The organism is Actinoplanes sp. TBRC 11911, from assembly GCF_012933445.1.
GTDB lineage: Bacteria > Actinomycetota > Actinomycetes > Mycobacteriales > Micromonosporaceae > Actinoplanes.
The window spans coordinates 1-57,671 of the sequence record NZ_JABBNC010000018.1; the positions used below are offsets into that span (position 1 = coordinate 1).

Annotated in this window: 49 protein-coding genes (1 of these 49 running past the window's edge); 31 read left to right on the forward strand and 18 right to left on the reverse strand. The window is 69.0% G+C overall.

What is annotated here, in order from left to right:
- From HH310_RS43260 to HH310_RS23275, 3 genes are all read right to left on the reverse strand, one after another.
- The coding region (locus HH310_RS43260; protein WP_211192510.1) for a hypothetical protein at positions 1–280 on the reverse strand (280 nt) is incomplete at its 3' end.
- A gap of 268 nt (positions 281–548) precedes the next feature.
- Positions 549–1,223, reverse strand: a complete 675-nt coding sequence (gene leuE, locus HH310_RS23270) for a leucine efflux protein LeuE (protein WP_169177746.1) — start codon at positions 1,221–1,223, stop codon at positions 549–551.
- 179 nt (positions 1,224–1,402) lie between these two features.
- A complete protein-coding gene (locus HH310_RS23275; RefSeq protein ID WP_169177747.1) occupies positions 1,403–2,656 on the reverse strand; it encodes a bifunctional pyridoxamine 5'-phosphate oxidase family protein/GNAT family N-acetyltransferase in 1,254 nt (417 codons plus the stop codon).
- Between the two features lie 49 nt (positions 2,657–2,705).
- Between HH310_RS23275 and HH310_RS23280 the strand changes: the two genes are divergently transcribed.
- The 8 genes from HH310_RS23280 (at position 2,706) to rny (ending at position 11,654) form a co-directional block, all read left to right on the forward strand.
- The gene (locus tag HH310_RS23280) at positions 2,706–4,052 is read left to right on the forward strand and encodes an aminotransferase class I/II-fold pyridoxal phosphate-dependent enzyme (RefSeq protein ID WP_169177748.1); all 1,347 of its coding nucleotides are present in this window, start codon (positions 2,706–2,708) and stop codon (positions 4,050–4,052) included.
- Positions 4,053–4,176: 124 nt separating this feature from the next.
- A complete protein-coding gene (locus HH310_RS23285; RefSeq protein WP_169177749.1) occupies positions 4,177–4,839 on the forward strand; it encodes a UdgX family uracil-DNA binding protein in 663 nt (220 codons plus the stop codon).
- Between the two features lie 159 nt (positions 4,840–4,998).
- Complete coding sequence (locus tag HH310_RS23290) at positions 4,999–5,661, forward strand: UdgX family uracil-DNA binding protein (RefSeq protein ID WP_169177750.1); 663 nt, start codon at positions 4,999–5,001, stop codon at positions 5,659–5,661.
- Between the two features lie 119 nt (positions 5,662–5,780).
- Positions 5,781–5,981: a DUF3046 domain-containing protein gene (locus HH310_RS23295; protein WP_169177751.1), complete on the forward strand. Its 201-nt coding sequence runs from the start codon at positions 5,781–5,783 to the stop codon at positions 5,979–5,981.
- 199 nt (positions 5,982–6,180) lie between these two features.
- Entirely contained in the window at positions 6,181–7,227 is a 1,047-nt protein-coding gene (gene recA / locus HH310_RS23300; RefSeq protein WP_169177752.1) for a recombinase RecA, read from the forward strand.
- Positions 7,228–7,244: 17 nt separating this feature from the next.
- On the forward strand, positions 7,245–7,982 hold the full coding sequence (locus tag HH310_RS23305) for a regulatory protein RecX (RefSeq protein ID WP_169177753.1): 738 nt from the start codon (positions 7,245–7,247) through the stop codon (positions 7,980–7,982).
- A gap of 476 nt (positions 7,983–8,458) precedes the next feature.
- Entirely contained in the window at positions 8,459–9,454 is a 996-nt protein-coding gene (locus tag HH310_RS23310; protein WP_169177754.1) for a hypothetical protein, read from the forward strand.
- Positions 9,455–9,917: 463 nt separating this feature from the next.
- Positions 9,918–11,654, forward strand: coding sequence for a ribonuclease Y (gene rny, locus HH310_RS23315; protein WP_169177755.1), 1,737 nt, complete (start codon positions 9,918–9,920; stop codon positions 11,652–11,654).
- Here rny and HH310_RS23320 read toward each other — a convergent pair whose 3' ends face one another.
- The 4 genes from HH310_RS23320 to HH310_RS23335 form a co-directional block, all read right to left on the reverse strand.
- Complete coding sequence (locus tag HH310_RS23320) at positions 11,655–12,524, reverse strand: amino acid ABC transporter permease (protein WP_169177756.1); 870 nt, start codon at positions 12,522–12,524, stop codon at positions 11,655–11,657.
- The gene (locus tag HH310_RS23325) at positions 12,521–13,195 is read right to left on the reverse strand and encodes an amino acid ABC transporter permease (protein ID WP_169177757.1); all 675 of its coding nucleotides are present in this window, start codon (positions 13,193–13,195) and stop codon (positions 12,521–12,523) included. Before HH310_RS23325 ends, HH310_RS23320 begins: the two co-directional genes overlap by 4 nt.
- Before the next feature lie 65 nt (positions 13,196–13,260).
- Entirely contained in the window at positions 13,261–14,127 is an 867-nt protein-coding gene (locus HH310_RS23330; RefSeq protein WP_169177880.1) for a glutamate ABC transporter substrate-binding protein, read from the reverse strand.
- Between the two features lie 41 nt (positions 14,128–14,168).
- Positions 14,169–14,912, reverse strand: coding sequence for an amino acid ABC transporter ATP-binding protein (locus HH310_RS23335; RefSeq protein ID WP_169177758.1), 744 nt, complete (start codon positions 14,910–14,912; stop codon positions 14,169–14,171).
- Between the two features lie 139 nt (positions 14,913–15,051).
- On the opposite strand from HH310_RS23335, the gene HH310_RS23340 reads away from it, so the two are divergent.
- From HH310_RS23340 to miaB, 3 genes are all read left to right on the forward strand, one after another.
- On the forward strand, positions 15,052–15,480 hold the full coding sequence (locus HH310_RS23340; protein ID WP_248294338.1) for a hypothetical protein: 429 nt from the start codon (positions 15,052–15,054) through the stop codon (positions 15,478–15,480).
- 130 nt (positions 15,481–15,610) lie between these two features.
- A complete protein-coding gene (locus HH310_RS23345; protein WP_312034274.1) occupies positions 15,611–18,022 on the forward strand; it encodes a carbohydrate binding domain-containing protein in 2,412 nt (803 codons plus the stop codon).
- 81 nt (positions 18,023–18,103) lie between these two features.
- On the forward strand, positions 18,104–19,591 hold the full coding sequence (gene miaB, locus HH310_RS23350; RefSeq protein WP_169177759.1) for a tRNA (N6-isopentenyl adenosine(37)-C2)-methylthiotransferase MiaB: 1,488 nt from the start codon (positions 18,104–18,106) through the stop codon (positions 19,589–19,591).
- A gap of 10 nt (positions 19,592–19,601) precedes the next feature.
- On the opposite strand, the gene HH310_RS23355 is transcribed toward miaB, so the two are convergent.
- Positions 19,602–20,474 (reverse strand): LysR family transcriptional regulator, encoded by an 873-nt coding sequence (locus tag HH310_RS23355; protein WP_169177760.1) that lies wholly within the window; start codon positions 20,472–20,474, stop codon positions 19,602–19,604.
- An 84-nt stretch (positions 20,475–20,558) separates the two neighbouring features.
- On the opposite strand from HH310_RS23355, the gene HH310_RS23360 reads away from it, so the two are divergent.
- Entirely contained in the window at positions 20,559–21,482 is a 924-nt protein-coding gene (locus HH310_RS23360) for a threonine/serine dehydratase (RefSeq protein WP_169177761.1), read from the forward strand.
- Here HH310_RS23360 and gap read toward each other — a convergent pair.
- Both gap and HH310_RS23370 read right to left on the reverse strand, forming a co-directional pair.
- Positions 21,475–22,464, reverse strand: coding sequence for a type I glyceraldehyde-3-phosphate dehydrogenase (gene gap / locus HH310_RS23365; protein ID WP_169177762.1), 990 nt, complete (start codon positions 22,462–22,464; stop codon positions 21,475–21,477). The genes HH310_RS23360 and gap overlap by 8 nt on opposite strands.
- Before the next feature lie 72 nt (positions 22,465–22,536).
- Positions 22,537–23,487, reverse strand: a complete 951-nt coding sequence (locus tag HH310_RS23370; RefSeq protein ID WP_169177763.1) for a helix-turn-helix domain-containing protein — start codon at positions 23,485–23,487, stop codon at positions 22,537–22,539.
- 55 nt (positions 23,488–23,542) lie between these two features.
- On the opposite strand from HH310_RS23370, the gene HH310_RS23375 reads away from it, so the two are divergent.
- A complete protein-coding gene (locus HH310_RS23375) occupies positions 23,543–24,310 on the forward strand; it encodes an SDR family oxidoreductase (protein ID WP_169177764.1) in 768 nt (255 codons plus the stop codon).
- On the forward strand, positions 24,310–25,323 hold the full coding sequence (locus HH310_RS23380; RefSeq protein WP_169177765.1) for a Gfo/Idh/MocA family oxidoreductase: 1,014 nt from the start codon (positions 24,310–24,312) through the stop codon (positions 25,321–25,323). Before HH310_RS23375 ends, HH310_RS23380 begins: the two co-directional genes overlap by 1 nt.
- Here HH310_RS23380 and HH310_RS23385 read toward each other — a convergent pair.
- On the reverse strand, positions 25,289–26,305 hold the full coding sequence (locus HH310_RS23385; protein WP_169177766.1) for a LacI family DNA-binding transcriptional regulator: 1,017 nt from the start codon (positions 26,303–26,305) through the stop codon (positions 25,289–25,291). The genes HH310_RS23380 and HH310_RS23385 overlap by 35 nt on opposite strands.
- Positions 26,306–26,378: 73 nt before the next feature.
- On the opposite strand from HH310_RS23385, the gene HH310_RS23390 reads away from it, so the two are divergent.
- Entirely contained in the window at positions 26,379–27,494 is a 1,116-nt protein-coding gene (locus HH310_RS23390) for a phytanoyl-CoA dioxygenase family protein (protein WP_169177767.1), read from the forward strand.
- A gap of 395 nt (positions 27,495–27,889) precedes the next feature.
- On the opposite strand, the gene HH310_RS43265 is transcribed toward HH310_RS23390, so the two are convergent.
- Positions 27,890–29,368 (reverse strand): hypothetical protein, encoded by a 1,479-nt coding sequence (locus tag HH310_RS43265; RefSeq protein ID WP_211192511.1) that lies wholly within the window; start codon positions 29,366–29,368, stop codon positions 27,890–27,892.
- 397 nt (positions 29,369–29,765) lie between these two features.
- On the opposite strand from HH310_RS43265, the gene HH310_RS23400 reads away from it, so the two are divergent.
- Positions 29,766–30,215 (forward strand): hypothetical protein, encoded by a 450-nt coding sequence (locus HH310_RS23400; RefSeq protein ID WP_169177768.1) that lies wholly within the window; start codon positions 29,766–29,768, stop codon positions 30,213–30,215.
- Positions 30,216–30,320: 105 nt separating this feature from the next.
- On the opposite strand, the gene HH310_RS23405 is transcribed toward HH310_RS23400, so the two are convergent.
- Entirely contained in the window at positions 30,321–31,529 is a 1,209-nt protein-coding gene (locus HH310_RS23405; RefSeq protein WP_169177769.1) for a DUF349 domain-containing protein, read from the reverse strand.
- 162 nt (positions 31,530–31,691) lie between these two features.
- Here HH310_RS23405 and miaA point away from each other — a divergent pair, with 162 nt between their 5' ends.
- Genes miaA through HH310_RS23420 form a run of 3 tightly spaced genes read left to right on the forward strand, consistent with a single transcriptional unit; the run spans position 31,692 to position 34,251 of the window.
- Complete coding sequence (gene miaA / locus HH310_RS23410) at positions 31,692–32,609, forward strand: tRNA (adenosine(37)-N6)-dimethylallyltransferase MiaA (RefSeq protein ID WP_396027536.1); 918 nt, start codon at positions 31,692–31,694, stop codon at positions 32,607–32,609.
- An 8-nt stretch (positions 32,610–32,617) separates the two neighbouring features.
- Positions 32,618–33,529: a diaminopimelate epimerase gene (gene dapF / locus HH310_RS23415; RefSeq protein WP_312034275.1), complete on the forward strand. Its 912-nt coding sequence runs from the start codon at positions 32,618–32,620 to the stop codon at positions 33,527–33,529.
- The gene (locus tag HH310_RS23420; protein WP_169177772.1) at positions 33,526–34,251 is read left to right on the forward strand and encodes a glycerophosphodiester phosphodiesterase family protein; all 726 of its coding nucleotides are present in this window, start codon (positions 33,526–33,528) and stop codon (positions 34,249–34,251) included. Before dapF ends, HH310_RS23420 begins: the two co-directional genes overlap by 4 nt.
- A 95-nt stretch (positions 34,252–34,346) precedes the next feature.
- Here HH310_RS23420 and HH310_RS23425 read toward each other — a convergent pair whose 3' ends face one another.
- Positions 34,347–35,807, reverse strand: coding sequence for an NAD-dependent malic enzyme (locus tag HH310_RS23425; protein ID WP_169177773.1), 1,461 nt, complete (start codon positions 35,805–35,807; stop codon positions 34,347–34,349).
- Between the two features lie 219 nt (positions 35,808–36,026).
- On the opposite strand from HH310_RS23425, the gene hflX reads away from it, so the two are divergent.
- Together hflX and HH310_RS23435 are read left to right on the forward strand one after the other, a co-directional pair.
- Positions 36,027–37,448, forward strand: a complete 1,422-nt coding sequence (gene hflX, locus HH310_RS23430; RefSeq protein WP_169177774.1) for a GTPase HflX — start codon at positions 36,027–36,029, stop codon at positions 37,446–37,448.
- A gap of 93 nt (positions 37,449–37,541) precedes the next feature.
- Positions 37,542–39,443, forward strand: coding sequence for a hypothetical protein (locus HH310_RS23435; RefSeq protein ID WP_211192512.1), 1,902 nt, complete (start codon positions 37,542–37,544; stop codon positions 39,441–39,443).
- Between the two features lie 154 nt (positions 39,444–39,597).
- On the opposite strand, the gene lexA is transcribed toward HH310_RS23435, so the two are convergent.
- Positions 39,598–40,395 (reverse strand): transcriptional repressor LexA, encoded by a 798-nt coding sequence (lexA, locus tag HH310_RS23440; protein WP_169177775.1) that lies wholly within the window; start codon positions 40,393–40,395, stop codon positions 39,598–39,600.
- Between the two features lie 487 nt (positions 40,396–40,882).
- Here lexA and HH310_RS23445 point away from each other — a divergent pair, with 487 nt between their 5' ends.
- From HH310_RS23445 to HH310_RS23455, 3 genes are all read left to right on the forward strand, one after another.
- A complete protein-coding gene (locus tag HH310_RS23445) occupies positions 40,883–41,125 on the forward strand; it encodes a LysM peptidoglycan-binding domain-containing protein (protein WP_312034285.1) in 243 nt (80 codons plus the stop codon).
- 283 nt (positions 41,126–41,408) lie between these two features.
- Entirely contained in the window at positions 41,409–41,924 is a 516-nt protein-coding gene (gene nrdR / locus HH310_RS23450; protein ID WP_169177776.1) for a transcriptional regulator NrdR, read from the forward strand.
- 75 nt (positions 41,925–41,999) lie between these two features.
- Positions 42,000–45,086, forward strand: a complete 3,087-nt coding sequence (locus HH310_RS23455; protein WP_169177777.1) for a vitamin B12-dependent ribonucleotide reductase — start codon at positions 42,000–42,002, stop codon at positions 45,084–45,086.
- A gap of 439 nt (positions 45,087–45,525) precedes the next feature.
- On the opposite strand, the gene HH310_RS23460 is transcribed toward HH310_RS23455, so the two are convergent.
- Complete coding sequence (locus HH310_RS23460; protein WP_169177778.1) at positions 45,526–46,131, reverse strand: hypothetical protein; 606 nt, start codon at positions 46,129–46,131, stop codon at positions 45,526–45,528.
- A 96-nt stretch (positions 46,132–46,227) separates the two neighbouring features.
- Here HH310_RS23460 and HH310_RS23465 point away from each other — a divergent pair, with 96 nt between their 5' ends.
- Positions 46,228–46,452: a hypothetical protein gene (locus HH310_RS23465; RefSeq protein WP_169177779.1), complete on the forward strand. Its 225-nt coding sequence runs from the start codon at positions 46,228–46,230 to the stop codon at positions 46,450–46,452.
- A gap of 46 nt (positions 46,453–46,498) precedes the next feature.
- Here HH310_RS23465 and HH310_RS23470 read toward each other — a convergent pair whose 3' ends face one another.
- Together HH310_RS23470 and HH310_RS23475 are read right to left on the reverse strand one after the other, a co-directional pair.
- Positions 46,499–47,008 (reverse strand): hypothetical protein, encoded by a 510-nt coding sequence (locus HH310_RS23470; protein WP_169177780.1) that lies wholly within the window; start codon positions 47,006–47,008, stop codon positions 46,499–46,501.
- Between the two features lie 170 nt (positions 47,009–47,178).
- Positions 47,179–48,225, reverse strand: a complete 1,047-nt coding sequence (locus HH310_RS23475) for a LacI family DNA-binding transcriptional regulator (RefSeq protein ID WP_312034276.1) — start codon at positions 48,223–48,225, stop codon at positions 47,179–47,181.
- Positions 48,226–48,379: 154 nt separating this feature from the next.
- On the opposite strand from HH310_RS23475, the gene HH310_RS23480 reads away from it, so the two are divergent.
- The 6 genes in view from HH310_RS23480 to HH310_RS23505 are tightly spaced (at most 46 nt apart) and all read left to right on the forward strand, a layout consistent with a single transcriptional unit that may run on beyond the window.
- A complete protein-coding gene (locus HH310_RS23480; RefSeq protein WP_312034277.1) occupies positions 48,380–50,167 on the forward strand; it encodes a beta-L-arabinofuranosidase domain-containing protein in 1,788 nt (595 codons plus the stop codon).
- 11 nt (positions 50,168–50,178) lie between these two features.
- Positions 50,179–53,013: a discoidin domain-containing protein gene (locus HH310_RS23485; RefSeq protein WP_169177783.1), complete on the forward strand. Its 2,835-nt coding sequence runs from the start codon at positions 50,179–50,181 to the stop codon at positions 53,011–53,013.
- 24 nt (positions 53,014–53,037) lie between these two features.
- Positions 53,038–54,309 (forward strand): sugar ABC transporter substrate-binding protein, encoded by a 1,272-nt coding sequence (locus tag HH310_RS23490; protein WP_169177784.1) that lies wholly within the window; start codon positions 53,038–53,040, stop codon positions 54,307–54,309.
- 12 nt (positions 54,310–54,321) lie between these two features.
- Positions 54,322–55,218, forward strand: a complete 897-nt coding sequence (locus HH310_RS23495) for a carbohydrate ABC transporter permease (RefSeq protein ID WP_211192514.1) — start codon at positions 54,322–54,324, stop codon at positions 55,216–55,218.
- A gap of 12 nt (positions 55,219–55,230) precedes the next feature.
- Entirely contained in the window at positions 55,231–56,022 is a 792-nt protein-coding gene (locus HH310_RS23500) for a carbohydrate ABC transporter permease (protein WP_211192515.1), read from the forward strand.
- Between the two features lie 46 nt (positions 56,023–56,068).
- A protein-coding gene (locus HH310_RS23505; protein WP_169177785.1) for a beta-L-arabinofuranosidase domain-containing protein crosses the window boundary here: on the forward strand, positions 56,069–57,671 show its 5' portion. 845 nt of this gene lie beyond the right edge of the window; 1,603 of the gene's 2,448 nt are visible here — the first part of the coding sequence; the start codon lies at positions 56,069–56,071; the stop codon falls past the right edge of the window.

A 57,671-nucleotide genomic window follows, 5' to 3' on the forward strand; every position in this document is an offset into this window, starting at 1 on the left:
GGCGGATCGTCGCGTGAGCGGGTCGCCCCACGGGCGGATCGTCGCGTGAGCGGGTCGCCCCACGAGCGGATCGTTGCGTGAGCGGATCGTCGCGTGAGCGGATCGCCCCACGAGGGGATCGTCGCGTGAGCGGATCGTCGCGTGAGCGGATCGCCCCACGAGCGGATCGTCGCGCGAGCGGATCGCCCCACGAGCGGATCGTCGCGCGAGCGGTGACGATCTTCGCGGCCGAGCCGTCCAGGTTGCGGGTCAGCCAGCGCGGCGGTTCCAGATTGCCCACCAGGCAGCGAGGCGCCACCACCACCGGCCGGCCCGCTGCCGAGGCCGGCTGGAAGCGCGACCGCAGCCGATCCAGATTGCGCCCAGTCAGCGGCGCAGCCGCGAGAACACTGCTAAAAGGCCATATCGGGCTTAACCGTCGCAGAACCGTTTTGCACTGTGTGGGTTGCGTTCCACCGAGCGCTCGCTGTGCCCGCACCTCGATCGGCGACCTCGGAATCACGACCTCGGAATCACGACCTCGGAATCACGACCTCGGAATCATCTGTCTAACTGACGCTTGCCGTAGCGAGCTTGATGCCGAAGCCGACGAACAGCGCGCCCACCCCCGTAGCCGCGCCCGCCGCCAGGCGGCGCCGGCGCCGGAACTGACTCGCCAGGAACCGGCCACCGAAGATCAGCGACGTCAGGTAGATGCCGCTGAACAGCTGGACCACCGCCCCGAGCACCAGGAAAGACAGGGCCGGATGCCCATACCCCGGCTCGACGAACTGGATGAAGAACGACACGAAGAACAGGATCGCCTTGGGATTCAACAGGCTGATCACGGTCGCCCGCCGGAACGGATGGCTGACCTCCCCGAGAACGTCCCCGCCGGCCCGAACCTCCGGCCCGGCCGCAGTAGCCGGCACCTCACCTCGGGCTCGCCACTTCCGCACGGCTCCGCGGATGATGCCTAAACCGACCCAGAACAGGTAGGCCGCCCCGGCGTACTTGATCACCAGGAAGACCGGCGGGTACGTCCGCAACAGCGACGCGACCCCGGCCGCCGACAGCGTCATCAACACCGTGTCGCCAAGGAAGACCCCGGCCGCCGCCTTGTATCCGGCCCGCACCCCGAACCGGGCCCCCACCGACAGCACGAAAATCGAGTTCGGCCCCGGCAACAGGATGATCGCGGCAGTGCCGATGACGTACGTCCAGAAATTCGTAACCCCGACCATGCATCCTCCCCGGACCCATCACCATCACATGAGCCTCAGCCATGCCGGACTGAGGCGTCGTCACATGCGTCCTCGGCCGTGCCGACCGGACCGGCGTGAGGCGCCCCCGTCACCTGCGTCCTCAGTCGCGCCGGCCAGACCGGCCAACGGTGTCAAACGCGCCCCCCACCGAGACGCGCCTAAGCCGTTGTCATCGCTGTCGAATCTCCGCTGGCCAGCCGTGCCCGGAGGCGCTCGCCCGCCGCCGGCCATTCGGTCACGGTCATGCCGAAGACTACGGTGTCGCGCCACGAGCCGTCCGAGCGCAATCGGTGCCGCCGCAGGACCCCCTCCCGCACCGCGCCAAGCCGCGCGATGGCCTTCTGTGACCTGTCGTTGCGAATGTCCGTGAACCAGAACACTCGCTCCGCGCCGAGCGTCTCGAACGCGTGCTCCAGAAGCAACAGCTTCGCCTCGGTATTGACGCCCGTCCGCCACCACGGCTTCCCGATCATGGTGTGCCCGATGGCGAGCGCGCGCCGCTGCGCATCGATCTCGTGATAGCTCGTCATGCCCATCACCCGGCCCGTCCCCGGCTCGACCTGGGCCCACGGCAGCTGATGCCCCTCCCAGCGGGCCCGTTGGAGGCCGGCGATCATCGCGGTCATCTCGTCCGTCGTCGTCGGCTGGCGCGACGGAATGTGCCGCCAGACCTCCTCGTCGGCGAGCGCCTTGAGCAACCCCTCGGCGTGCCCCGCGCTGAGCGGCTCGAGCCGGACGTGGCGGCCCTCGAACACCACCGGTTTAGCCCACGGCAGCTCCGCCCCGGGCAGATAGTCGGGCACCGCCGCCCGCACGCCGACGTCACCCTGCGGCGCACCGAACACTCGCCGCACCGGCAAGACCCCGGCCCAGTGCGGCCACCCAAGATCGTCGGGCTCGTCGGCGACGCCGTGGGTGCGCGCGCGGACCGACACCTCCTCCAGCGGAAGCGCGAGCACGCTCGTCTGCGCGAGCTCCTGTTTGTCCGGCGGCCGGGTGTCCGCGGCGCGACCGGCACCCACCTTGTTCACCACCGCCGTCAGCACCTCGAGCTTCTCTGCCGGGTCGGTGACCAGCCGCGCCGAACCATGGGCGATGACGGACCGATAGTTCGCACTGTGTGCAGCCTGCGCACGCGCGTACACAAAAGCATCGAGGAGGGTGACGCTCACGCAGACCTGGACCGAATCGTCGCGGGCCGTCAGGCCGAGGCGGCCGCCGGACGAGCCGTGCAGATAGAGAGTGTCGCCGACGCGAACGTGCAGCGTAGGAAGCACGCGTGGCGCACCGTCCACAACGAAGGCCACGGAACAGTCGTACGCCTCGTCGAGGATGGCGTGTGCCGCCTCGCGGTCGTAGTGCATCCGCTCACGACGGCGGGTGGCGGTGGTGCGGTCCGTCTGGGGATACATCGGCCCTCCCTGCTTGCAATTATCTCTGTACTAGTACAGACTCTGCCTTGTGTCAGCACAGTATCAGGTCAGCGGCGACAGCGCCGCATCGATTTCGGCCAGCATCGAGGCGGGCGTCCGGCGCGGTGACTGGGTGTTCGGGGCTGCTTTGCCCTCGGTCCGCGTCCTCGCCGACCAGCTGCATGTCAGCCCGGCCACGGTCGCCAAGGCCTATCAGGAGCTGCGGCAACGCGGCGTGATCGAGACGGAGGGCCGACGCGGCACGCGGGTCAGATCGCGCCCGCCGATCGCCGGCCCGCGGTCCGCGCTGCGTCTGCCGGTCCCGGTCGGGGCGCGCGATCTCACCTCCGGCGAGCCTGACCAACGCCTGCTGCCCCCCATCGGTCCGGCGCTGCGTTCGGTCGCCGAGGCGATCGGCCCGCCCCGGGGCTATGCCGCGGCCGTCGCCATGCCCGAGCTGATCGAGGCCGCACGCCCGCGTCTGGAGGCCGACGGCGTCCCGGTGGCCGATGCCGCGATCACCGCCACCTCGGGCACCCTCGACGCGATCGAGCGGTTGCTCACCGCCCATCTGAGGCCGGGTGACCCGGTCGCCGTGGAGGATCCGGGCTGGTCCAATCTGTTCGATCTGCTCGCCGCGCTCGGGATGCGCCCGATCCCGTTCGAGGTCGACCAGGACGGCCCCGATCCGGTCACATTCGCCGCGGCTTTACGGGCCGGCGCGAGAGCCGCAGTCGTCACCGTGCGTGCGCAAAATCCGACCGGAGCCGCCATCAGCCCGGACCGCGCCGCCGTGCTGCGTGACGTGCTCGCCTCCCACCCGGGGGTGCTGCTGATCGAGGATGATCACGCTGCCGAGCTCTCCACCGTCCCGCCGCACTGTGTCGGCCCGGTGACCTCGTCCTGGGCGTTCATCCGCTCGGCCTCGAAACCGTTCGGCCCCGACCTGCGGATCGCCGTGGTGGCGGGGGATGAGACCACCATCGCCCGGGTGGTCGGCCGCATGCGTATCGGCTCCGGCTGGGTGTCGACGGTCCTGCAGAGCCTGCTCCTCCGGCTCTGGCGCGACGACGAGGTCACCGCCACCGTCGCCGCCGCCGCCGAGGCCTACGGGCGGCGACGACGAGCCTTGTGCGACGCTCTCCTGGCGCGCGGCATCACGGCCGAGGCGGCCACCGGCATCAACGTGTGGGTCCGCGTCGCCGACGAGACTCGCGCGGTCGGGCTCCTCCGCGATGCCGGTTACGCGGTCGCCCCCGGTTCGCTCTTCCGCATCGGCACCCCGCCGGGCATCCGCATCACGATCAGCTCCCTCGACGAGGCCGCCGTCCCAGCTCTGGCCGACGTCGTCGTCGCCGCGGTGATCCCGATCGACGCCGGGGTCCCGTCGCGATGAAAACCTTGCTCTTGCTCGTACGCGTGTGGCTCGCGGCCGTGGCCACCAGGCTGCCGTCCGTGCGCCGTTCCTCCGGAGGTGTCCCGCCGTGCGTGCCACCCCGAACTTCGGGTAGAACGTGTCCATGCCAGGGACCGAGGCGCCGGTCGGCGCGCAGCAGTGGGTGCCGCCGCACCCGAGCAGTATCGACGAGCTCAAGGCCGCAGCGGCCGGCTGTGAGGGCTGCGAGCTGTACGCGGATGCGACGCAAACCGTGTTCGGGCGCGGCGCCCCGCACGCGAAGATCGTTTTCGTCGGCGAGCAGCCCGGCGACGTCGAGGACCAGAAGGGCCTTCCGTTCGTCGGACCGGCCGGCCGGCTGCTGCGCGAGGCGGTCGACGACGCCGGCATCGACCCCACCGACGTCTACATCACCAATGCCGTCAAGCACTTCCGGTTCGAGCTGCGCGGTAAGCGGCGCATCCATCAGAACCCGGGCCCGGCCCATATCACCGCGTGCCGGCCCTGGCTGGTCGCCGAGTTCTCGCTGCTCAAGCCCGAGCTCGTGGTGATCCTCGGAGCGACGGCGGGCAAGGCGCTGCTAGGCCCCTCATTCCGGGTGACCCAGCAGCGCGGCAAGCTGATGCCGTGGCCCGCGTCGGCCCAGCACCCGGACGATTTTCCGGTCGCGCAGATCCAGGCGCTGGCCACGTTCCACCCGTCGGCCGTGCTCCGCGCCGACGACCGCGAGACGGCGTACCGAAGCTTGGTCGACGATCTGAAGATCGCCGCGTCCGCGGTGAGCTGACGCCCACGCCAGCGAAATTCGCTGCCACCCAGGTGGCATGTCGGCAGGCTTGCGGAGGGCACCTGGCGTCCGGTCGTACCGCGGCGAGTCGACCGCGACGCGTTTAGTCGTCACCTCGGCAGTGCGCGTGCCACTCCAAACCTCGGGTAGAACGTCTGCATGCCAGGGTCCGATACGCCGGTCGGCGCACAGCGGTGGGTGCCGCACCACCCGCGCAGTCTCGACGAGCTCAAGGTCGCCGCGGCCGGCTGTGAGGGCTGCGAACTGTATGCGAACGCCACACAGACGGTTTTCGGGCGCGGCGCCCCGCACGCAAGGATCGTTTTCGTCGGCGAGCAGCCGGGTGACAACGAGGATCGGAAGGGTGTGCCCTTCGTGGGGCCGGCGGGCCGTGTGCTGCGCGAGGCATCCGACGACGCGGGCATCGACCCGGCCGACGTCTACATCACCAGCGCGGTCAAACACTTTCGGTTCGAGCTGCGCGGGAAGCGGCGCATCCATCAGAACCCGGGCCCGGCCCATATCACCGCGTGCCGGCCGTGGCTGGTCGCCGAGTTCGCGCTGCTCAAGCCCGAGCTCGTGGTGATCCTCGGGGCCACCGCGGGCAAGGCGCTGCTCGGCCCTTCGTTCCGGGTGACTCAGCAGCGCGGCAAGCTGATGCCGTGGCCCGCATCGGCCCAGCATCCCGAGGATTTCCCGGTCGGGCAGATTCAGGCGCTGGCCACCTTCCACCCGTCGGTCGTGCTGCGCGCCGACGACCGCGAGACGATATACCGCAGCCTTGTCGACGACTTGAAGATCGCCGCCGCGGCGGTGAGCTGACGACCGGGCAACAGCGGCGGGCGACGAATGCCACCGTCGGAAACCGGGCCCGACGTCGACGTCCGTCAGCGCCGATACGTGGCGATGTCGTTCGGCTGCGCCCTGAGTAGGCTCGTGGGGTGCGGTTGACAGATTTCTGGGAGCGGCTTGAGCAGGCGTTCGGGGCTCCGTATGCGCGCAGTCTCGCGGCCGACTATTCGTTCGCGGACCTGGGCGACCTGACGATCAACCAAGCGATTACCAAGGGTGTCGAGACGGCTACGATCTGGCGAGCAGTCGTGGACGAGTACCCCGATCGAGTGCCTTCGCGCCTGCATTAACGCATTTTTCGTACGCTTGTTCTGGCGTGTCACTCGATCGTCGTACACGTGTTCGGCTATTGTCCACAACGGCTTGGTCATCCACAGCCGAAGGCAGGGCGGCGGATTTTTGTCATACCCACCCCCTACCTTGGTGCCCGTGGTGAACAAGAGCTCATCGGCGAAGACGCCCGCGAAGTCGAGTACAGGGGTGGCGGACATGGTGGCAGGACCTGACCGGGACAAGGCGCTCGATCTGGCGCTCGCGCAGATCGACAAGCAGTTCGGCAAGGGCTCGGTGATGCGCCTGGGGGAGCGGCCGGTCATCCAGACCGCCGTCATCCCGACCGGCTCCATCGCGCTGGATGTGGCACTCGGCGTCGGCGGCCTGCCGCGCGGCCGGGTGGTCGAGATCTACGGGCCGGAATCCAGCGGTAAGACGACGGTCGCGCTGCACGCGGTGGCGTCCGCGCAGAAGGCCGGCGGCATCGCGGCGTTCATCGACGCCGAGCACGCGCTCGACCCGGAATATGCCAAGGCGCTCGGCGTCGACACCGACGCCATGCTGGTGTCCCAGCCCGACACCGGGGAGCAGGCGCTGGAGATCGCGGACATGCTGGTCCGCTCCGGCGCGCTCGACATCCTCGTCATCGACTCGGTGGCCGCGCTCGTGCCGCGCGCCGAGATCGAGGGCGAGATGGGTGACAGCCACGTCGGTCTCCAGGCCCGGCTGATGAGTCAGGCGCTGCGGAAGATGACCGGCGTGCTGAGCAACACCAGCACGACCGCGATCTTCATCAACCAGCTCCGCGAGAAGATCGGCGTCATGTTCGGCTCGCCCGAGACGACGACCGGTGGCCGCGCGTTGAAGTTCTACGCCTCGGTCCGGCTCGACGTCCGCCGCATCGAGAGCCTGAAGGACGGCACCGACGTGGTCGGCAACCGGACCCGCGTCAAGGTGGTGAAGAACAAGGTCGCCGCGCCGTTCAAGCAGGCCGAGTTCGACATCATGTACGGCAAGGGCATCTCCCGTGAGGGCTCCCTGATCGACGTCGGCGTGGAGCAGAGCATCATCCGCAAGTCCGGCGCTTGGTATACGTATGACGGCGACCAGCTGGGCCAGGGCAAGGAGAAGGCGCGCGAGTTCCTGAAGGAGAACCCGGACGTCGCGGCCGAGATCGAGAAGAAGATCCTCGAGAAGCTCGGCGTGGGCCAGACCACCGGTGACGCCGCCGGCGGCCCGGAGCTGCCGCCGGTCGACTTCTGATCGGGTAAGGCCGCCGGATGGCCGGACGACGCGGCGCACGGTCCGGGCGTGGATGGGATGCCATCCCGCCCCGGCCCGCTCGCCGCACGACCGACGATGAGCACCCGTCCGGTGGGCCTCGCGACGACGATCCGGAACGCGGCAACGTTCCCGCCCGTCGCCGGCGAGGCTCGCCGGGCGGATTCACCACCGATGACGCAAGGCCGCAGCAGCCGGAGCAGAGCGAGGCGGAACGCGCTCGCGAGATCTGCCTCCGGCAGCTGGCCGTGCGGCCACGCACCCGCGTGGAGCTGGCGAAGGCGCTCGCCCGCAAACAGATCTCCGAAGAGGTGATCGCCGAGGTTCTGGACCGCTATGACGAGGTCGGCATCATCGACGACGCGGCGTTCGCGCAGGCGTGGGTGTCGAGCCGCCATCACGGCCGCGGTCTCGCCCGCCGCGCGCTGGCCAACGAGCTGCGCCAGCGCGGCGTCGCCTCCGAGGTGGCGAACGAGGCGCTCGGCACGCTCGACGACGACGCGGAGGCGGCCACCGCGCGTGCCCTGGTCGATCGCAAGCTGCGATCCACCACGGGTGCGCCCGATGCGGTGTTCCGCCGCCTGGTGGGCATGCTGGCCCGCAAGGGCTACCCTCCCGGCGTCGCCATCCGGGCGGTCAAGGACGCGCTGGCCGCCCGAGACGCCGAGGCGGCAGAGTTCGCCGACCAGATCGACGCCGACGCGATGGCAGACGAGGCCACCGACACGTCCCTCTGAGGTCCAGAGGGCGGCGCGCAATGAGGCCTGGCGGTGGGGCGCACTGAGGTCCAGCGCGGTGCCAGCTGAGGCCCAGCGCGCGGTGCGCGCTGAAGGCCCAACACGCGGTGCGCGCTGAAGGCCCAACACGCGGCGCGCTACGAGGTCACAGCGGCGTCAATTGGCATTCCGGTGAATAGCGCCCAGCGTGCCGCCGTGGACCACAGCGCGATGACACCGCCGAGCCTTCCACTATGCGATCATTTCGCCGTCCGCGATCTTTGCAAGTGGCTCTCAACCGCCCGGATCGAGCCACCTTCAGTTGCGCTTCACGTCCGCCACCGCAAGGCCAAAAGCGCTGCGCACGATGGAGACCAAACCCAGGGGGAGCCACGAAGACGCAGCCTGCAGCCCATACCCCAAGCAATCCGATTAACCCCGACACCGTCATCCCGTGCCGCTCAAATCCGAAATTCCAAGCAGCCGCATTGTCGTGAATGGATGATCATCGACAAGCGAACCAGCTCGAACATATTGGCGTTGGCAACTGGCTGATAATCTGCAGCGTCGTGACCGAAGACTCGCAGAATCGAGTGCGTAGCTACGGTCCCTTCCCGGAGGGCGCCGAGCCGATCCCCACACAAGACAGCGACGACCTCAGCCCCGGATGGTGGGACGTCGATGCCGACCCCCACCCCGACGAGTCCCAGGTCGCCACCCCACCGCGCGACCAGGCCCCGCCACCCACCGGAATCTACGAGTCCCAGACGACCCCGTGGACTCCGATAACGCCGCCCATCTCAACCCCACCACCAAGCCACGGCCCGCTCCACAACGACCCCGGCCCCCACAACGACTCCGCCCCACCACCCCGGCGAGGCCAAATACGAGCCCTGACAACAGGCCTACTAACCGGCCTCCTGATCTTCGGAACCGCCGGCTATCTGACCGGCCGCAACACGACCCCACCACCACCATCACCACCGAAACCCACCACGTCACTAGGCGTCTTCGAGCAAAACCAGGTCGCCACCAACACCAAGGACTTCCAAGGCACCGCCCTCACTCCGTTCGCCCAGGGCTGGCTCCCCTACGTAGCCACCTGCAACCGCAGCGACACCCCAGGCGGCCCGGCGAAGAAACCCGGCGAGAAGGCCCGCGTCCGCTGCACCCTCGACGGCATGAGCGCGATCTTCGTCCAGTACAACTCGACCGCCGACCGGAACAAGGCGCGCGCCACGATAGAGACACAGGCCGCCGACGCCCGCACCCTGACTCCCGGTGCAAACGCCCCAACCGCCGCAAAACAGACAACCGGCAATTACGTTGAGTACGCATACCGGATCACCGAGCGTGGCATCACCCGCACGGTCAGCGCCATCTGCTGGGACGACGCCAAGACCCCCGCAGCCGGCTATCTCCTGGCCTACTGGAAGGAAGGCGTGGGGCAGAGCTGGGAGCCGATGCGCGATCTCTGGTCCCGGTACGCCTGAAATGCCCGGCAGGATCGTGAGCTGCGCGTAAGCGGGTCTGTGCCCTACGTCCTATCCGCTGCCGAATCATGGATCCTTGACCGAAGTGGCACTCGCGACCTAGCCTCGCGTTACACAAGGTTTGTTCGACCATCGCATGCAACACGCACAACATAGATCGCATTACATTACGGCATCACTTGCTCGCACCCGGCAGTCCGCGCGACGGGCGTGGACCGACGTGTGCACCGGCGGGAAACCCGGCGGGAGTCCGGCGGGAAACCTGGCGGGAATCCGGCGGGGCAACCGGCGAGCAGACCCGGCGGGACATAACGAACACGAGCGCGAGACCGCAGCGCACACAGCGGTCGGACCCGGCGCAGGCGGATGCGTCGCGGCCCGATGGCACGCGGTCATTTCTGCCTTGGTCGGGCATCCCGCTGACAGGCCCCTAGCGAGGGCCGGCGAAGGGAGACGCGGCGAGATGACCGCCCCGGAATGGGTGCTCGTGGTGGCGATCGCCCTCGTCGGAGCCTTGGTGGTGTCCGGCATGGCGCTGGGTTCCCGAGCGTTGCACCAGCTCAAACTCGAGCGCGCGGACGCCGAGGACCGTCAGGGCCGGGCCGCCTCAGCAGCCCGCGAAGCGGCCCGGGAAAACGTGGCCGACGCCCACGCCCAGGCCGCCTCGGTACGCGCCGAGGCCGCGGCCGCCAAGGCCGAAGCCACCGCCGCCCGCGCCGAGGCACGCCGCGTCCTGGAGGCCGCGCACAGCGAGGCCGAGACCATCCTGGAGCGTTCGCACCGCCAGGCCGAAACCGACGCCGAAGAGGTCCGCAGCGCCGCCCGCCGCTCCGGGGAACGCGAGGTCGCCCTGCTCAACGCGACCGCCAAGGAGCAGTCCGCCGAGGTCGAACGCCGCGCCGGCCGCATCGACGAGCGCGAGCGCCTGCACGCCGACGAGGTGGAACGACTGGTCGAGCGGGAACGCCGCGTCGCCACCATGGAAGCGGACGTGACCGTTCGCGAGGCCGCGCTGACCACCCGCGAGGCCGCCCTGGCCGGCGCCGAGGACGACAAGCGCCGCGAGCTGGAACGCATCGCCGGCCTGACCGTCGAGGCCGCCCGCGCCGAACTGGTCGAGAGCATGGAGTCGCAGGCCAAGCGGGAGGCCGCACTGCTCATCCGGGACGTCGAGGCCGAGGCGAAGACGACCGCCGACGACCGCGCCCGCCGCATCGTGGTCGACGCGATCCAGCGCATCGCCAGCGAGCAGACCGCGGAGAGCGTGGTCAGCGTCCTGCACCTGCCCAGCGACGAGATGAAGGGCCGGATCATCGGCCGCGAGGGCCGCAACATCCGGGCGTTCGAGTCGGTCACCGGCGTCAATCTGATCATCGACGACACCCCCGAGGCCGTCCTTCTGTCCTGCTTCGATCCGGTACGCCGTGAGGTCGGCCGCCTGACGCTGGAGAAACTGGTCCTCGACGGCCGTATCCATCCGCACCGCATCGAGGAAGTCTTCGAGAGCGCCAAGAACGAGGTCGATCGTCTCTGTGACCGGGCCGCCGAGGAGGCGCTGGTCGACGTGGGGATCACCGACATCCACCCGGAGCTCGCGAAGCTTCTCGGACGGTTGCGATACCGCACAAGTTACGGCCAGAACGTGCTCAAGCACCTGGCCGAGACCGCCCACATCGCCGGGATCATGGCCGCCGAACTGGGTCTGGACGTCTCGACGATGAAGCGTGCCGCCTTCCTGCACGACATCGGCAAGGCGCTCACCCACGAGGTCGAGGGCAGTCACGCGCTGATCGGCGCCGACCTGGCCCGCAAGTACGGCGAGGCCGAGGACATCGTGCACGCGATCGAGGCGCACCACAACGAGGTGCAGCCGCAGACGATCGAGGCGGTGCTGACCCAGGCCGCGGACGCCTGCTCGGGCGGCCGGCCGGGAGCGCGGCGGGAGAGCCTCGAGGTGTACGTGAAGCGGCTGGAGCGGATCGAGGAGATCGCCGGCGGCAAGGTGGGCGTCGAGAAGGTCTTCGCCATGCAGGCCGGCCGCGAGATCCGGGTGATGGTCCGCCCCGAGGACGTCGACGACATCGGCGCGTCGGTCCTGGCCCGCGACGTGGCCAAGCAGATCGAGGAAGAGCTCACCTACCCGGGCCAGATCCGCGTGACGGTGGTGCGCGAGTCCCGCGTCACCGAACTGGCCCGGTAATCAGAGCACCTCGGCCGGAGCGGGCGTCGGCATGGACCCGCCAGTAGAACGCGGCGCCCGCCCACTACGCCGGGTCCGCCGCGACAGCCAGCCCGCGAACGCGGTCAGCAACGAGTTGATGATGATGTAGATGATCGCCGCCACGATCGCGGCCTGAACCACGTTGCCGAAGTTCGCGGCCACGTTGTTCACACCCATCTGCAGCAGTTCGTTGTACGAGATGATGTAGCCCAGCGCGGTGTCCTTCACCAGCACCACGAGCTGGCTCACGATCACCGGCAGCATCGCGCGCGCCGCCTGCGGGATCAAAATGTTCGCCATCACCTGGCCCTTGCGCATCCCCACGGCGTACGCGGCCTCGCTCTGTCCGTTCGGCACCGCCAGGACGCCGGCGCGGAAGGCCTCGGCCAGCACCGACCCGTTGTAAAGGGTGAGACCGATGACGACCGACCAGAAGATGGACATCGGTTGCTGGGTCAGGAACGGCACCCCGAAGAAGATGAAGAACATCAACAGCAGCAGCGGTACGGCTCGGAAGAACTCGACGACCACACCGGCGGGCACCCGCACCCACCAGTGATCGGAGAGCCGCCCGACCGAGAAGACGATGCCGAACGCCAGCGACAGCACCGCCGCGACGGCCGCCGCCTCCAGCGTGTGCCGCAGTCCGGGCAGGATGTAGTCGGTCCACGTGCTGCCCTGGGTGAACGGCTTCCACAGCGCCGCCGCCCACTGACCCTTGTCGTCGAACTTCGTGTAGACCCAGTACAGCAGCGCGAGAACCACGACGCCGAAGACGACGGTCAGGATCCGGTTGCGGGCCCGGGCCCGCGGTCCGGGATGGTCGTACAGAACCGCGTCGGTGCTCATCGCTTAACCGCCAAACGCCGGGCCAGCCAGCCGAAGCCGTAGCCGGTGGGGATCAGGACGATCGCGAACGTGCCGGCGAACGCCAGGAAGATCGAGATGACTTGGTCGCCGTTCGCGTTGATCAGGTCCTTCATCGCGTTCGAGGACTCGGCGAGGCCGATCGTGCCGACGATCGTCGAGTTCTTCGCGAGCGCGATGAAGATGCTGCCCAGCGGCGCGATCACCGCGCGCCCGGCCTGCGGCAGGATGATCATCGTCAGGGTCTGGAAGAACGACATGCCGATCGCGCGGGCCGCCTCCGCCTGCCCGGCCGGCACCGTGTTGATGCCGGAGCGGATGGCCTCGCAGACGAACGCCGCCGTGTAGACCGACAGGCCGATCACGCCGAGCCAGTAGTTGTTCCGGTCGATGTCGTCGGACGCCGAGAAGCCGAGCGTCGAGAACAGGCCGAAGTAGCAGAAGAAGATGATCAGGGTGAGCGGGGTGTTCCGGAAGATGTTCACCCAGGCCGCCCCGAACCAGCGCAGCACCGGGACCGGGGACACGCGCATCGCCGCGAGCACGACGCCGAGAACCAGCGCGCCGACCGTGCCGGCGATCGTGAGCTTCAGGATCCAGAGGAACCCGGTCACGTACACGTCGACGTTCGCGGGATCGGAGAAGACGTCCATCGCACCTTCAAACAGAGAAAGCCGGCGGGGCCGGAGGCCGGCCCCGCCGGATCAAAACCGGGCGATCAGGAGCAGTTGGTCAGCTGAGCGACGTCCAGCTCGGGCGCGGCCGTACCGCTCTTGCCGAGCGTGTCGTCCCACGCCTTCTTGTACGACCCGTCGGTCGCGGCCGTCTTGAGGATCTCGTTGATCTTGTTGCAGCCCGCGGAGTCGTCCTTCTTGACGCCGATGCCGTACGGCTCCTTGCTGAACGGCTTGCCGACGACCTTGAACTTGCCCGCGTACTGATCCTGCGCCGCGTACCCGGCGAGGATGATGTCGTCGGTGGTCACCGCGTCCACCTGGCCGCCGGCCAGCGCCGTCACGCACTTCGAGTACGTGTCGAACTGCTGCAGCTTGGCATCCTTGTAGTCGGTCTGGATCCGCTTCGCCGGGGTCGATCCGCTCACCGAGCAGACCTTCTTACCGGCCAGCGACTCCGGTCCGGTGATCGTCGAGTTGGTCGGGACGAGCAGGTCCTGACCGGCCACGAAGTAGGGGCCGCCGAAGTTGACGACCTTCTTGCGATCGTCGTTGATCGTGTAGGTGGCGACCACCATGTCGACCTGGCCCTGCTGGATGTACGGCTCGCGGTTCGCGGAGACCGTGGTCTTCCAGGTGATGCCGCTTTCGTCGACGCCGAGACCCTTGGCAATGATCTTGCCGATCTCGATGTCGAAGCCGGTGTACGTGCTGCCGGTCTGCAGACCCAGGCCGGGCTGGTCGGCCTTGACGCCGATGACCAGCTTCTTGTCGTTCTGAGCCTTGCCGACGATTCCGCTGGCGCTGCTCCCGCCGCCGCTGCTGCCGGAGTCGTCGTCGCTGGCACAGGCCGCCATCGAAACCGCCATGGCGAAGGCGCCGAACGTTGCTGCCAATCGGGTGATGCGCATCATTACGCTCCTCGAATTTTTGTACTTTTACCTGGTGAACGTCAGTGCGAAAGAATCTTCGATAAGAAGTCCTTGGCACGGTCGCTCTTCGGGTTGGCGAAGAATTCCGCCGGCGGCGCCTGCTCGACGAGCTGGCCGTCGGCCATGAAGACCACTCGGTTGGCCGCATGACGCGCGAAACCCATCTCATGGGTCACCACGACCATCGTCATGCCGTCCTTCGCTAGCGAGGTCATCACGTCGAGGACCTCGCCGACCATCTCCGGGTCGAGCGCGCTCGTCGGTTCGTCGAACAGCAGCGCTTTGGGCTGCATGGCCAGCGCGCGGGCGATCGCCACCCGCTGCTGCTGGCCGCCGGAGAGCTGCGCGGGGTATTTCTGCGCCTGGTTGGCGATGCCGACCCGCTCGAGCAGCGACATGGCGCGGTCGTGCACCACCGCCGCCTTCTCGCGCCGCACCTTGACCGGTCCGAGCATCACGTTCTGCAGGATCGTCTTGTGGGCGAACAGGTTGAACGACTGGAACACCATGCCCACCTCGCTGCGCAGCCTGGCGAGGGCACGGCCTTCCTCCGGTAGGAACCGCCCGTCGAAGGTGATCGTCCCTGAATTGATCGGTTCGAGCCGGTTGATCGCACGGCACAGCGTCGACTTACCGGACCCGGACGGTCCGATGACGACGACGACCTCACCGCGATCGACCGTGAGATTCACCCCGTCGAGCACATGCAGGGGGCCGAACCACTTATTGACGTTTTCGAGGACGATGAGAGCCTCTTCGGACACTGCTTGACCACCGTCCGTTTCTTCAGATCACCCGGTTGGGCACACTCTATGTGGGCCCTTGTATCGGTTCACACCGAGAATGGTCACGGAGCGGTAACTTAGCCGATGCGAGGAGCAGGCGTTGTCCAGCATGTTCGGTATGGCTGACGGGGATCCGACAACCGCGCTCTGGAACTGGGCGGTGGCCGGGCACTTCGACGCGGACCGGATCCGTGGCGCCATCGCCGGCACGCTGGAGCGCAGTGTCGTTCCGCTGGGTGACGACGGCGCGGTGCTGTGCGACGTCTATCCGGTCGGTGGCGACTTCCCGACACTTGTCGACGTCTATCTGGCGCCGGCCGGGGTGGTCGAGGCCCATGCCGCCAGCGCCGTCGCGGTCCGGCTGGGTGCCGCCGTCCTGCTTCCCGACGACTCCCTCAACCCTTCCCGGTACGTCTGTGCCGAGCCGGACGGCACATTGAGCCTGGTGCACGTCGACGAGACGGAGACCGACGACGGCCCGGAACGCCGCAACGCCCGCCCGTGCACCGGAGAGTGCCAGGAACCGCGACGACCCGCGGCCGCGTGACCAACTCGCAACGGCCAGGCGAACGACCGGAAAACGCGCCCCGACATGTTGTAGATCACAAAGACGTTGACCTGCATCGATGGAATCCGGGGGGCTGTGCGGCACGCCGCGCTGCTCTATACCTCACTGAGTGAGATCAATTGTGCGCGCCGCGTTCGCCGCGGCACTCGTCGCCAGCCTCACCGGCGTAGTCACCGTCACCTCCGAAACCTCCGCGCTGGCGGCCGCCAGCCCCTCGGCTCGGCTGCTCGGCAACCCGGGCTTCGAGTCCGGCCTCGCCTCGTGGACCGCGGACAGCCCCAACGCCACCGTCGTCAGTTCACCGGTGCACTCCGGCTCGAACGCCCTGCGCATCGTCGACACGAGCGGCACCGCGGGAGTCAGCGTCCGCAGCGCCCCGCTCGCCGTCGTCCCAGGCGAGCGGATCACCGCCTCCATCTGGATCCAGCAGGCGGCGGCCGGCGCCGGCGGATCACTGTTCCTGGAGTTCCACCGCCCGGACGGCTCGCGTACCGCTCCGGTCTTCAGCAAGGCGGCCCCCGCCTCGACCGCGTGGCAGCAGCTCACCGTGACCGGCGACGCGCCCGACGACGCTGTCGACGCTACCGTGCTGGCCTATTCGACCTTCGCCGACAACGGCACGACCTACTGGGACGACGCCGCCGCCAGCGCACTCCCGCCACCGCTGCGCAAGGTCCCGAACGCGGATTTCGAAGAACAGCGCGATCCGGCCTTCCCCACCGAGTGGGCGACCGACAAGACCGGCGTCGCATTGGTCCGGGACGCGGCCGCGCACGGCGGTGACACCGCCGTGCGGATCACCGACACGAGCGCCAGCGACCCCGTCTCGGTGCTGAGCAAGGCCGTCCCGGTCAACGTCGGCGAGACCGTCACCGCCTCCGCGTGGGCGAACCCGCTCAGCGGCACCGGCGCCACGCTCTACCTGGAGTTCGTCGACAAGAACGGCACCGAGCTCAGCGCCACGACCGCGACGCCGGGCGCGGCCGGCACCGGCTGGCAGCAGGTGTCGGTCAGCGGCACCGCGCCGGCGAACACCACCACGCTGCGCGTGCGGTTGTACAGCCTGCTGGCCGCGATCGGCACCACGACCTGGGACGACGTCGCGCTGCGGTCCAGCGCGGACAGCTCGTACGCCACCGCCCTCGGCGCCGGCCAGGTCGTGCTCTTCGCCGGCGACCAGCGCATCGAGTCGTACACCGGCGTCACCCACAAGACGTTCGCGGGCACCAAGGCCGCCCCGGACGGCATCGTGATCCACCAGGGCACGGCCACCGCGAACCCGCGGTGTGGCTGCACCGTCCTGGCCGGCGCCTCGGGCGAGCCCAGGTACAAGATGTGGTTCACCGGCAGCCCGGACGCCTCCGGTCACGGGGCCGGGTACGCCACCAGCGAAGACGGGCTCACCTGGACGTTTGTCAAGCTGATCACCACGCTCAACAGCGCGCAGGGCGTGGTGGAGAACCCGGCCTGGACCTCCGGCAGCAGCGTTCCCCGTTACTTCACGCTGGACGTTCAGCGCAATCCCAACCAGTACGTCTCCATGCAGTCCACCGACGGCCTGACCTGGACCGCGGTGTCCGGTGCGGCCGCGATCCCGGGCATCGACGTGGCGAACGTGACGTACGACCCGATCGCGAAGGTCTTCGTCGCGATGGTCAAGCGGCACCTGACGATCCCGCTCGGCCCGCGCACCACCTGGGTCTCCACCAGCACCGACTTCAAGAACTGGAGCACCGCCCGTCCGGCGTTCGCCGCCGACGGACTCGACGACGACCTGATCACGGACCCCGGCAAGCATGGAATGACGCCGTGGAGCGAGATCTACGGCATGCCGGCGACCCGCTACGGCGACCAGTACCTGGGCACGCCGTGGGTCTTCGACATCGCGTACAGCCCCAACCGGGACGCCGGTGACAACGGCCCGGACAAGGGACGCAGCCACATCGAGCTGGCGACCTCCCGCGACCTGGTCAACTGGAGCCGGCCGAGCCGGGACAACCTGATCACGCCGGGACCGGCGGGCGCCTGGGACCACGGCTTCGAGCTCGGCGGCACCACCTTCACCACGGTGCAGCAGGCGAACGGTGACTGGCAGACCCGGTTCTACTACGGCTCCTTCTCGGGTGAGCACGTCTGCGCGCAGACCGACGTCAACAACGGCGACTGCACCACCCCGAGCGGAAACTCCAACATCGGCATGGTCTCCTGGCCGACCGACCGGTTCGCGTCGTTCCACGGCGGCGGCACGGTCACGACCCGGCCGATCACGCCGGCCGGCACCACGCTGACCGTCAACTACGCGCCCGGCACCACCGGCGACAACCTCAAGGTCGAGGTGCTCGACGTCAACGGCAACCCCATTCCCGGGTACGCCTCGACGAACGTCACCCCGATCGCCGCCGACGCCAAGGCACCCGGCGTGCAGGTGAGCTGGGGCGGCACCACCACGTTGCCGAGCGGAGCGATCCGGCTGCGCTTCACCCAGACCGGCGGCGACCTGTACGCCTTCACGATCAGCTGATGTGGTCGCGGCGGGCCGCCCCGGTGGCCCGCCGCCTGACCGATCCGTTTCGCGCTTCAAGCAGTACCCTGGTCAATTGCCATGACTACGCAAACGCAGGGCACCCCGCGCACCTACGACGTGCGCACCTACGGATGCCAGATGAACGTGCACGACAGCGAGCGCATCTCCGGTCTGATGGAGGACGCGGGCTATGTGCGGGCGGCCGATCCGGACGCCGCCGACATCGTGGTGTTCAACACCTGCGCGGTGCGCGAGAACGCCGACAACCGGTTGTACGGCAATCTGGGGCACCTGCGCCCGACCAAGCTGAAGCGGCCGGACATGCAGATCGCGGTCGGCGGCTGCCTCGCGCAGAAGGACCGCGGCGACATCGTCAAGAAGGCGCCCTGGGTCGACGTCGTCTTCGGCACCCACAACATCGGCTCGCTGCCCGCGATGCTGGAACGCGCGCGGCACAACGCCGAGGCCGAGGTGGAGATCCTCGAGTCGCTCGAGGTGTTCCCGTCCACCCTGCCCACCAAGCGCGAATCCACGTACGCGGGCTGGGTGTCGATCTCGGTGGGCTGCAACAACACCTGCACGTTCTGCATCGTGCCCTCGCTGCGCGGCAAGGAGCGCGACCGCCGCCCGGGGGAGATCCTCGCCGAGGTCGAGGCGCTGGTCGCCGAGGGCGTCTCCGAGGTCACCCTGCTGGGGCAGAACGTCAACTCGTACGGCGTCGAGTTCGGTGACCGGCTCGCGTTCGGCAAGCTGCTGCGCGCCGCCGGCGAGGTCGAGGGCCTGGAGCGGGTCCGGTTCACCAGCCCGCACCCGAAGGACTTCACGGACGACGTGATCGCCGCGATGGCCGAGACGCCGAACGTGTGCCACTCGCTGCACATGCCGCTGCAGTCCGGCTCCGACCGCGTGCTCAAGGCCATGCGCCGCAGCTACCGCCAGGAGAAATACCTCGGCATCATCGAGAAGGTGCGGGCCGCGATGCCGGACGCCGCGATCACCACCGACATCATCGTCGGCTTCCCGGGCGAGACCGAGGAAGACTTCGAGCAGACCCTCGAGGTGGTCCGCCAGGCCCGGTTCTCCAGCGCCTTCACCTTCCAGTACTCGAAGCGCCCCGGCACCCCCGCCGCCACCATGGACGAGCAGGTGCCCAAGGCGGTCGTGCAGGACCGCTACAACCGCCTCCTCAAGCTGGTCGAGGAGGTCAGCTGGGCGGAGAACAAAAAGCTCGTCGGCGAAAAGGTCGAGGTCCTGGTCGCCGTCGGTGAGGGCCGCAAGGACGAGGCCACCGGCCGGATGTCCGGCCGCGCCCGCGACGGCCGCCTGGTGCATTTCGCGCTCGGCGACACCGCCCCGCGCCCCGGCGACATCATCGAAACCGTCATCACGTACGCCGCTCCGCACCACCTGAACGCCGACGGCGCGCCGCTGAGCCACCGCCGCACGCGCGCGGGCGACGCGTTCGAGGCCGGCCGCACCCCGCGCCTGAAGGGCGTCTCCCTGGGCCTGCCCACGCTGGGCGTGCCCGCCGCCCTCCCGGTCATCGCGGACGGCTGCGCAATTTAAGGCCGCTGCGTCAGCGCGCCGTCCGGGCCGCCCGGCGGAGTTCCGCCAGGAGCGCGGCCGTCGCGGGTGGGTCCGGTGGCTCGCCGTGCACGGCCGCGGAGATGCGGCGGCCCGGGCCGGGCAGCTCGACCGTGCGCACCCGCTCGTCGTGGTGCGCGCGCAGCGCCAGCGCCGGCAGCAATGCCGCGCCCAGACCGGCCGCGACCAGGCGCTGCACCGCCACGTAGTCGTCGGTCTCGAAGCGGATGTCCGGGCTGAAACCGGCTTCCGCGCAGCGCCGCAGCAGCTCGCCGCGACAGCGCTCGCAGCCGCCGATCCACGGGCCGTCCCGATGATCGGCGAGGGCGCCGCCGGTCGTGGTGATCAGGTGCATCGGCTCGTCCAGCAGCGTCTCGTGGCGCAGGCCGGCCAGGTCCGGCGCGGGATCGCCGGGATACGTGAACAGCAACGCCACGTCCACCTCCCCGCCGCGCAGCAGCTTCACCGTCTCCGGCGGCTCGGCCTCGCGAAACCGCAGATCCACTCCCGGGTACGCGGCAGCGAACGTCGCCGCCGCGACCGGCACGAACGTGCCCAGCGCGGACGGGAACGCGGCCAGCCGCACGCGCCCGCCGCGCAGCCCGGTGTGCTCGGCCAGTTCGGCCTCGGCCGCGTCCAGCCGGCCGAGGATCTCGGCGGCCCGGTCGGCGAGCAGACGCCCAGCGTCGGTGAGCCGGATGCCGCGCCCGGCCCGCTGCACCAACCGGCTGCCGGTCTCCGCCTCGAGCCGGGCCAGATGGTGGCTGACCGAGGGCTGGGCGTAGTGCAGCGCCTGCGCGGCCGCGGTGACGGACCCGTGCCGGGCGACCGCGACGAGCACCCGCAGACGCGTGAGGTCCAGCATCCGCCGAATCTATCAACCCGGTCGATGGATTCCCGAGAAGACAACTATTGGACCTATGGGTGCCGCCGGGCCGACGATCGGAGCATGGAATTCACCTACGCGGATGTCCGGGCCGCCCGCGAGATCGTTCGCCGCCATCTGCCGCCCACCCCCATGTGGCGGTACCCGCTGCTGGACGAACTGACCGGCGCGACGGTCTTCGTCAAGCACGAGAACACCCAGCCGGTCGGCGCGTTCAAGGTGCGCGGCGGGCTCACCCTGCTGGCCACCGGGGTCCGCGACACGGTCACCTACTCGACCGGCAATCACGCCCAGTCGCTCGCGTACGCCAGCCACGTCCACGGCGCTCGATGCACCGTGGTGATGCCCGCCGGCGCATCGGCCGAACGCGCCGACGCCGTCCGGCAGTGGGGCGCCGAGGTGGTGCTCAAGGGCGAGGATCTCGGCGCCGCTCAGGCGCACGCCGAGGAACTGGCCGCGACGACGGGCGCGCGACTCGTCAGCCCGGGGGACACCCCCGAACTGCTGGCCGGTGTCGGCACGCTCTACCAGGAGATCTTCGAGGCGGAACCGGACCTGGACGCGGTCGTGGTCCCGATCGGCAGCGGCACCGGTGCGGCGGCGGCCTGCGTGGTGGCCGCGGCCCTCGCGCCGCGCTGCCGGGTGATCGGCGTGCAGTCCGCGTCGTCCCCGGCCGCGCACGACTCCTGGCGGCTCGGCACGCTGCAGACCCGCCCCAACCGCACCACGGTCGCCGGCTTGGCCACCGGCCGCGGGTTCGCGCTGCCGCAGCGGATCATGCGCGATCGGCTGGCCGACTTCCGGCTGGTCAGCGACGAGGAGATCGCCGCCGCCCGGCGTCTGCTGGCGAGCCGGGCACACACCCAGGCCGAGGGGGCCGGCGCCGCCGCGCTGGCTCTTGTCACGAAATTTCCGGAAATGTTTGCCGGGCTCCGCGTCGCCGTCGTCTGCACCGGCGGCAACGCGGACCCGCACGAACTCAGCTGATCAGCTCCAGCGTGTCCAGCACGCGGTTCGAGAAGCCCCACTCGTTGTCGTACCAGGCCGATACCTTGATGTGCCGGCCGTCCACGCGGGTGAGCGACGAGTCGAAGATCGACGACGCCGGGTTGCCCACGATGTCCGACGACACCAGGTCGTCCTCGGAGTATTCGAGAATCCCGGCCAGCGGACCGGCCGCCGCCTCGCGGTACGCCGCCAGCACCTCGTCGCGGGTCACGTCCCGGGACACGAACGCGTTGATCTCGACGATCGAGCCCACCGGGATCGGCACCCGAATCGCGTCACCGGACAGCTTGCCGTCCAGCCCCGGCAGCACCAGGCCGATCGCCTTGGCCGCACCCGTCGAGGTGGGCACCAGGTTGACCCCGGCGGCGCGGGCCCGTCGCGGGTCCTTGTGCGGGCCGTCCTGCAGGTTCTGGTCCTGCGTGTAGGCGTGCACCGTGGTCATGAACCCGTGCTCGATCCCGGCCAGGTCGTCGAGCACCTTGGCCAGCGGCGCCAGCGCGTTGGTCGTGCACGACGCGTTCGAGATGATCGCGTGCTCGTCGCGCAGGACCTCGTTGTTCACCCCGTACGCGATGGTGGCGTCCGCGCCCGACGACGGCGCGCTGACCAGCACCCTGGTGGCGCCGGCGTCGATGTGGGCGCGGGCGGCCTTGGCGGCGGCGAACTTGCCGGTCGCCTCCAGCACGACGTCCACGCCGAGGTCCTTCCACGGCAGCAGCGCCGGGTCCCGCTCGGCTAGCACGATGATCCGGCGTCCGTCGACCACCAGAGCGTTCTCCTCGACCTGGACCGGGCGGCCGAGCCGTCCCAGTGTCGTGTCGAAGGCGAGGAGCCGCGCGAGGGTGGCGGGTGCCGTGAGATCGTTGACCGCCACGACCTCAAGCTTGCTGTCGCGCTCCAGCAGGGCGCGCAGCACGTTGCGTCCGATCCGGCCGAATCCGTTGATGGCGATACGAGTCATGTCATGAGCGTGCCGGGCCGCCGGGCCGCCAGACACCGGCGTGAGCGCCACGGTTCGCAAGGATCGAGCCAGCTAGGCCGCGAACGTCCGCCGGTACTGGCTGGGCGTGGTGCCGAGGATGCGCTGGAAGTGCAGGCGCAGGTTCGAGCCGGTACCGAGGCCCACCTCGGCGGCGATCTGCTCGATGCTGCGGTGCGACGATTCGAGCAGCTCCCGGGCCACGTCGATGCGGGCGCGCATCACCCACTGCATCGGGGTGTAGCCGGTGTCCTCGAGGAATCGCCTCGAGAATGTGCGCGGCGACACGGCTGCATGCCGGGCCAGCAGCTCCAGGGTGAGCGGCTTGTTCAGCCGGTGCAGCGCCCATTCCCGGGTGGCGGCGAACCGTTCGCCGAGCGGCTCGGGCACGCTGCGCGGCACGTACTGCGCCTGACCGCCGCTGCGGTAGGGGGCCGCGACCAGCCGGCGGGCCGTGTGGTTCGAGGCGGCCACCCCGAGGTCGCCGCGCAGAATGTGCAGGCACAGGTCGATCCCGGAGGCGGCGCCGGCCGAGGTCAGCACGCTGCCCTCGTCGACGAACAGGACGTTCTCGTCGACCTTGACGAGCGGGTGCCGGGCCGCGAGCTGGCGCGTGTAATGCCAATGCGTGGTCGCCCGTTTCCCGTCGAGCAGACCGGTCGCGGCCAGCGCGAACGCGCCCGTGGAGATCGCGGCGAGGCGGGCGCCCCGGTCGTGCGCTGCCTTCAGCGCGGCCACCACGACCGCCGGCGGATCGTCGCGGTCCGGGAAGCGGTAACCGGGGATGAAGACGATGTCGGCCCAGTCGAGCGCCTCGAGCCCGTCCGCGACGTGATAGGCCAGGCCGTCGCCGCCGCGGACCAGACCCGGCGCGGGCCCGCAGACCCGGACCTCGTACGGCACGTTCTCGCGGGTCGTGAACACCTGAGCGGGGATGCCGACGTCCATGGGTTTGGCGCCGTCCAGCACGAGGACGGCGACACGATGCAGGCGGGGAGGTGGCACGACAACCAAGCGTAAGGCCTTGTCGAGGACCCGCCGCCGAACCCATTCTCAGGAGATGGATCGACGGTTACTGCGGGACAGGGTGGTTCTGGTCAGTGGCGGCACCCAGGGCGTCGGCGCGGCGGTGGCGCGTGCCGCGGTCCGCGAGGGTGCGGCGGTAGTGGTCACCGGGCGGCGGCCGGAAGTGGGGGAGGCCTTCGCCAAGGAGTGCGGCGTCACCTATCACCAGACGGACGTGGCCGACGTGGTGAGCGCGCGGCGCTCGGTGACCGACACGGTGGCCCGCCACGGCCGGATCGACGGCCTGGTCAACGCCGCCGGGCTGACCAGCCGGGGCACGCTGCTGGACACCACGCCCGAGCTGTTCGACCGGCACATCGCGATCAACCTGCGCGGGCCGTTCTTCCTGATGCAGGCCGTCGTCGCGGACATGGTGCGGCGCGGCGAGCCGGGCGCGATCGTCAACGTGATCTCGTCGTCCGAGCTGGGCGGCCAGCCCTACCTCGCGCCGTACGTGGCCGCCAAGGCCGGTCTGGCCGGGCTCACCCGCAACGCCGCGCACGCGCACCGCTTCGACCGGATCCGGATCAACGGCCTGGACATCGGCTGGACCGACACCGAGGGCGAGGACGACACCCAGCGCCGCTTCCACGACGCCACCGACGGCTGGCGGGAACGCGCCGCCGACGGCTTACCCATGGGCCGCCTCGCCGACGCGGCCGAGATCGCCGACTTCGTCGTCTATCTCCTCTCGCCGCGCAGCGGCGTGGTCACCGGCTCGGTGATCGACTGGGATCAGCACGTGATCGGGGGCAAGGACTGATGCGCGTCGGACTGATCGGCCTGGGCCGCATCGGCGTGTTCCACGCCGCCACACTGCACGCCCTCGGCTTGGATTTGGTGGTCACCGACGTGCGCACGGACGCCGTCGACCGGATCGTCACGGAGTTCGGGGCCGAGCCCGCGAAGGACCCGGCCACGCTGCTGGCCGCGGGCCTCGACGGCGTGGTGGTCGCCACCAACACGGACAGCCACCCGCAGCTCATCCTCGCCGCCGTCGAGGCGGGCCTGCCGGTCTTCTGCGAGAAGCCGGTGGCCCGCGGCGCCGAGGAGGCCGCCGAGGTGCTGCGGCACTGCGCCACCGCTGACGTGCAGATCGGCTACAACCGCAGATTCGACCCGGCGATCCAGGCCGCCCGTGCCGCGGTGCGCAGCGGCGAGCTGGGCACCCTGCACACGGTCCGGTCGACCACGTTGGACCCGGCGCCGCCCCCGGACGACTACCTGCGCGGCTCGGGCGGCATCTTCCGGGACTGCGCGGTGCACGACTTCGACACGATCCGATACGTGACCGGCCGCGAGGTCGTCGAGGTGTACGCCACCGGCAGCACCCGCGGCGCCCCGGTGTTCGCCGAGATCGGCGACGCGTCCACCGCCTCGGCGATCCTCACGCTGGACGACGGCACCCTCGCGGTCGTCTCGAACACCCGGTACAACGGCCGCGGCCACGACGTACGCCTGGAGTTGCACGGCAGCCGGGACAGCGTCGCGGCCGGCTGGGAGAACCGGCTCCCGTTACGGTCCCTGGAACCCGACGCCACGTTCCCGGCCGGCCGGCCGTACGACTTCTTCCTGGACCGCTTCGCCACGGCGTACCGGCGCGAGCTGTCCGCCTTCACCCGGATGGCGGCCGGCCTGTGCGAGAGCCCGTGCACGGTGGCCGACGCGGTCGAGGCCGGCTGGATCGCCGAGGCCTGCACGATCTCGTTTCACGAGCGCCGCCCGGTGATGCTGAACGAGCTCAGAACACGACCGGGGGCGCGTTATGCGGCGTGATGACCTGGACCGCTGACGGATTGGTGCGGATCGGGCCGGGCAACGCCCCCTGCGCCTGCATGATCGCGTGACAGGCGCGGCGCATGTCGGTGCGCAGGTCGTGGTGCAGCACCGCGGACAGCTTCCGGTCGCGCAGCAACGCCGTGTTCGACGGGTCGAGATCGTGCGCCACGAAGACGTCGTACGTGCGCCCCTGCGCCGCGAACGCCGCCACCACCGCGTCACTGCCGCCCGCACCGGCGTACAGGGAATAGATCGCCCGCACCGTCGAGTGCACGGACAGCAGCTCACGGATGCCGTCGCGTACGGCGTCCGGGCGATCCTCGGCGTCGACCACCTCGAACAGGCGGCGCGCGCGCATCTCGGCCCGGAAGCCGCGCTCCCGCTCGTCCTCGCCGCGGAACGAGCCGTGCCCGCGCACCACCAGCACGTCCCCGGCCCGATCGGCGAGCCACTGCTGCACCAGATAGGCGGCGGTGGTGCCGGCCGCGACGTTGTCCAGACCCACGTACGCCACCCGCGGTGAGCCGGGCAGATCGGTGACCAGGGTGACCAGGGGGACGTCCAGCCGGCTGGCGGCGGCGACCACCTCGGGGACGTCCGGCGCCTTCAGGATCACGCCGTGCGAGCGGCCGCGGCGCACCCGGTCGAGCACCGCCACGACATCCCCGGCCGACGGCCCGTCCAGCAGGTGGAAGCGGCAGCGGACCGCGGCCGGGCGCAGCGCCGGCAGTTCCGCCTCGAGCGCGGCCCGCACCGTCCCGGAGAACCGCGGCGGCGCCTGCACGATCACGTCGATCATGAAGGTGCGGGCGCCGAGCCGGACCTGCGACCGCTGCCGATCAAGGTCGTCGATGGCCTGCCGCACCTCGCGCACCGTGCTCTCGCGCACCCCGCCGCGCCCGTGCAGCGCGCGGTCCACGGTGGCCTCGCTCAGCCCGGCCTGGGCCGCGATCTCGCGAATCCGGAACGGGTGCTTCATCCCGTACACGATGAGGGGTTTTTGAGGTCTTCTCAAGGGTCTGCGGGCGCGCCGCCGACCATAGCCTGAGCCCATGACATCCTGGTTCACCGCGGCGGACTGCCGCCTGGAGGACTTCCGGGCAGTCTGCGAGCAGAAGACGGAACTGACCGACTACCCGCATGCCGACGACGTCATCGACAACGTCCTGATTTATCCGGGCAAAATGCCCAACAGCAAAGAGATTCAGGCCGAGCTCGTACGGGCGTTGATGGACGGACCCGGCGTGGTGGTCTTCGCGGGCGCCTTCGACGGTGCGGTCGTGGACCGGGCGACCGCCGTGTTCCACGAGCTCATCGCCGAGCAGAAGGCGGCCGGGGTGACCGGCGGCGACCACTTCGCGAAGCCCGGCGCCAACGACCGCGTCTGGGGCGCGCTCGACAAGTTCGCGTTACGTGACCCGGCCGCGTTCGCCGCCTACTACGACAACGACACGCTCGCGCTCGTCTGCGAGGCTTGGCTGGGCACCGGCTATCAGGTGACCTCGCAGGTCAACGTGGTCAACCCGGGCGGGGTCGCGCAGGTGGCGCACCGCGACTACCACCTCGGGTTCATGTCCCAGGAGCAGGCGCTGCGCTATCCCGCGCACATCCACGCGCTGTCACCGGTGCTGACGCTGCAGGGCGCCGTCGCGCATGTGGACATGCCGGTGCGGACCGGCCCGACCCTGTACCTTCCGCACTCGCAGAAGTACCCGCCCGGCTACGTGGCCTTCCACCAGCCCGAGTTCACCGAGTATTTCGACGGGCACCACGTGCAGCTGCCGCTGTCCAAGGGCGACGCCGCGTTCTTCAACCCGGCCCTGTTCCACGGCGCCGGCACCAACCGCTCCACCGACGTCCGCCGCATGGCCAACCTGCTGCAGATCTCGTCCGGCTTCGGCCGCGCGATGGAGACGGTAGACCGAGAGGCGATGCTGCTGGCCCTCTACCCCACCTTAAGCGGATTTGTCGGGCAGACTGAGAATGTGATCGCCGCGTCCGCCGAGGGCTACGCGTTCCCGACCAACTTGGACCACGACCAGCCGATCGGCGGCCTGGCCCCGCAGACCCAGGCCGACCTGGTCCGCCAGGCGCTGGCGGAGCGCTGGGACACGTCCCAGTTCGAGGAGGCGCTCCGGGCCCAGACCCGCCGCCGCGCCGCCGGCTGACCGCCGGGATCCGCGAAGCAGCAGCAGGTGCCTCCCACCCGGAATCGGGCGGGAGGCACCTGCGTTTGGTTTCACCAGGTTCGACGTCAGCCAGTGATTCCTCGGGTCCCCGCCGTGGCGCGCTGTGGCAGGCGGCGGCGTGGCTCCGTGATCGCACATCTGCGGTGACGACGCTGTGCCCGAGGTCGCGCATGTCGCGCCTCGACCGCCACCCCCTAGCCACGGTCGATACGAGCGACGCCGATCGTCAGTTTCACCGCTTCTCCGCGCCCAACGCCGGTAGCGACGTTGCCGCTACTCGGATGTCCGCCATGATCGCAAGCCTGTGCACGAACAGTCGGGCGACATCATTCGCCTCGTTGTCGAGAGTGATTTTCCATAGCGGAGATCCCCGCCTACCACGCACTCTCATGCCGATGACAAACGGACCGGCGAACGCGTTTGATAGCAACCTCTTTCTTTTGCCCGGGCAGTTGAACGGTGTGGGATTCAGAGCTTTGGGTGAAGGCGCGCAGAATGTGTCGTGCCCGGCTGGCAATTTTGTCGGGCTGGTCGTTTTCGTCGAATGTCACCGGCGGTGCACGAACCGGGTCGTTGGTGGTGCGTTTTCGTGGGCGGATACCGCGATCGAGGCGTTGCCGCCGACGTGTCTCGGATGACGTTTCAGAAGTTCCTTGCGTACCCGGGCGGGCGCTTTCCGGCGAGTGGGTATCGCATGGCACGACGGCGACTGCCTGCCGCGCGGCTGCTAGGGGTCGTGCCTGGCTGGTCCTCGAGGCCGGCATGGTGGGCGCAGCCGGTGGTTGTTGTCCTGTGATCGGTTGCGGCCCGGCCGCCTCGGGGTTGATCGATACCGGCTCGGGCATCGTGTGCTTGGCTGGCGGCCGCTCGCGCCGCTGTGCTGGGCCCGACGCCGGCCGGGCGGCCGCGGACTCGACCGGTAGCGACACGTCCAGGTCGGAGGTCACCAGCGCCGAGCCACCCACCTCGGAGGTCACCAGCGCCGAGCCACCCACCTTGGAGGTCACCAGCGCCGCGCCACCCACCTTGGAGGTCACCAGCGCCGAGCCACCCACCTCGGAGGTCACCAGCGCCGAGCCACCCACCTCGGGTTCGGGCACCGAGGCCCCGGCCGCCGCTTCGACGCGTTCAGGTTCGAGCTCACCCGCCTCAGAATCGCCGGGAGCAGAATCACCGGGCTCGGGTTCGCGAGGCTCGGGTTCGCCGGGCTCGGGCTCAACCGCCTCAGGTTGGCGGGGCTCGGGTTCGCCGGGCTCGGGTTCGGGTTCGCGGGGCTTGGGTTCGCGAGGCTCGGGTTCGCCGGGCTCGGGCTCAACCGCCTCAGGTTGGCGGGGCTCGGGTTCGCCGGGCTCGGGTTCGGGTTCGCGGGGCTTGGGTTCGCGGGGCTTCGGGTCGGCGGGTTCGGGTTCAACCGCCTCGGGTTCGCGGGGCTCAGGTTCGGCGGGCTCAGGATCGGTGGGCACGAAGTCGGTCAGTTCGGCAGCGGCAGGCCGGCCGTTGGAGCCTGCCGACAGCTCCGGCCGCGGGTCGGCGGGAACCGGGTGCCCGCGGGTCGCCCGCACGGGCGGCAACCGGCCCGGACCGCTCGCACCGGCGGGCGCCGGCCGGCCGGCTGGCGATGGTCGTTGGCCTGCGCCTGCGCGCTTGCCCCAGGCTGCGAGAATTTCGGCGTCGTCGGGCACCTGACCGTAGAGCCGGCGAAGCTTGCGCGCGTGTCGCTGCGCCAGCCCCCATCGCCGGTGCCGGGCATGCTCGACACGAAACTCCTCGGCCTCCGCCGAATAGTTGCGGCGCTTTGTCGTGTCACGCATGACGGCCAGTTGAGCCGCCGAGAAAAGCTGAAGCTGCCCCATGAATAAATTGTCCCGCGTGGCCACCTCCGCCGGTCAGTATTCGATCTCCGCGCCTTTTCGGTAGATGAAAATTCCCGGCCGAATCAGTGATATGCCGAAATTTGCGAAGCCGATGGTAAAACCCCATCAGAACCGATGCAAAAGCTTCCGTCGTCGACGACGCTCGCCGACCCGGCTACCGACTTCACCGTGCCCGGCACCATTTTATCAGCGCCCGGATCTGCCGCCGAGTGGGCACGTTGGCTGGGGTGGTTTGTGACCGATATTGCTGTGCCGACAGGGCGTTGCCGCCTCGATCGTTTGTTTCCTCCCGAGTGGGAGCACGGTTAAGGTCACGGTGCAGAAGAAAGCCTACGGACGAAGATCCGATTTGCCCGCCGTTCTTACCGTGTTGGGCATGATCCGCATGGTGATCCGTCCGCGTGTTCAGGTCGCGGTCCTGCTGGTGTGCTTCGGCGGGTTCTTCTTGATCGGCGTGGCGATGTTCGGCGATGGGGAGATCCTGGCCGAACGCGAGTGGTTCGGCATCGCGATCGCGTGCATGACCGTCGTACTCGGCGGCGCCGGCATCTGGCGGACTCTACGGCTCGGGGTTGTGATCGCCTCGGACGGACTTCGAGTCCGCAGCCTCGACAGCCGTGACCAGTTCACCGCGTGGAGCGAAGTCGAGTCGATCGAGTGTCAGCAGGTGGACGAACGGGCGGGTCTGCCGATCTACGCGCCCGTCATCCGCCTTCCCGAATTCGTCATGCCGGTCATGGCGCTCGGCACTTACTCGAGGAAGGACGCCGAGCGCAAGACCGAGCTGTTGCGGAGCATGCGCGCCGCGGATCCCGCCATGCAATAACGCGAGACGGGCGCAACGGCCAGGTCCATGCAGGACCTGGCCGGTGCGAAGCGGGAAGGCGCCGGCCGGGCTCGGAGGCACGGACGCGACGCGAAAATGATCTGGTCAGTTGGCCTGTTCGGCCAGGGACAGGAACTGCCGCTTCGACGAGAGCGCCTGCTCCGCCTCCTTGATGCGGCGGGCGTCGCCGGCCGCCTGGGCGCGGGCCAGGCGCTGCTCGGCCTCGGCGACCTGCTCGCGCATCTGCTGCAGCAGCGGGTTGTCCTGGGGGCTGGTCTTGCGCCAGGCCGAGTCCATCGCGACCCGGATGCGGTCCTCGGCCGCGCGCCAGCGGCGGTCCAGCGACGCCGCGTTCTCGCGGGGCACCCGGCCCGCGTCGTGCCAGGCGGCCTGGGCGTCGCGGAGCTTGTTCTGCGCGCCGCGCGGGTCGGCGTCGATGTCCAGTGCCTCGATCTCGGCGAGGATGGCCTGTTTGCGGTCGAGGTTGCCCTTGTATTCGGCGTCGCGGGCGGAGAAGACCTCGCTGCGGCGGGTGAAGAACGCGTCCTGTGCCGCCCGGAACCGTTCCCAGAGGCGCTGCTCGGCGTCCTTCGCGGCGCGCGGCGACGCCTTCCACTCGGTCATCAGTTCCTTGAGCCGGTTCGCGGTGGCCGACCACTCGGACGATTCGGACAGGCTCTCGGCCTCGGTGACCAGCTCCTCCTTGGCGGTCTGCGCCTGCTTGCGCTGGCCGTCCAGGGTGGCGAAGTGGGCGCCGCGGCGGCGGGTGAAGCTGTCCCGGGCGGTCGCGAACCGCTTCCAGAGCTCGCCGTCGGTCTTCTTGTCGACGCCGCGGACGGCCTTCCACTCCTCGAGGATCTCCTTGAGGCGGTCGCCGGCGGCCTTCCAGCCGGTGGAGTCGGCCGCGATCTTCTCGGCCTCCTCGACCAGTGCGGTCTTGCGGGCCAGCGCCTCGGTGCGGGCGACCTCACGGGCCGCACGCGCCTCACCGGCCTTCTCGTCGGCCAGCGTCGCGAGGCGGTCCAGCCGCGCGGCCAGGCCGTCGATGTCGCCGACCACGTGCGCCTCGTCGAGCGTGGTGCGCAGGCGCTTCACGCTGGAGAGCGAGTGCGACGCGTCGGCCGCGCCGGACTTGAGGCGGGCCTCGACCAGGTCGACCTCGGTTACCAGGTCCTCGAAGCGGCGGGCGAAGTGGGCAAGTCCCTCCTCCGGGGTGCCCGCCTGCCAGGAGCCGACCACGCGGTCGCCCTCCGCGGTCTTCACGTACACGGTGCCGTCGGCATCCACGCGCCCGAAGGCCGTCCAGTCGCTCATGACCTCATCCTCGTTCTCCCCGGCGTCGCCGACCCCCATCGGCCGGGACACCGCCATAGCGCAGTTGAACGCCGAAGTTTTCTCCAGGGCATTCTTTCTCGCGCATTGTCACAGGTCCAACCCGGTTAGGGGGAAGCGCCCGCCGATGACCGTGACAGAACAGTGTCCTACGGTTGCTCAGTGCCGAACGGAACCGTTCCGCGGGTGATCACCGTCGTCGGGCCCACGGCGGCGGGCAAGTCCGCCCTCAGCCTCGCCCTGGCCCATGAGCTGGGCGGTGAGGTGGTCAACGCCGATTCGATGCAGCTCTACCGCGGGATGGACATCGGCACGGCCAAGCTGAGCGAGACGCAGCGCGAGGGCGTCCGGCATCACCTGCTCGATATCTGGGATGTGACGGTCCCGGCCGCCGTCGCCGAATATCAGACACTTGCGCGCGCAGCTATTGACGACATTCTGGCGCGGCGCCGGGTGCCGCTGCTCGTCGGCGGCTCCGGCTTGTACGTGCGGGCGGTGCTGGAGGAGTTCGACTTCCCGGGCACCGACCCGGAGATCCGGGCCCGCCTGGAGGAGGAGCTCGCGGCGGTCGGCGCGGCACCCCTGTACGAGCGGCTACGGCGCTGGGATCCCGAGGCCGCGTCGAAGATCCTGCCCTCGAACGGGCGGCGCATCGTGCGGGCGTTAGAGGTCATCGAGCTGACCGGGCGGCCGTTCACCGCGGCCCTGCCGGAGCCGACCCCCTACTACGAGTCGCGCCAGATCGGGGTGGACCGCGACGATCTCGACGCCCGGATCGAGCGCCGCGTCGAAATCATGTGGGCCGCCGGGCTGATCGACGAGGTGCGCTCGCTGCCGGACATTCGCTCCGGCCGTACGGCGAGCCGCGCGCTCGGCTATCAGCAGGCCATCGCGCAGATCGACGGCGAGATGACGGCCGCCGAGGCGATGGCGTCGACGGTGCAGGGCACGCGCCGGTTCGTGCGGCGGCAACGGTCCTGGTTCCGCCGTGACCCCGCGATCGTGTGGCTGGACGGGGCGTCGGACACACTCGTGGCGGATGCTCTGGCGGTTACGGGATGATAGATCGCGTGTTGTTCACCAAGGGCCATGGCACCGGCAACGACTTCGTGATCGTCCCCGACCCGGACGGCGCGCTCGACCTGACTCCCGCGCAGGTCGCGGCCCTCTGCGACCGCCGGTTCGGCGTCGGCGCGGACGGGGTCCTGCGGGTGGTGCGCACGGCGAAGGACGCCGACGGAATGCCGTATTCGGCCGACGCCGAGTGGTTCATGGATTACCGCAACAGCGACGGTTCGGTCGCCGAGATGTGCGGCAACGGGGTCCGGGTCTTCACCCGCTACCTGCTGGAGAACGGTCTGGCCAGCCCCGGCGAGACCGGCCTGCCGGTGGCCACGCGAGCCGGCGTCGTGCTCGCGCAGATCTTGGGCGACATCATCCGGGTGCGCATGAAAACCCCGCGTGTGTACGCCGCGAGCACCGCGACCGCCGGCGCCCTGACGTTCCCGGGCGTGGCCGTCGACTGCGGCAACCCGCATCTGGTGTGCGGTCTGCACGACGGGATGCGGCTGGAGACGCTCGACCTGTCGTCGGCGCCCGATTTCGATCCCGCCGTGTTCCCGCACGGGGTGAACGTCGAGTTCGTCCGGGACGCCGCGCCGGTCGACGGTGCCGATCTACACGTGGCGATGCGGGTCTACGAGCGCGGCGCGGGCGAGACGCTGTCCTGCGGGTCGGGGGCGCTCGCGGTCGGTGCCTCGGCGCTGCGCGACGCCGGCCGCACGACCGGGTCGGTGGCCGTGGACGTGCTCGGCGGCCGGCTGATCGTCGAGGCCGACGAGTCCGGCGACTGGTGGCTGTCGGGGCCGGCGGTGCTGGTGGCACAGGGCGAGATCGACGTGGCCGCGGTCAGCGGCGGTGGTGCGCGTGGCGACGATCGTGACCGTGGTGCGCGTGGTGACAGCGTGGTGGGCCGCCGATGATGGAACGGGTGGCGCATCGCGGCTACTCGGCCGTGGCGCCGGAGAACACGCTGCCCGCCTTCGCGGCGGCGATCCGGGGCGGGGCGACGTTCGTCGAGTTCGACGTGCGCACCACCGCCGACGGGATCCCGGTGGTCATCCACGACCGCACCCTGGACCGCACCACGACCGGCACCGGCGACGTCGGGGAGCAGTCCTTTTCCGCGGTGGCCTCGGTGGACGCGGGTTCCTGGTTCTCGCCGGCGTATGCGGGTGTCCGGGTGCCGACCCTTGCCGAGACTCTGGACCTGGTGGGGCCCTCGGGCGTGCAGTTGCTCATGGAGATCAAGCGCCCGGCCACCCTGGAACAGGTGAAGACGATCGTCGACGTCGTCGCCGACCGGGGGCTGGCCGCGCGGACGATCGCGCAGAGCTTCGACCCTTCGGTGGTCGAGTTCGTCCGGCAGGTGGCGCCGTCCATGCGGCGTGGGTTGCTGCGCCTGCGCTTCGACCCGGCGGCACTGGAGCTGGCGCAGTCGCTGGGCGTGGTCTGCCTCAATCCGTCCACGGCCGACGTCCTGTCCGATTCGACGCTGGTCGGCGCGATCGCCGGGGCCGGTATGACCGTGATGCCGTGGACCGCGAACGATATGACCGAATGGCCGGCTTTGGCCGCCGCGGGTGTGACCGGCTTGATCACCGACCACGTGGGCGAACTGTCCGGTTGGGACGGCGCCCGCTAGGGGTTTCGCCCCGCGCATCGGCCGGAACGTCGCGGACGGCCTGGGGGATCGCCCAGGCCGTCCGTCAAATCCAGAAGACTTTTCCTACGCCGTACCTAAAAGGTTTCTTCGGGGGCCTCTTGCAAGTCCGCCTCCGGAAGCGCCGCGGGGTTGGCCTGCGGGTGGAGGCCCCGGACGACCGCGCGGATGGCCGCCGCGACCGCCGGAGTCACCTTCGGGTCGAAGACGCTCGGGATGATCACCGTCGGGTTCAGCTTGTCCTCGCCCACCACGTCGGCGATCGCGCGGGCCGCCGCCAGAGCCATCTCCTCGGTGAACTCGGTGGCGCTGACGTCGAGCATGCCGCGGAAGACGCCGGGGAAGGCCAGCACGTTGTTGATCTGGTTGGGCTGGTCGGAGCGGCCGGTCGCCACGATCGCGGCGTGCTGGCGGGCCTCGCGCGGATCGACCTCCGGGTCCGGGTTGGCCAGCGCGAAGACGATCGCCTTGTCGGCCATCTTGGCGATGTCGGCCCCGGTGAGCAGATTGGGCGCGCTGACGCCGATGAAGACGTCCGCGCCGGCGATCGCACCGGGCAGATCACCCGCGTAGTTGGTCTTGTTGGTGTTCTCGGCCAGCCAGTGCCACGTCTCGGTCAGGTCCGGCATGCCGCGGTGCAGGGCACCCTTGCGGTCGTACGCGATGATGTCGCCCACGCCCTGGCGCAGCAGCAGCTTCATGATCGCCGTGCCCGCGGCGCCCGCCCCGGAGACCACGACGCGCACGTCCTCGAGGCGCTTGCCGACCACCCGCAACGCGTTGGTCAGCGCGGCCAGCACACAGATCGCGGTGCCGTGCTGGTCGTCGTGGAAGACCGGGATGTCCAGCTGCTCGCGCAGGCGCGCCTCGATCTCGAAGCAGCGCGGCGCGGCGATGTCCTCCAGATTGATGCCGCCGTACGCGGGAGCGATCGCTTTCACGATGCGCACGATCTCGTCGGTGTCCTGGGTGTCCAGTACCACCGGCCACGCGTCCACCCCGCCGAACCGTTTGAACAGCGCGGCTTTGCCCTCCATCACCGGCATCGCGGCGGCCGGGCCGATGTTGCCCAGGCCGAGCACCGCGGAGCCGTCGCTGACCACGGCGACCGTGTTGCGTTTGATGGTGAGCCGGCGGGCGTCGGCCGGATTCTCGGCGATGGCCATGCAGACCCGGGCCACCCCCGGCGTGTACGCCCGGGACAGCTCGTCGCGGTTGCGCAAGGCGACCTTGGAGTGCACCTCGATCTTGCCGCCGAGGTGCAGCAGGAACGTGCGGTCGGAGACCTTGCGCACGTCCACGCCGTCGAGCTCCTCGAGCGTCTTGACGACCGTGTCGGCGTGCGCGGAGTCGGCGGTGTCGCAGGTGAGGTCCACGACGACGTGCGTGGTGTCCGAGTCGACCACGTCGAGAGCGGTGACGATGGCGCCGGCCTCGCCGACGCAGGTGGTGAGACGGCCGATGGACGAGGCGTCCGCGGTCACTGCTATACGAATTGTGATCGAGAATCCTGCACTGGGCAGGCGGGTCGTCACCACGGTGTTCCCTCCGACGCTGGCGGGTTTGTCACCGTAATCTTGCCTCTGCGGAATATCGGCTTCCATCCGGGTGGTTGAGACCATGTCCAGTCTTCAGTCCGTTGTTGGGTGGTGGGCGGGGCGGTTGGACGGGCGCACACTCGTACGAACGTCCGGCCCCGTTATGTGGATGCGCCCGGCACCTGTGACGTGCCACCCTTGGGCCGAGGAGGTCTTCATTTGACTACCAGTTTCCAGGCACCCGTTCTCGACGAGCCGGCCTACGATCCCACCACCGGCGAGCTGGAGCTCGAGGAACGGCGTTCGCTCCGGCGGGTCGCCGGCCTGTCCACCGAGCTCACCGATGTCACCGAGGTCGAGTACCGGCAGCTGCGACTCGAGCGGGTCGTCCTGGTCGGTGTCTGGACCGGGGGCAGCATCGCGGAGGCGGAGAATTCGCTCACCGAGCTGGCGGCGCTCGCCGAGACCGCCGGGTCGCAGGTCCTGGAGGGCTTGATCCAGCGGCGCTCCGAGATCGACCCGGCCACGTTCATCGGCCGGGGCAAGGTTGACGAGCTGTCCGCGGTGGTGCTCTCCACCGGCGCCGACACGGTGATCTGCGACGGCGAGCTCTCCCCGTCCCAGTTGCGCAACCTTGAGGAGCAGACCAAGGTCAAGGTCGTCGACCGGACCGCGCTGATCCTCGACATCTTCGCCCAGCACGCGAAGAGCAAAGAGGGTAAGGCGCAGGTCGAGCTGGCCCAGCTGCAGTACCTGTTGCCGCGTCTGCGTGGCTGGGGTCAGACCCTGTCCCGCCAGACCGGTGGTTCCGGCCGTGGTGGCGGTGCCGGCGGCGGTGTGGGTCTGCGTGGTCCCGGTGAGACCAAGCTCGAGACCGACCGGCGGCGGATCACCCAGCGCATCTCCCGGCTGCGGCGCGAGATCAAGGGCATGCGCGTGCAGCGGCAGACCAAGCGGTCGCGTCGTTCCAACAGCGGTGTCCCGGCCGTGGCCATCGCGGGTTACACGAACGCCGGCAAGTCCAGCCTGCTCAACCGTCTGACCCAGGCGGGCGTGCTGGTCGAGGACGCGTTGTTCGCCACGCTGGACCCGACCACCCGTCGTGCCTCGGCCGAGGACGGCCGTGTCTACACGCTCTCCGACACCGTCGGTTTCGTGCGGCATCTGCCCCATCAGATCGTCGAGGCGTTCCGGTCCACCCTCGAAGAGGTCTCGTACGCGGATCTGGTCGTCCACGTCGTGGATGGTGCACACCCCGACCCCGAGGGTCAGGTCAGCGCCGTTCGCGAGGTGCTCGGCGAGGTCGGGGCCGAGAAGATCAACGAGCTCCTGGTGATCAACAAGGTGGACGCGGCCGACGAGGAGACCATCCTGCGGCTGAAGCGCACCTGGCCCGGGGCCGTCTTCGTGTCGGCACGCAGCGGTGCGGGCATCGACGAACTGCATGCCGCGATCGCCGACCGGCTGCCGCGGCCCGCGGTGGATCTGCGCGTTCTGCTGCCGTATGACCGCGGTGATCTGGTTGCCCGAATTCATCGGACCGGTCAGGTACTGCAAACCACCTATCTGGACGAGGGAACCGAGCTTCGGGTACGCGTCGGCGAGCACCTCGCTGCCGACCTGGAGTCGTACCGATACTGAGCGTGTAACGACAAAGCGGGCGCGACGGGCTTCACGGCCTGCGTTGATCCACGCGTCACACGGGCACGGGGCGCCGCATGCGACACTGATCGGATGCGGCGTCTCGTTCTCCCGATCATCATGGCCTTCGGCCTGGTGATGATTGGGTCGTCCGGTGCATTTGCGGACGATCCGGCCCCCGTCGTCAGTGCGCCCGCGACGCCCGGGAAGAAGCTTTGCAAGATTGCGGACGGTGACCTCGACGAGCTGTCCGGCATGGTGGCGACCAAGACCGGCTACATCGTGATCAACGACAGCAGCCCGGATGCGCAACACCGAAAGGTGTTCTTCCTGGACACCAAGTGCAAGGTGAAGGACTCGGTCGCCTTCCCCACCACGCCTCGCGACCCCGAGGATCTGATCCTCTCGCCCGACGGCAAGAAGCTGTGGATCGCCGACACCGGCGACAACGACTACACCGACCCGAACGAGAGCCGTTCCTCGGTCGTGCTGTGGACGATGAACGCCGACGGCTCCAGCAAGCCGTCGCTGCACCGCCTCTCCTATCCGGAGGGCGATCATCACGACGCCGAGGCGCTGCTGCTCAACGGCGACGGCACCCCGTTGATCGTGACCAAAGAGGTCGGCAAGCCGGCGTACATCTATCAGCCGACCGGCGCGCTCAAGACCAACAACGAAGAGGGCGTCCCGCTCAAGCGTGTGGGCGAGATCACCATCAACGGCACCACCACGTCCGGCCCGCCGCTCGCCCGCATCGGTAACCGCACGGTCGTCGGCGGCGCGATCCTGGCCGGCGGGACGAAGGTGGCGCTGCGCACCTACACCGACGCGCTCGAGTGGGATGTCAAGAACGGTGACGTGCTCGCCGCGCTGAAGGAGAAGCCGCGCACCACCGGCCTGCCCGACGAGCCGCAGGGTGAGGCGATCACCTACAGCGCCGACGGCGCCAGCTTCCTCACCGTCTCCGACATGTCCGGCGACGAGAAGGCCGCGAACTACATCCGGTCCTACACGCCCGCGACCAAGGTCGCCGCGGTGGCCAAGGGCGGCGGCGTCGACGGCGGCAAGAAGTGGTACGACGGCGTCACCATCGGCGAGGTCAAGTCCTTGCTGGGCGGCGTCGGCCTGCTCGGCCTGCTCCTGGTGGGCGCCGGCGTCTTCGGCATCGTGAAGCACCGCAAGAAGGTGCGCGACATGCCCGCTCCGGCGTCGGAGGAGTACGACAACCCGCTCGCCGGGGATCCGGAGACCGAGTTGATCGGGGTTGGCGGGGCCGCGCAGAAGGCCGGTGTGTACGGCGCGGGTGCGGGTCCGGGTGGTGCAACGGCGGGCGCTCGGTCCGGGCCGGTCTACGGCAGCGGCGGCGGCGCGTCGGGTGGTGCGGCCGGCCAGCGGGGCGGTGGCGCCCCGGTTTATGGGCGGCCGAACGGCCAGCAGCCTTCCCGGAACGGCAATGGGCCGCAGGGTCAGCCCGGTCGGGGTCCGCAGGGGCAACCGGCTCGCGGTCCGCAGGGGCAACCCGCTCGTGGTCCGCAGGGGCAGCCCGCGGGTCCGCAGGGGCAACCGGCTCGTGGTGGTCAGCCCGCGCGTGGTCCCCAGGGGCAACCGGCTCGTGGTCCGCAGGGTCAGCCCGCTCGCGGTCCGCAGGGTCAGCCCGCGGGGCCGCAGGGGCAGCCCGCTCGTGGTCCGCAAGGTCAGCCCGCGCGGGGACCGCAGGGACAGCCACCGCGTGGTCCGCAAGGTCAGCCGCCCCGGGGTCCGCAGGGGCAGCCCGCTCGTGCTCCCCAGCCGCCGCGTGGTCCGCAGGGTCAGCCACCGCGGGGTCCGCAGGGCCAGCCTGGCCGGGGTCCGCAGCCTCCGCGCGGTCCCCAGGCCCAGCCCGGCGGCGGCCGTGGCGGCGACGGTGTTTATGGCCAGTCACCGCGCGGGGACGGCTATTCCGACTACCAGCCGCGCCGCGAGGACCGCTACGACCCCGGGTACGGCCGGCGCTAGCCCACTCCGGCACCCGAACACGGTCTCGGCCCCGAGGGCGCTCTCGGCAGGCGCTGGGGACCGACGTGGAGACCCAAAGGCCGGGCCCTCGGGCCCGGCCTTTCTCGGTGAGCCGGTTCGTGATCTCGGCGGCGAGCGCTTCGACCCGAGGCCCTCAAACCCGCCGCAAGACCGCGACCACCCGGCCCATGATCGTTGCGTCATCGCCCGGGATCGGGTCGAAGGCCGGGTTCGCCGGCATCAGCCACACGTGCCCGTCGCGCTGCCGATAGCTCTTCACCGTCGCCTCGCCGTCGATCATCGCGGCCACGATGTCGCCGGCGGTCGCGGTCGGCTGCTGGCGCACCACGACCCAGTCGCCGTTGCAGATCGCGGCGTCGATCATCGAGTCGCCCTTGACCTCGAGCATGAAGACGTCGCCCTCGCCGACCAGCTCGCGCGGCAGCGGGAAGAACTCTTCCACCGCCTGCTCGGCCAGGATCGGGCCGCCGGCGGCGATGCGGCCGACGAGCGGAACATACGCAGGCTGGGGGCGGGCGGCCCGCAGCGCGTCGTCGTCCACCATCTCGCTGGGGGAGCGCACGTCGACCGCCCGCGGACGGTTCGGGTCGCGGCGCAGGAAGCCCTTGGTCTCCAGCGCCTTCAGCTGATAGGCCACGCTGGACGGCGACACCAGGCCGACCGCCTCGCCGATCTCACGCACGCTCGGCGGATAGCCGTAGCGCTCCACCCAGTCGCGGATGAACTCGAGGATTCGCCGTTGCCGGGCGGTCAGCTCGCTGGTGACCGGGTCGGGGAACTGCGAGACCACGGGCGTGACCGAGCGCAGCTGCGGCGCGTCGGCGGCGGTCGAGCGGGCCCGGCCCGCCGATCGGCGCCGCAGTGTCGCGGGCGTGCTCTCGGGCTTGTTGATCTGCTGGTGTTGCCGGCTCGTCCGGTCGTCGGTCGACACGTCCGCCCTCCCTGTCGGCCAGTGCCCGTGGGGTGGGCACGTGGAGCACATCGCGGAGCCGTGGCCGGATGCCGTGGGGATGGCGTCCGCCCGGCTGACCCCTTTGACCGAGAACCGTAATGGTGCGGTACGACATATTCAAACATCTGTACGACATTCTTCCGGCGTGTCGCCCACAAGTGCTCGACTTCCGCACAGGTGTTCTGATAGACCGTCGTACGGGCGTTCGATCGAACGCCCGTACGAAGATCGTCATCTGCGGGGAGTCGTCATGGTCGGTCATGGCCTTCGGCACGCCGAGTCTTCACGCGCCTTCGCTCCGATCGAGCGGCCGTGGCGCCTGGCCCGCCATGCTCCGGTCAAACGGCCCTTGCATCCGACCCGGCGCGCTCCGATCGAGCGACCCCTACGTGGCACCCGAGCCGCTCCGGTCGAGCGACCCCTGCGTCTGACCCGCCGCGGCCGGGCCGTGGTTCTCGTCTTGCTCGTGCTGGCCGCGTCACTGGCGAGTGTCGTGTTGTTCACGACGGCGTCGCGCGCCGAGCAACTGCCGTCCACCGCGCCGCCGACGGTGGTGGTCCACCGCGGCGACACCCTCTGGGACGTCGCGGCGCGCGTCTTCCCTGGTCAAGACATCCGGGCGGCGGTCGACGAGCTGCGCCGGGCGAACGATTTGCGGGGATTCGGCGTACGGGAAGGGCAGCTTTTGATCTTGCCAACGGCGCAATGATCACGGCATTGCGTGATCGCCGGTCAACCGCACGTGTTGTGTCGGAAAATAGGGCGCGCCGAGCCGCCGTTGAACTTGCGAACGCGTCCGCTGCGGCATAGCGTCTACCCCAACATCTAGTAGTTACAAGGGTGTAAGTCATCCACTGGTTGGGGTTTCCCGCCTCGGTTATCCACAGGCAGCCCACCGGCGATGCATTGGTTGTCGTTGCTTTCAACCCGTGCGGCGCTGGATTTCGGCGTGCCCTGGATCCGATGTGTCGGGCCTTGAAGGGAGCTTTGCGGTGCGCTGCCCGTATTGCCGCCACGCCGACTCACGCGTGGTCGACTCGCGCGAGGCCGACGACGGCCAACTGATTCGTCGTCGCCGCTCGTGTCCCGAGTGCGGCAAGCGGTTCACCACGGTGGAAGAGGCGGTCCTCGCTGTCGTCAAGCGAAGCGGGGTCACCGAGCCGTTCAGCCGCACCAAGATCATGAGTGGGGTCCGCAAAGCCTGCCAGGGCCGCCCGGTCGACGAGGATGCCATCGCGCTGCTCGCTCAGAAGGTCGAGGAGACCATCCGGGCGAAGGGCGCGGCGGAGGTTCCCAGTCACGAGGTCGGCCTGGCCATCCTCATCCCGCTGCGAGAGCTCGACCAGGTGGCTTACCTCCGGTTCGCCAGCGTCTACAAATCCTTCGACTCGCTCGACGAGTTCGAGAAGGAGATCGCGGCGCTGCGCGAGGCCTCGATCGCCGGCGAGGCGGCGGCACGACATCCCGTCGTGCCCAGGTCCGCGGGCGGTCGGCCGCAGAAGATCTGACCGGGTCTCCCGCGGCGCGAGCGGCGGGAAACCGGAAGAAACCAGGGCAGAGTGGCAGTTTCGAGGGGGAGCAGTATGGCCGGGGACGGCATCACAGCAAAGCAGCGAGGCCGCGCTAATGGCGCGAACGCGGCACGCGGGGGGCTGCGGGTCGAGCGGGTCTGGACGACCGAGGGCGTTCACCCTTACGACGAGGTCGAGTGGGAGCGCCGCGACGTCGTCATGACGAACTGGCGGGACGGTTCGATCAACTTCGAGCAGCGGGGCGTCGAGTTCCCGGCGTCCTGGAGCGTCAACGCCGCCAACATCGTCACCACGAAGTACTTCCGTGGCGCGGTGGGCACGCCGGAGCGGGAGTGGTCGCTCAAGCAGCTCATCGACCGGGTCGTCAAGACGTACCGCAAGGCCGGCGCGGAGGGCGGATACTTCGCCACCGAGGACGACGCGGACGTCTTCGACCAGGAGCTCACCTGGATGCTGCTGCACCAGGTGTTCAGCTTCAACTCCCCGGTGTGGTTCAACGTCGGCACCAAGTCGCCGCAGCAGGTCAGCGCCTGCTTCATCCTGTCGGTCGACGACTCGATGGACTCCATCCTGGACTGGTACAAGGAGGAGGGGCTGATCTTCAAGGGCGGCTCCGGCTCCGGCGTCAACCTGTCCCGCATCCGCTCGTCCAAGGAGCTGCTGTCGTCTGGGGGGACGGCGAGCGGCCCGGTGAGCTTCATGCGCGGCGCCGACGCGAGCGCGGGAACCATCAAGTCCGGTGGCGCCACCCGCCGGGCGGCCAAGATGGTCATCCTCGACGTCGACCACCCGGACATCGAGGAGTTCGTCCAGACCAAGGCGCGCGAGGAGAACAAGATCCGCGCGCTGCGGGACGCCGGCTTCGACATGGACCTCGGCGGGTCGGACATCGTGAGTGTCCAGTACCAGAACGCCAACAACTCCGTACGCGTCAACGGAGAGTTCATGGAGGCGTACGAGAAGGGGGAGAAGTTCGCTCTTCGCGGCCGTCTCAACGGCGAGGTCATCGAGGAGGTCGACGCCCGCGGTCTGTTCCGCGAGATCGCCCAGGCCGCGTGGGAGTGCGCCGACCCCGGCCTGCAGTACGACGACATCATCAACGACTGGCACACCAACCCCGAGACCGGCCGGATCACCGCGTCCAACCCGTGTTCGGAGTACCTGTCGCTGGACGACTCGTCCTGCAACCTGGCCTCGATGAACCTGATGAAGTTCCTGCTGGCCGACGGCAACTTCAACACCGAGAAGTTCGTCAAGAGCGTCGAGCTCGTGATCACCGCCATGGAGATCTCGATCTCGTTCGCCGACTTCCCGACCGAGAAGATCGGCATCACCACCCGCGCCTACCGTCAGCTCGGCATCGGGTACGCGAACCTCGGCGCCCTGCTGATGGCGTCCGGCCTGCCGTACGACTCGGACGGTGGCCGCAGCGTCGCCGCCGCGATCACCTCGCTGATGACCGGCGTGGCATACCGTCGCTCCGCCGAGATCGCCGGCATCGTCGGCGCGTACGAGGGCTACGCCCGCAACGCCGACGCGCACAAGCGGGTCATGCGCAAGCACGCCGCGGCCAACGACGAGATCCGCCCGACCAACGCCGTCGCCACCGACATCGTCCGCGAGGCCACCAACCAGTGGCAGAACGGCTACAAGATCGGTGAGAAGAACGGCTGGCGCAACGCCCAGGCGTCGGTGCTCGCCCCGACCGGCACCATCGGCCTGATGATGGACTGCGACACCACCGGCATCGAACCCGACCTGGCCCTGGTCAAGTTCAAGAAGCTCGTCGGCGGCGGTTCGATGCAGATCGTCAACCAGACCGTTCCGCGCGCCCTGCGCAGCCTCGGATACCCCGAGGAGCAGGTCGAGGCGATCGTCGAGCACATCTCCGAGCACGGCAGCGTGGTCGACGCCCCGGCGCTGCAGCCCGAGCACTACGCGGTCTTCGACTGCGCCATGGGCAACCGGGCGATCTCCCCGATGGGCCACGTCCTGATGATGGCCGCGACGCAGCCGTTCATCTCCGGCGGCATCTCGAAGACGGTCAACATGCCGGAGACGGCGACCGTCGAGGAGATCGAGGAGATCCACTACCAGGGCTGGAAGCTGGGCCTGAAGGCGCTCGCGATCTACCGCGACAACTGCAAGGTCGGCCAGCCGCTCTCCGCCGCGAAGACGAAGGCGGAGAAGGCAGCGGCCGAGGCCTCGGCCGCGACCGAGCTGTCCGCGGCCCAGGTCGAGAAGATCGTGGAGAAGGTCGTCGAGTACCGCCCGGTCCGCAAGCGCCTGCCGAAGAAGCGCCCGTCGGAGACGGTGTCGTTCTCGGTCGGCGGCGCCGAGGGCTACCTCACCGCCTCGTCCTACCCGGACGACGGCCTCGGCGAGGTCTTCCTGAAGATGTCGAAGCAGGGTTCCACCCTGGCCGGCGTCATGGACGCCTTCTCGGTGGCGATCTCGATAGGGCTGCAGTACGGCGTGCCGCTGGAGACCTTCGTCAACAAGTTCGTCAACATGCGCTTCGAGCCGGCCGGCATGACCGACGACCCGGACGTGCGCATGGCATCCTCGGTGATGGATTACATCTTCCGTCGCCTGGCGCTCGACTTCCTGCCCTACGACACCCGCGCCGACCTGGGCATCTTCACCGCCACGGAGCGCGCGGCGCAGGTCCAGGCCGAGGCGGCCGCGGAGGCGGCGGGCGTCGACCTGGCCGGCATGGCCGCGTCGGCCCCGGTGTCCGCGCCGGTCGGTGCGGCCGCTGCTCCGGCGGAGGCCCCGGCACCCACGGCGTCGGCCGCGGTGGCCGAGGTCAAGCCGGTCGTGGCTGCGGTCCCGGCGCAGGCGGCTCAGGTTCGGGCGGTCGCGGCTCCGGCTGTTTCGGCTCCGGCTGTTCCGGCTCCGGCCGTTCCGGCTCCGGCCGTTCCGGCTCCGGCCGTTCCGGCTCCGGCTGTTCCGGTGACGATTTCGGCGGCGGTCGAGAAGCCGGCGTCGAAGGCGGGTTCGTCGACGGAACTGCTTGAGCTGGTCATGGGCATGTCGGCCGACGCGCCGCTGTGCTTCACGTGCGGCACCAAGATGCGGCGTGCGGGCAGCTGCTACGTCTGCGAGGGTTGCGGCTCGACCTCGGGCTGCAGCTGACGATCCCCTCCACTGGCGGGTTGAGATCTAAGAGTCATCGGCAAGTCTGAAGGGATGTCCCCCGGGCGCTACGGTCCGGGGGACTTTCCGTTGCTCGACCCCCCATTCCGTGCCGGTCGACCCACAGGCTCGTCCATCGGTCCCACTATGCGCCGATCCCGTCCACATCCCGGGATCTCTGGAGACCTTGGAGAGTTGCGCCCACATATCGACCACAACTCTCCAAGGTTCACGAAACGGCGGGGAAAGCGGCCGAACAAAAGCCGCTAAAGTACAAAAAAGACGATCCACTATGGACCCTGGTCTCGTATCGTGGACCCTGCGACCACGATGTGGCCGCGAGTACCGCCCACCGGGCACCGGTCCCACATGGTGAGCCGGCGCCAACGCCTTTCATGGGCTTGTGTGACCCCCGGCCTCTGGGAGCCGGGGGTCACGGTCAGGGGCGCCAGCCGATGTTCGGGCGCTCCGGCCTTGGTGAGCGCCGCGGTGCCGGCTCCGGCTCGACGAGCTGGTCCAAGGCGCGGGCCACCCGGTGCAGGATCGCGGCGATCTCCGGGTCCACCGCGTACCGGCTGCGCTGGTCGTCCAGCAAGTGGCGCAGGAGCTGGGCCGCGTCGGAGTCGGTCTTCTCCAGGCGCAGCAGCGCGTCGGCCACCTGCTCCTTCGCCGTCCAGAACGCCGAGGTCAGCAGGTCGGCCAAGCGGGCCGGGCTCAGCGGGCCCAGGTCGTCCAAGGCGCCGGACGGGACCCACGACTCGAGGAGCTCGACGGGGTGGGCCGTCGCGTCGCGGTCGACGGTGCGGCGGTGCGGGACGCAGAGCAGCAGCAGGTTGTGGAACGAATCCTCGTCGCTGGTGCCCGCCACATAGCGCGGTTGTGCGGGGTCGGCACTGCGAATACGGGCGAACTCGATATTGATTTCGGGCTGGCTGCCGAGTGCCACCAAGATCGGTGTCCGGCAGCCCGGGAAATAGCAGGAACCCTGCGCGACGGCGACCAGGGCGGCGCGCGTCGCGGGGGAAATTCGCGTCAATTCGTCCATCGGATAGCTCCCATGGATAGGCGTCGGCAGGTGTTGATTTCCGGACCGTGGGGTATATGGTTCCCTCTCTGCCCGACAGCCAGAGAAAGGTTGACCATGGCACTGGACAAGACTCCGGAACCGGCCCCGCCGCACCAGATGGATTGCGAGGCCGAAACCGCTGCCGAGGTGCTGTTCGTCTGCCGCGACGAGGCGTGCGGACGGCGAGTGGTCGTCGGGAAGCGCCAGCCACGTCTGACGGTCATCGATCGAGGCGACTGGCACATTCCGCACGTCGGTTCGCTGGGCGGCCTCGTCATCGACGGCGTCGAGGCGGCCTGACAGGCCTGCGGAAGCGGCCGGCCCGCGAAAGGGCCGGCCGAATCCGTCAGATCGGGTCCTCGACCTTGACGATCGGACCCTCGGCGTACCCCATCATGTCGTATCCCACCGGCCCGAGGTTCGAGTCGAGGAACACGGTCACGACGATCTTGTAGGTGCCGGACTGGGTGTCGTCGCCCGGGTTCTCCTCGCTCAGCGTGCCCGGCGGAACGGTGAGCTTCGCCTTGTAGGTCTCGTTCAGCGAGAACCCCGGCCCGCCGATCGGCACGTTCACGCTGCCGAGCGTCTTCTCGTCGCCGGGGCCCTGCGACTCGGCGTACGCCGTCACGACCCAGTCCGAGGTCTGCACCGACAGCGCGGTCAGCCAGAGCGGCACCAGCGTGCCGAAAACATGCCAGGAGACCTCGATGTCGAACGACTGGTTGGCGTTGATGACGAGGTTCGAGCTGCCGATGGCGGGCCGCTCGGTGATGCCGACGACGCCGATGAAGTCGCCCTCAATGGACGCCGAGGTCGGCCCGGTGGATGGAATGTTGGGATCGAAGCGTTCGGTCATGGTGCATGCCCCCCTTAGGCAAACAAAGGAATCGGCGGCCTAGGGCCCCACTCGACCGGAGATTCATTCGTAAGGTATCGCCGAATTACCCCGGCGGTCAGCCGGATCAGCGACACGATCGACACCCATTGACGCGATCAATTCAAAATGGACCCATTCCAAATTCATTCTCAGGAAATAGCCGAGGGGAACGGCCGGATCGGGCCGGCCACCGCCGTCGACTCGCGCACCACGAGACGGCCCGGCTGGCGAATCACCCCGGACACCCGTTCGCCGTCGAGCGCGGCAAACAAATGCTGCACCGCCGTCGTCCCCAGCTGCTCCAGATTGAGGTCCACGGTGGTCAGCGGCGGCCGTGTCTCGGTCGCCATGATCTCCCAGTTGTCGTAGCCGACGATCGCCACGTCGCCGGGGACCGAGCGGCCCAGGTCGCGCAGCTCCTCGGTCACCCCGGAGGCGATCTGGTCGCTGCCGCAGAAGATCGCGTCGACGTCGGGATGCGAGGCCAGCAACCGCGAGGTGGCGTGCCGGCCCCAGCGCTGCGACCACTGCCCGTACAGCGGCTCGCCGACCAGCGGCAACCCCGCCTCGTCGAGCACCTGCTGCAACGCGGCGGCGCGATCGCGGGCGGCGCGATAGCCGCGGTCCCCGGTGATGTGCGCGATCTTGCGGCGTCCGAGGGTCACCAGGTGTTCGGCCGCCAGCTGAGCACCGCCGAAGTCATCCGCCACGACTGACAAATCGGACGGATCGTCGGACTCGCAGTAGGCGTACACCACGGGCACCGGGATCTCGCGACTGAGCGACGGCCGGATCTCGTTGGAGTCGCCCAGGATGATGAACCCGTCGACCTGACGCGCCAGCAGCGTCTGGATGTAGTGCCGGCGCCGGATCGCGTCGCCGCGCGCGTCGCACAGCAGCACGCTCATCTGCTCGTTGCCCAGCGCGTTCTCGGCGCCCAGCAGCACCGGGATGGCGAACCGGGCCGCGGACAACTCGTCGGTGAGCAGCCCGACGGTGCGGGTGTTTCCGGAGATCAGGCTGCGGGCCAGCACGTTCGGCTGGAACGACAGCTCCTCGGCCGCCTGCCGCACCCGGTTGCGGGTGGCGGGGGCGACCTCGTCGCGTTCGTTGAGGGCCTTGGACGCGGTGGCCACCGACACCCCGGCCCGCTTGGCAACGTCCGTCAGCGTCACCTGCGCGCGTTTTCTGCCCACCGAATGCCTCCCGAAAATTTTCGGAAGCATAACCGGATTTCACCAAACCAACCAAATCGATACTCGCCATTGACACGGTGATAACGGTGCTGCCACGATGCCCCGAAAAGGTTTTCGAAAAATTTCGGAGGCGGTAGCGGTGACAGGACCTGTCGTGCCCTCACGCGGGGTGTTGCGGCCCGTCGGCTTGCCGCAGGTGCGGCTGACCGGCGGCTTCTGGGGGCGGCGCCAAGAGGTCAACGGCACCGCCACGATCGGCCACAATGCCCAGTGGATCGACCGGATGGGCTGGAGCGGTAACTTCCGCGAGCCGCTCAAGACCGCACGCCGCCGGGGCCGCGAGTTCAGCGACTCCGAGGTCTACAAGCTGACCGAGGCGATGTGCTGGGAGTCGGCCCGGCCGGGCGGTCACCGGCACGACGCGCGCCTCAACGAGTTCACCGAGCTGATCAAGAACGCGCAGGCGCCGGACGGCTATCTGCACACCGCGTTCGGCCGGCCGGGCCAGCCCCGGCGCTACAGCGATCTGAACTTCGGGCACGAGCTCTACTGCAACGGTCACTTCCTGCAGGCCGCCGTCGCCGCGGCCCGCACCCAAAAAGCCCCGGAACTGCTTGACGTCGCCCGCAAGGTCGCCGACCACATCTGCGTCGCGTTCGGCGAGGCAGGTATCTGCGGTCATCCGGAGGTGGAGACCGCGCTGGTCGAGCTGTACCGGGTCACCGGACAGCGCCGGTATCTGGAGATGGCCGCGACCTTCGTCGAACGACGCGGCTACCGCACGCTGGCCGAGCACGAGTTCGGCTGGGGCTACTTCCAGGACGACGTCCCGGTCAAGCAGGCCGAGGTCTTCCACGGCCACGCGGTCCGCGCGCTGTACCTCGCGGCGGGCGCGGTGGATGTCGCGGTCGAGACCGGCGACGACGACCTCCTGGAGAAAATCAGAAAGCAGTTCGACCGTACGCTCGCCCGCCGCACCTATCTGACCGGCGGCATGGGATCCCGGCACCTGGACGAGAGTTACGGCGACGACTTCCAGCTCCCGTCCGACCGGTCCTATTCGGAGACCTGCGCCGGCGTGGCCACCATTCACCTGGCGCATCGGCTGCTGCTCGCCACCGGCGACATGCGCTACGGCGACATCGTCGACCGGATCCTGCACAACGTGATCGCGACCGCGGTGGCCGACGACGGGCGGTCCTTCTTCTACGCCCACACGCTGCACCAGCGCACCCCGGCCGAGGTCCCGGAACCGGGCCACGAGCGGCTGCGCTTCGGCGGGGCCGGCCGGGCGCCGTGGTTCGAAGTGTCGTGCTGCCCCAACAACGTGGCCCGCCTGCTCGCCTCGCTCGGCACCTATCTGGTCACCGAGGACGACGACGGCGCGCAGGTGCATCAGTTCGCGCCGATGCGGGCCGAGGCCGGCGGCATGGTCTTCGACGTCGACACGGCCTACCCGGACGGCGGGACGGTCACCGTCACGATCGTCGAGGCGCCGCCCGAGCCCCGCACGTTGACGTTGCGGCTGCCGCAGTGGGCGAAAGAAGACGCGCCCGAAGGCGTGTTCCGCCGGGTGTTCCGGCCGGGCGAGCAGCTCCGGATGGAACTCCCGATGCGCCCCCGGTGGACCTTCCCCGACCCGCGTGCCGACGCCCTGCGAGGGTGCGCCGCGGTCGAGGTCGGCCCGCTGGTGATGTGCGCCGAATCCACAGACCAGGAGGAGGGCGTCTCCCTCGACGAGGTGCAGGTCGATACCTCGGTCGCGCCCGAGGCCGGAGCGGTGAAAGGCCGACGTACCAAGCCGGTTGACGATGACTGGCCGTACCGAAGCCACCGCGTGAGCACGGAACGACCCGATCCCGTCGTGGTCCCTCTCCTCCCGTACCACCGGTGGGCCCGTCGCGGCCCGTCCACGATGCGGATCTGGCTCCCCACCACCTAAGGAGGTGCGCGATGCCACACCCCCGGCTGGCATTCGCGTTGTCAGCAGTCCTCGTCGGATCCTTCCTCGTCGTGGCCACGCCGGCCCAGGCTGCCCAGACCATCGGGTATCCCACGTTCTCCGGCACCTCGGCCATCCCCGCGCCGCCGGTCGCGATGACCACCGGCAACACCATGCAGGCCATCTACGACGCGGAGGCGGGTGGCACCGATTTCTGGATGGATCGGCTGCTCGCCCGCACCGGTAACGACCCGGCCGGCACCTGGCTCATGAGCCGTGGACGGGCCGTGTTCATGAAGACCCACACGCCCTCCGTTCTCGGGTTCGGCGGCCAGGTGGCGTACTGGGAAAGCATCAGTAACCAGGCGGCGTTCACCGTGACCGCGGGCACCGGCACCTGGACCGAGCAGACCGCGAGCCGGTGGCAGGCGCCGAGCCACTGGAAGAGCGTGCACACCAGCGGCTCGCTGCGGATCAACCAGACGAAGTTCATCACCCAGAACGACGTCGCGGTGGACAACCTGCAGATCACCAACACCGGTACGGCGTCGCAGACCGTCGCGCTGCGGGTGACCTCCCCGTATGCGACGACCGTGAGCGGGTCCGATTTGACCGGTTCGCGAGCGGTCAAAAACAACCTTACGACGATATTTCCGAGACTGTCGGGTGACGGCTTTACGGCCGCGAGCGGCGCGCTCACCCGCAGCGTCACCCTGGCGGCCGGCGCCTCCACCACGGTGAAGGTCCAAATGGGATTCATCGCCAACGAAATCCCGGAGTCCTTGTCAGAATATAACGCTTATAAGGCGCTAACTCCGGCAACGGCTTTCAGCACCCAGGTACGCGACTACAACCGCTGGTGGGCGGTCAACATCCCGTACATCGACGTCCCCGAGCCCGCGATCAAGAAGGAGATCTACTACCGCTGGTGGCTGATGCGGTTCAACAACCTGGACGCCAACATCCCGGGCCAGGACTTCCAGTTCCCGACGAGTGTCGAGGGCGCGCTCGGCTACAACAACGCGATCGCACTGACCCAGCCGATGCACATCGACGACCTCAAGTATCTGCGCAACCCCGCACCGGCGTACGGGGACTGGTTGTCGGTGGGTCAGGTCTCCAAGAACGGCCGGTTCATGGACAACCCGGGTGACCCGGAGAACTGGTCGAACAGCTACACGCAGTACATCGCCGAGGCGGCCTGGCGCAGTTACCAGCTGCACGGCGGCCAGCCGGCCATCGCGGGCAACCTCGCCAAGTACGCCGAGGGTGACGTCAAGGGTCAGCTCTCGTTCTACGACCACAACAACAACGGCTTGATCGAGTACGACTGGGGCGCGCTCACCGGCAACGACGCGGACGCGGTGAGCTTCCACTGGCGCTCCGGCAACCTGGACCGTGCCGAGTCGGCCTATGTCTACAGTGGCGCGGTCGCGGCCTCGCAGGCGTACGCGGCGATCGGGAACACGGCCAAGGCCACCGAGATGCAGCAGATCGCGGACCGCATCAAGAACGCGATCACCACGTACCTGTGGGACTCGACGAACCAGCTCATCGAGCACCGGCACGTCTCCACCAACACGCTGGTGCCCTGGAAAGAGATCAACAACTATTACCCGTACGCGGTGGGCGCGATGCCGAACACGGCCACGTACCGGCAGGCCCTGCGGCTCTTCGCCGACCCGGCCGAATACCCGATCTTCCCGTTCTTCACCGCGAACCAGCGCGACAAGGCGGCAGCGGCGGCGGCCGGCCAGCCGGGCAGCAACAACTTCTCCACCATCAACTCGACGGTGCAGTTCCGGCTGTACTCGTCGGTGCTGCGCAACTACCCGAACCAGTGGATGTCCACCGAGGACTACAAGAAGCTCCTCTACTGGAACACGTGGGCGCAGTACATCGGCGGCAACACCGCGTACCCGGACGCCAACGAGTACTGGGCCAACTGGAACGCTTCGACGAACACCATCGGTTACCGGTCCGGCATCCACCACAACATCCTCGGCAGCAGCAACTGGACCATCATCGAGGACGTCGCGGGCCTGCGGACGCGCAGCGACAAGCAGGTCGAGCTCAGCCCGCTGAACATCGGCTGGCCCAACTTCGCGGTCAACAACCTGCGCTACCGCAACGCCGACCTGTCGATCGTCTGGGACAACCCGGCCGACGGCGTCGCGAAGTACCCGGGCATCCCGCAGGGCTACTCGATCTTCATCAACGGCACCCGGGTCGCCACCGTCAGCGCGCTCGTGCCGCTGGTGTGGAACCCGGACACCGGCGCGGTCACCTTCCCGGGCACCACCGCGACCGTCAACTACAGCCAGGCCTACGCCGGGCTGCAGGCACCGAACCAGGTGACGCAGAACAGCGCGCAGATGGTCGACATGTTCAACAAGGCCGGCGTCGACCTGACCGCCAACCTGACGAACTACGCGCAGGGCGTCGCGACCGCCGCGTCGTACACGACCTCCGGCACCTCCGGCGCGAACGCCGTGGACGGCTTCCCGATCAACGAGCCGCTCTGGGGCACGTACGGCTCCCCGAACGCCACCGACTACCTGGAACTCAACCTGGGCCAGGCACGCACGGTGGACGAGGTACGGCTGTGGTTCCGCAACGACCGGGCGACCAACCGGTACCGCCAGCCCGCCTCGTACCAGATCCAGTACCTGAACGGCAGCACCTGGACCAATGTCGCGTCCGCGGTGAAGACCCCGGCCGCTCCACAGGCGAACTACAACGTGGTCAATTTCACCGGGGTCAGCACGACCCGGCTTCGGGTGCAGGTCACCCACGCTTCCGGGTTCAAGACCGCCCTCACCGAGGTGAAGGTCTACAACCGCTGAATTCATAACTGAAAGGAACGACCCTTGAAGAGATGGCTCGGCGGCTTAGCAGCCGTCACGCTCCTGGTCGGCGCCGCCGCGTGCGGTGGCAACGACGACGAATCGGCCGGGTCCGCCAGCGCGGACAGCGGCGCCACGCTGACCTTGTGGACCCGGGCGGCCACCGAGTCCATCTCCAAGGCGTACGCGGCCGCGTACAACGCCTCGCACAAGAACCAGGTGCAGGTGACCGCGTACCCGAACGAGGAGTACCCGGCGAAGATCGCGTCGGCGGCGGGCGCGAAGGCGCTGCCCGACCTGTTCGCCTCCGACGTGGTCTTCGCGCCGCAGTACGCCTCGCAGGGGCTGTGGCTGGACATCACCGACCAGTTCCAGGCGCTGCCGGTCAAGGACAAGGTCGCGCCGGCGCACGTTCGCAACGGCACCTGGCAGAACCGGAACTACGCGGTCCCGCACACCATCGACATGTCCGTGATGCTCTACAACAAGGACCTGTTCAAGAAGGCGGGTCTCGACCCGGAGAAGCCGCCGACGAACCTGAAGGAGTTCGCCGCCGACGCGCGCGCCGTGGACAAGCTCGGCGGCGACATCAACGGCACCTACTTCGGCGGCAACTGCGGCGGCTGCAACGTCTTCACCCTGTGGCCCTCGGTCTGGGCCGCGGGCGGCGACGTGATGAACGCCGAGGGCACCGAGAGCACCATCAACAGCAAGGAGATGAGCGACGTCTTCGCGCTGTACAAGCAGCTCTTCGACGAAGGCGTGGCCGCGCCGGCGTCGAAGGACGAGGCCGGTCCGACCTGGCTCGGCGCGCTGCAGAACGGCAAGATCGGCATCGCCCCGGGCCCGTCCGCGTGGCTCGGCCTGATCGAGGAGAAGTCGAGCTTCAAGCTCGGTGTCGCCCCGATCAGCGGTCCGGACGGCGGTGAGTCCACCTTCGTCGGCGGCGACGCCATCGGCATCGGCGCGACCAGCAAGAACGCCAAGGCGGCGTGGGACTTCCTGAGCTGGACCCTCGGCGACGAGGCACAGATCGAGGTCGTCGCCAAGAACAAGGGCGTCCCGGTCCGCACCGACCTGGCCACCAACAAGTACTCGCAGTCCGACCCGCGCGTCGTCGAGATCAACGAGCTGATGGCCAAGGGGAAGACCCCGTACGCGAAGAACTTCAACGCCACCTACAACGACCCGCAGAGTCCGTGGGTCACCGCGTTCCGGGGTGCCCTGTTCGGCCCCGACCCGAAGAAGTCCCTGGACGACGGCGCCGCGGCGCTGACGGCCTCGCTGCAGAAGTAACCCGGAGAGATCATGACAATGCTCGCCACGAGGGCGGTCGAGGCGGAGGCCGTCACGCCCCGGCGCCGAAGCCGGCGCCGGAAACAGTTGATCGGCGCTCTCTACGCCGCACCGACCGCCTTCGTGGTGGGCTTGTTCTTCCTGGTCCCGCTGGGCCTGGTCGCGTGGATGTCGTTGCACCGCTGGCCGCTGCTCGGTCCGCCGTCGATGAACGTGCCGGACAACTACACCGCGCTCAGCGACGACAAGCTCCTGAGCACCGCGCTCTGGTTCACCCTGAAATACACGGTCCTGGTCACCGTGCTGCTCTTCGTGATCTCGTTCGGACTCGCGCTGATCGTGCAGCACCGCTTCCGTGGCGTCGCGATCCTGCGTACGGCGTTCTTCCTGCCCGCGGCGGTGGGATTCGCCAGCGCCTCGCTGCTCTTCCTGGGGCTGCTCAGCTCCGAGATCGGGCCCTTCGGCAGCAAGTTGCCGTCGGTGAGCAGCAGTCCGACCGCGGCCCTGTCGTCGGCCGTCGGCCTGGTGCTGTGGCGATTCGCCGGCTTCAACATGCTGATCCTGCTCACCGGGCTGCAGGCGATTCCCACCGAGGTGTACGAGGCGGCGCGGCTGGACGGCGCCTCGTGGTGGCAGACGTTCCGCTCGATCACGCTGCCGCTGATGCGCACCACGATCGCGCTCGTTCTCACCCTGATGGTGAGCGGGTCGCTGCTCGCCTTCGACCAGTTCTGGATCCTGACCCGCGGCGGCCCCGACAACAGCACCACGTCGCTGGTCATGGTGATCTACCGCAAGGCCTTCATCGAGCTGGATCTCGGCTCGGCGGCGGCCGTCTCGGTGCTGCTGCTCGTCCTGCTTCTCATCGTCAGCGTGGTGCAGCTGCGGGTGCTGCGCCGCCGGTCCTAGGAGGAACTTCGCATGCGATTCGGCATGTCCCGGGTCACCGGCGCCGCGCTGGCCATCCTGTTCCTGTTTCCGCTGGTGTGGAGCGCGTGGGCGTCGGTGCGCACGCCGTCCGGTTTCGGCCTGGCGAACTATCAGCGGTTGTTCACCTCGGACAACGGCATCCGATTCGAGCACGTGGCGAACAGCCTCGCGGTCAGCGCGATGACCGTCGGCGGCACGCTGCTCGTCGCCACCCTGGGCGGGTACGCGTTCGGCCGTTTCCACTTCCCCGGCAAGAACATCCTGTTCCTGCTCACCCTGGCGATCCTGATGGTCCCGTACGCCACCATCCTGATCGCCCTCTACGTCCTGCTCGGCTGGATCGGGCTGCAGGACTCGCTGATCGGGCTCAGCCTCGTCCTGATCATGTTCCAGCTCCCGTTCTCGATCTTCATGATGCGCAACGCGTTCGAGGCGATCCCCAACGAACTCGAGGAGTCGGCCCAGATCGACGGCTGCGGCAGCATCGCCACGCTCGTGCGGGTGCTGCTGCCCGCGGTACGCCCCGGCCTGGTCACCGTGTCGCTCTTCGCGTTCCTCACCTCGTGGGGCGAGTTCTTCGCCCCGCTGATCCTGCTCAACTCGACCGACAAGTTCACCATGATGCTCGCCGTGGTCAACATGCGCACCGCGACCTTCGGCGCGATCGACTACCCGGCTCTCGAGGCCGGCGTCACGTTCATGGCCATCCCCTGTCTCATCCTCTTCGTCGTTCTGCAACGCAGCTACGTCCGCGGCTTCATGTCCGGCGCGCTGCGCGGCTGACTCCCCGTTCGACTTCCCTGTTCCCCTCAATTCTGGGAGGTCTGAAGTGTCCCTGTCCCGTCGTACCCTGCTGGCCGGTTCGGCAGCCACCGTCGGTGTCGCCGCCGGTCTGGCCGCCGCCGGTCCGGCATCGGCCGCTGCCCGTCCCGACACAGGCGTTTCCGCGTACGCCTTCCCCCTGTCCGCCGTCCGGCTGCTGACCAGCCCGTTCTCCGCCAACGCGGGGCGTACCCAGGCGTACCTGCAGTACCTCGACATCAACCGGCTGCTGCACATGTTCCGGCTCAACGTCGGACTGTCCTCGACGGCGACCCCGTGCGGCGGCTGGGAATCCCCGACCACCGAGCTGCGCGGCCACTCCACCGGTCACTATCTGTCGGCGCTCGCCCAGGCGTACGCGAGCACCGGCGACACCTCGTACAAGACCAAGGGTGACTCGATCGTCACGGTCCTCGCGCAGTGTCAGGCCCGTGCGAGCACCGCGGGTTTCAACACCGGCTACCTCAGCGCGTACCCGGAGAGCTTCATCGATCGGGTCGAGGCCCGGCAGACCGTCTGGGCGCCGTACTACACCCTGCACAAGATCATGGCGGGGCTGCTCGACATGCACCTGCTGGCCGGCAACGCGCAGGCGCTGACCGTGCTCAGCGGGATGGCGGCCTGGTCGAAGTTCCGCAACGACCGGCTCACGCAGACCCAGCGGCAGAATATGCTGGACACCGAGTTCGGCGGGATGAACGAGGTGCTCACCAACCTCTACCAGCTCACCGGCGACGCCAACCATCTCGCGGCGGCGCAGTACTTCGACCACGCGGAGATCTTCGACCCGCTCGCGTCGAACACCGACCGGCTGAACAACTATCACGCCAACACGCAGATCCCGAAGATCGTCGGAGCGATCCGGGAGTACCACGCGACGGGCACCACCCGTTACCGGGATATAGCCGTAAATTTCTGGGACATCGTGACCCGGCATCACTCGTACGCGATCGGCGGGAACTCGAACGGCGAGTACTTCAAGGCGCCGGACCAGATCGCGTCGCAGCTGTCGGACACCACCGCGGAATGCTGCAACTCGCACAACATGCTCAAGCTGACCCGGCAGCTGTTCTTCACGAACCCGTCGCGCGCCGACTACATGGACTACTACGAGAAGGCGCTCTACAACCACATCCTGGCCTCGCAGGACCCGAACTCGTCGCATGGGTTCCAGTGTTATTACGTGCCGTTGCGGGCGGGCGGGATCAAGACGTACAGCAACGACTACAACAGCTTCGTGTGCTGCCACGGCACCGGCATGGAGAGCAACACGAAGTACGGGGACAGCATCTACTTCCACGACGGCGGGAGCACGCTGTACGTCAACCTGTTCATTCCGTCCACGTTGAACTGGGCGGCGCGGTCGGTGACGATCCGGCAGGAGACGTCGTTCCCGGAGGCGGGTTCGACGCGGCTGACCGTTACCGGTTCTGGGGCCTTCACGATGAAGATCCGCATTCCGGCGTGGACTTCTGCCGCGCAGATCCGGATAAATGGGGTTTTATTTGCCTCGCCGGCGTCCGGCGCGTACGCGACGGTCACCCGCACCTGGGCTTCCGGCGACGTCGTCGACGTGACCCTGCCGATGGCGTTGACCCGGGAATCCACGA

What these genes read in the sequence shown, in the direction of transcription:
- gap (WP_169177762.1), bottom strand. Translation starts at nt 22,464, where the DNA reads ATGACTCGTATCGCCATCAACGGATTCGGCCGGATCGGACGCAACGTG.
- miaB (WP_169177759.1), top strand. Translation starts at nt 18,104, where the DNA reads ATGACTACGCAAACGCAGGGCACCCCGCGCACCTACGACGTGCGCACC.
- HH310_RS23385 (WP_169177766.1), bottom strand. Translation starts at nt 26,305, where the DNA reads ATGAAGCACCCGTTCCGGATTCGCGAGATCGCGGCCCAGGCCGGGCTG.
- HH310_RS23485 (WP_169177783.1), top strand. Translation starts at nt 50,179, where the DNA reads ATGCCACACCCCCGGCTGGCATTCGCGTTGTCAGCAGTCCTCGTCGGA.
- rny (WP_169177755.1), top strand. Translation starts at nt 9,918, where the DNA reads ATGACCGCCCCGGAATGGGTGCTCGTGGTGGCGATCGCCCTCGTCGGA.
- leuE (WP_169177746.1), bottom strand. Translation starts at nt 1,223, where the DNA reads ATGGTCGGGGTTACGAATTTCTGGACGTACGTCATCGGCACTGCCGCG.
- HH310_RS23405 (WP_169177769.1), bottom strand. Translation starts at nt 31,529, where the DNA reads ATGAGCGACTGGACGGCCTTCGGGCGCGTGGATGCCGACGGCACCGTG.
- HH310_RS23330 (WP_169177880.1), bottom strand. Translation starts at nt 14,127, where the DNA reads ATGCGCATCACCCGATTGGCAGCAACGTTCGGCGCCTTCGCCATGGCG.
- HH310_RS23375 (WP_169177764.1), top strand. Translation starts at nt 23,543, where the DNA reads ATGGATCGACGGTTACTGCGGGACAGGGTGGTTCTGGTCAGTGGCGGC.
- HH310_RS23320 (WP_169177756.1), bottom strand. Translation starts at nt 12,524, where the DNA reads ATGAGCACCGACGCGGTTCTGTACGACCATCCCGGACCGCGGGCCCGG.
- HH310_RS23420 (WP_169177772.1), top strand. Translation starts at nt 33,526, where the DNA reads ATGATGGAACGGGTGGCGCATCGCGGCTACTCGGCCGTGGCGCCGGAG.
- HH310_RS23340 (WP_248294338.1), top strand. Translation starts at nt 15,052, where the DNA reads ATGGCTGACGGGGATCCGACAACCGCGCTCTGGAACTGGGCGGTGGCC.
- HH310_RS23455 (WP_169177777.1), top strand. Translation starts at nt 42,000, where the DNA reads ATGGCCGGGGACGGCATCACAGCAAAGCAGCGAGGCCGCGCTAATGGC.
- HH310_RS23470 (WP_169177780.1), bottom strand. Translation starts at nt 47,008, where the DNA reads ATGACCGAACGCTTCGATCCCAACATTCCATCCACCGGGCCGACCTCG.
- HH310_RS23285 (WP_169177749.1), top strand. Translation starts at nt 4,177, where the DNA reads ATGCCAGGGACCGAGGCGCCGGTCGGCGCGCAGCAGTGGGTGCCGCCG.
- HH310_RS23390 (WP_169177767.1), top strand. Translation starts at nt 26,379, where the DNA reads ATGACATCCTGGTTCACCGCGGCGGACTGCCGCCTGGAGGACTTCCGG.
- HH310_RS23495 (WP_211192514.1), top strand. Translation starts at nt 54,322, where the DNA reads ATGACAATGCTCGCCACGAGGGCGGTCGAGGCGGAGGCCGTCACGCCC.
- HH310_RS23500 (WP_211192515.1), top strand. Translation starts at nt 55,231, where the DNA reads ATGCGATTCGGCATGTCCCGGGTCACCGGCGCCGCGCTGGCCATCCTG.
- HH310_RS23275 (WP_169177747.1), bottom strand. Translation starts at nt 2,656, where the DNA reads ATGTATCCCCAGACGGACCGCACCACCGCCACCCGCCGTCGTGAGCGG.
- HH310_RS23305 (WP_169177753.1), top strand. Translation starts at nt 7,245, where the DNA reads ATGGCCGGACGACGCGGCGCACGGTCCGGGCGTGGATGGGATGCCATC.
- HH310_RS23460 (WP_169177778.1), bottom strand. Translation starts at nt 46,131, where the DNA reads ATGGACGAATTGACGCGAATTTCCCCCGCGACGCGCGCCGCCCTGGTC.
- HH310_RS23325 (WP_169177757.1), bottom strand. Translation starts at nt 13,195, where the DNA reads ATGGACGTCTTCTCCGATCCCGCGAACGTCGACGTGTACGTGACCGGG.
- recA (WP_169177752.1), top strand. Translation starts at nt 6,181, where the DNA reads ATGGTGGCAGGACCTGACCGGGACAAGGCGCTCGATCTGGCGCTCGCG.
- HH310_RS23310 (WP_169177754.1), top strand. Translation starts at nt 8,459, where the DNA reads ATGGATGATCATCGACAAGCGAACCAGCTCGAACATATTGGCGTTGGC.
- HH310_RS23290 (WP_169177750.1), top strand. Translation starts at nt 4,999, where the DNA reads ATGCCAGGGTCCGATACGCCGGTCGGCGCACAGCGGTGGGTGCCGCAC.
- HH310_RS23465 (WP_169177779.1), top strand. Translation starts at nt 46,228, where the DNA reads ATGGCACTGGACAAGACTCCGGAACCGGCCCCGCCGCACCAGATGGAT.
- HH310_RS23435 (WP_211192512.1), top strand. Translation starts at nt 37,542, where the DNA reads ATGCGGCGTCTCGTTCTCCCGATCATCATGGCCTTCGGCCTGGTGATG.
- HH310_RS43265 (WP_211192511.1), bottom strand. Translation starts at nt 29,368, where the DNA reads ATGGGGCAGCTTCAGCTTTTCTCGGCGGCTCAACTGGCCGTCATGCGT.
- HH310_RS23360 (WP_169177761.1), top strand. Translation starts at nt 20,559, where the DNA reads ATGGAATTCACCTACGCGGATGTCCGGGCCGCCCGCGAGATCGTTCGC.
- HH310_RS23380 (WP_169177765.1), top strand. Translation starts at nt 24,310, where the DNA reads ATGCGCGTCGGACTGATCGGCCTGGGCCGCATCGGCGTGTTCCACGCC.
- HH310_RS23355 (WP_169177760.1), bottom strand. Translation starts at nt 20,474, where the DNA reads ATGCTGGACCTCACGCGTCTGCGGGTGCTCGTCGCGGTCGCCCGGCAC.
- HH310_RS23400 (WP_169177768.1), top strand. Translation starts at nt 29,766, where the DNA reads ATGATCCGCATGGTGATCCGTCCGCGTGTTCAGGTCGCGGTCCTGCTG.